This window comes from Bifidobacterium stellenboschense (assembly GCF_000741785.1).
Lineage (GTDB): Bacteria > Actinomycetota > Actinomycetes > Actinomycetales > Bifidobacteriaceae > Bifidobacterium > Bifidobacterium stellenboschense.
In genome coordinates this window covers 172,312-228,340 of the sequence record NZ_JGZP01000012.1, presented here as the reverse complement: position 1 = coordinate 228,340, position 56,029 = coordinate 172,312, and the positions used below count along the sequence as shown (strand labels likewise).

Sequence of the window (56,029 nt, the reverse complement as noted above, 5' to 3'; positions counted from 1 at the left end):
ATGTAGATGCGGCACTTGAGACCGAGCATCGCGCACACGGTGGCGGTGGCGACGCCGTGCTGGCCGGCGCCGGTCTCCGCGATCACGCGGGTCTTGCCCATGCGCTTGACGAGCAGCGCCTGGCCGAGCGCGTTGTTGATCTTGTGCGCGCCGGTGTGGTTGAGGTCCTCGCGCTTGAGGAAGACGCGGGCGTCGAGTCCGGTCTTCTCGCGGATGAGCTTCGCGAAGCGCGGCGCTTCGGTCAGCGGCGAGGGACGGCCCACATAGCGCTGCTGCAGCGTCATGAACTCCTTGTGGAATTCGGGGTCCTTCTTGGCCTCATCGTAGACGCGCTCCAGCTCGTCGAGCGCGGTGATGAGCGCCTCGGGCACGTATCGGCCGCCGAACTGGCCCCAGTACGGGCCGTGGTGTTCGCTCAACGGGGTGGTTTCTGATGCTTTCACTCTTGCTCCTGCCTTCACTAGTCGTTCAACCGCAAGTTCATGGTCGTCCGCCGTGGCGACGCCCTCGCCGACCAGCACCGCGTCGGCGCCGGCCCGGCCGTAGTCCTCGACCTCGACCGCGCCGAACACGCCGGATTCGGCGACTCGGATCACGTCGTGGGGCAGGTCGTCGGCCAGTTCGGCGTACTTGTTGACGTCGACCCTGAGGTTCTTCAGGTTGCGGGCGTTGATGCCGATGACCTTCGCCCCGGCGGCGATGGCGCGCTCGATCTCCTCGCGTGTGTGCGTCTCGACGAGCACGGTCATGCCCAGCTCGTGCGCCAGGCCGAGCAGGTGCCTCAGCTTCGCGTCGTCCAACGCGGCGACGATGAGCAGCACCAGGTCGGCGCCGTGCGCGCGCGCCTCGAAGATCTGGTAGTCGGTGACGATGAAGTCCTTGCGCAGCACCGGGATGTGCACGGCGGCGCGCACCTTGTCGAGATCGTCGAGGGAGCCGAGGAAGCGGCGGCCCTCGGTGAGCACGGAGATGGCGCTCGCGCCGCCCCGCTCGTATTCGCGGGCCAATGCGGCCGGGTCGGGGATGTCGCTCAGGTGGCCCTTGGACGGGGAAGCGCGCTTGATCTCGGCGATCACGGGGATGCCGTCGGCGCGCTTGAGCCATCGTTTCGCGTCGATCGGGGCCGGGGCCGCCAGCGCGGCCTTCCTCACGTCCTCCAACGACACGGTGCGCTCACGGGTCCGCTGGTCCTCCAGCGCGCCCGCCACCAATTCGTCCAGTACCGACATGGTCCTCCCTTGAATGTCTGAAGTCTGACCATGCGCCACCATAGGCCAACCATGTCCGCAACCGTCCCGCGCGTCCTACATTCCGGGCATGCGGATGGGGCGCGGGCCGTTCGGGAGGAATCCGCCGCAGCGCGGCCGCCTTACTTTCGCCTTACCGTAGGGACCGCAGGATGGTGATGACGACAAGGAGGGACAATGCGGATTCTGATCGTCGAGGACGACCGCGACCTGGCGGCGGCGTTGGACGACGCGCTGCGCCACGAAGGGTATGAGACCGGAGTCGCCGGCGACGGCGTCGAGGCGTTGCGTCTCCTCGCCGAGGCGGGAGCCGACATCGTGCTGCTCGACCGGGATCTTCCGATTCTGTCCGGCGACGCGGTGATGGAGACGATCGCAAGGAACCGCATCCCCGTGGCCGTGCTCATGCTCACGGCCGCCACCTCGGTCGATGACCGTGTCGGCGGACTCGACCTCGGCGCCGACGATTACATGACCAAACCGTTCGCCTACCGCGAGCTGCTCGCTCGCATCCGGGCGTTGCGGCGACGCACGGCCGTCGGCGCACGGGACGGTGATGCCGCCGTGCTCACACGCGGCGGCATCACACTCGACACGGAACGACGGCTCGTCTTCGTCGGCTCCGGTCACGTCCCCGTGAATCTGACGCCCAAGGAGTATGGGGTTCTGAACGAACTCATGCTCGCCGACGGCGGTTATGTGAACGCGGAGTACCTCCACGACGCCGTATGGAACGACCCGACGACCTCCTCCACGGCGACCGACCTCGTCAAAACCACCATCTACTCGCTGCGCCGCAAACTCGGCGACCGTGATGCGGTCGTCTCGATGCGCGGGAAAGGATACCGATTGCGATGAACGACACCGACACCAGCCAGACGAATGTCTCCCCCATGGACGCCGAAGAACCACATAGGAACTCCCGTTCCCGTTCATGGGCGGAGCGGCTGCGTCCGCGCACGTTTCGCGCGCGGATCACCCTCGCCGTGGCGCTCATCGTCATCGCGATGATGGCCGCGCTGATTGTCACGCAGAACCTCATCGTCTCCCATACGGCGCAACGTGACGGCGGGGACATCGTGATGTGCGTGAACGCGGACGGCACCACGACGGTGACCACGGGCTCCGCGGCCGAATCCGTCGACGGCGACGCCGCCGTGTCATGTTTCACCGGCGACGGCTCACAGCTGCGGTCCGGCTCGGATGCCGACTCGTACACATGGGTGCCGTATGGCACCGGTGACGACGGCAAAATCTCCGACGATTCGAAGACGCCATGGTCGTATACGGATATCGTGACGGGCACGGCGGATGCGGTCGCCGACGATTTCGTCTCGACGATGCGCGTCGTGTCGATTGTCGAGACGGTCGTGTTCGGTCTGCTCGCCGTCGCGGCCGCATGGATCATCGGCACGATGCTGTCGCGACGCGTCACCGCCGTCGAACGACAGATCGCCGCACTGCCCCCGAACGATCTCTCCGCGCGCGTCAACGTGAGGGAGGGACATGACGACATCGACCGTCTCGTCTCATCGGTCAACAAGATGCTGAATCGCGTCGAAGCCGCGGCGGAGACGGAACGACGATTCGTGTCGAACGCGTCGCACGAGCTGCGCACACCGATTGCCGCGGTCGAGACGAACCTGGATGCACCGCTCTCGCAGGGACGTTTCCCCGACGACGTGGAGCCGTCGGTGCGCCGCGCGCTCGCCGCGAACCGACGCGGCGCGAAGCTCGTCGACGCGTTGCTCACCCTGTCGCGCATCCAGAGCGGCGCCTATGCGCGCACCGGCGAAGACGAATCCTCGTTTAGGGCCGGTGACGGAATTGCCGACGTCATGTCCTGTCTGCATGATGCCGTCGACCGGTCGACCGAAGACGCGAACGATCGAGGCGTCACGGTGACGATCGCCGATTCGGATGAATTCCGTGTCACGGCGAATCCGGCATTGCTGTCGCTGGCGGTCGACAACCTCGTGCGCAATGCGGTCGTGCACAACGTCGATGGCGGTTCGGCCACGATTGAGACCGGAAACGATGGTGACGGCACGCTGCATCTCGTCATCGAGAACACCACCGATGGGACGCTGCCGGATGACCTCGACGAGCTGGTCCAGCCGTTCCATCGTGGGACGGATTCGCGCATCAGCGCCGCGGACGGCGTCGGATTGGGACTGTCCATCGCCGATGCGGCGTGCAATGCCATGGGCGCGGAACTCCGGTTGTCGCGTACCGATGACGGAGGCTTCCGCGTGACGATCGCCGGACTGCATACGGTGTAACGGCATCCGTATATGAACAGGCCTGAGGGCGTTCATTGGCCGCGATTCCGCGTCGTCGCGGAGATGGCCGGTGAACGCCCCAGGCCGTATCGATGGGAATGCCCGTCTTAGGCGAGCGAGGCGCCGAGCTGCCTGATCCCGTCGAGCTGCTTGGCCGCGGCCTCGCGCTTGGCGGGGTCGTCGTCGCCCATCGAGAGGTTGTCGACGTAGACGATCTCGACGTCCTTCACGCCGCAGTACTTCATGAACGTCTGGCGGCGGATCTGGTTGTCCAGTGCCTCGCCGATCCCGTCGGACTCGTACCAGGATTCCGGGCCGCCGGTGAGCATGATGACGCGCACCGTCTTGCCGGCGAGCGCGCCGGGCGTGCCGTCGGCGTTGTAGGCGAATCCGCGGCAGATGACGCGGTCGAAGAGGCCTTTGACCATGGCGGGCATGGTGTACCAGTAGATGGGGAAGACGAGTGCGATCACGTCGGCTTGGGCGAGTCGGGCTTGGATGGCGGCGACGTCCTTGGGCATGTCGGCTTTGCCGAGGTAGTGGGCGCGGTCGGCGCTGGTGTAGACGGGGTTGAATCCGGCGTCGTACAGGTCGAGGATGCGGGTTTCGCCGCCGTGTGCGTGGAATCCTTCGGCGAAGGCTTTGCCGGTGGCGTTGGTGAGGCTGTGGTGTTCGGGGTTGGCGGTGATGATGAGTGCGGTGCGTGTGGTGGTTGTGTTCATGGTTCCATTGTCTCGCCGTGCCGGACGGGGTGGGGCGGGTGGCGTGGCTGGTGGTTCCGTGGTGTGTGGTTGTTTTGTGGGGTGGCGTGGCCGCCGGTTGACTTCGTGCAGGGCTTGCGTGTAGCATGCGGGTGTCAGTATGTAGGTTCCACGGCTATGGCAGCCGTTCGAAGCATTGGTCATTGTCCGGTCCTGTTCCGTTCATCGGCGTGCCGGTGGTTGTTTTTTCATTCAGGAGAGTGTTCATATGAGATTCATCGATGTCGATTCGACGTTCGATTATGATTCGCGTGCGACGGATGTTCCGGAGGGCGTGCGCGTCCGGATCACCCGGCTGACGCCGCATCTTGATTATGATGTGGCCGTCACGGTGCCGGAGGGCATGCTTCCGTCGCGTAGGGAGACCACGCCGGGTGCGTTGATCGTGGGCGGGGCGATGGTGCATCATCGTTCGTTCCGTGAGCTTGGCGAGGCGGAGCGTTGGGCCCGGGAGTTCACCGACGGTCTGCGGGATGTGGCGGCGGTCGGATGATATCGTGGCCGGCCGGCGGCGTGCGTCGCTGTTGTCGTGCCGCGCCGTCGGCCAGCTCTCCCCCGCTTGTCAGTTCTCCCGCAGTCCGCGCAGCAGGGCGATCTCCTCGCGGTGTGTGTCGGGTGTGATCTCCTTGGTTTCGAGGATCATCGGCAGCGTGTTCATGCGCGGGTCGTTGACGAGGCGGGTGAAGAACGGCAGTCCGAGCTTGCCGTCGCCGATGTTGGCGTGCCGGTCCTTGTGGGAGGCGAGGCCGTATATGGAGTCGTTCGCGTGGATGGCTTTGACCTTGTCGAGTCCGATGACGTCGTCCAGTCGGCGGATCACGCCGTCGTAGTCGTCGACGAGGTCGTAGCCGGCGTCGAACACGTGGCAGGTGTCGAATGTGACGCCTATGCGCGTGGGGTCGTCGAGCCGGTCGATGATGGAGGAGAGTTCCTCGAAGCTGCGTCCGCATTCGGTGCCTTTGCCGGCCATGGTCTCCAACAGGATCGTGATGCCCGTGCCGTCCGCCTGTTCGGACACGCGGTCGAGGGCTTCGGCGATCAGCCGGCATCCGGTTTCCGCGCCCTGTCCCACGTGGGAGCCGGGGTGGATGTTGAGGTAGGTCTCCTGGCCGGCTTCGCGGATGGGCGCGAGCAGGCGCATGTCCTCGGCGAGCGCGTCGATGGCGAACGCCCGTTTGGCCGGATCCTTGCCGGCGAGGTTGTACACGTAGGGCGCGTGGACGACGAGCGGCCCATAGTGTTCCGCTGCCAGTCGCGCGCCGAACGCGGCCGCCTTGTCCGGGTCGAGGGCCTTCGACCGTCTGCCGTATGGGGAGCGTGGGAAGAACGCGAACGTGGTGCCGTGTTCCGCGTGTGAGCGTGCGATGAGCTTGTCCCATCCGCCCGCGGTGGACAAGTGCGATCCGATGAGCAGTTCCGTCATGTCGTCGCCTTTCGTGTGGTGTTGCGTGTAGTCTGCTATGCGGTGTTCCGTGACCGCATGCCGTGGGGTGGCCGCGTTTCCGTCAGCCGTTGCCGTGGTCGATTTCGGTCCAGGTTTCGCCGTCGTCGTCGAGCAGGAGATACCAGGTCATGGATTGGGGTCCGCGGCTGAGCGACGGTTCGAAGCCGTCGCAGGTGAAATCGACGTCGGCCATGAGTATGCGGTCGCGGCCGTAGCGCTTGTATGCCTCGTAGATGCTGGACGAGTAGCTTGGGGATTCGCGCTTGGTCTTGTCCTCCAAGTCCAGAATCCGATCGGTCCGCGTCTCGTCGTAGGCGACCTTGTCCAGCGTGCATCCGCCGAAGCCGGTGAACGCGTTTGCGATCGTCTTGCCGGCGGCGTCAAGCTGTTTCCGTGTGAACCGATCGGAGGCGGAGTACGTGTATCGCGCGTGCGCGATGTCGCCCGGCCGGTCCGACCACCATCGTGCGAACGCGAACAGTCCCACGACGGCCAGGACGATGATGACGGCGATGACGACTCCCACGCCGCGCCTCCGGTCATGTTCCTTCACTGTTCCGCCTCCTCCATGGATTCTCATGGTTTCTATAGTCTAGGGTGTTCTTCTGATCGGATGGAATCTGACCACGTTCAGGCGTTCATCGTTTCGTTCGCGTTGACACCTTCGACGAGCAGTCGTGAGATACGCGCATCGGCGAACCGCAGCGAGCAGTCGTCCGATTGGATTCTTCCCAACAGGTCGATGGTGCCGAACCAGATGAGCTCATCGTCGAACACGGCGAATTCAGTGCAGGCGTTCACGGCCTGTACCGAGCATCCCAATGCGCGAAGCCTATCCATGTTGCGTGTTGTCCGCGAGCGCGATGTCTCCGTCGCGTTGGCCGGGACGCGTACGTTGACGGTGATGGCCACTCCCCTGCCTGCCGCTTCGAGAATCACATCGGTCACCTGGTCGATGGCATGCCGTGTAAGATATCCGGCGCAGAGCGTGATCGTCCGTCGGCAATGTCTGATGTCGTTGCGGAACATCGTATGGAATTCGTCCGCGTTGATGATGGGGACGGTCCGATCGCCGTGGCGTTGTCCGGCGAGCGCGTTTTTGCGTTCCAGCAGGGCTTTCGTCTTCGCTTGGCGTCTCGCATCGGATTCACTGCCCGGCAGCATCGGCGTGTATCCCTGCGCCGCATATGTCTTCAATCGTTTACGGTACATGCTGGCGGCCATGGGAATGGTCACGTCGATGTAGTCATAGACGCGTACCTCACGTTTCCCCTCGTTGTCCCGGTGCAGTCGTCCGACATACTGGGCGACCGACGCTTCCACGGATACAGGCGCCGTCAGCATGAGCGTATCCAATCGTCGGCAGTCGAATCCTTCGCCGATGTAGCTTCCGGTCGACACGACGGCGAGGCCGTCTTCCGAGGGGATGCGCTTGAGCTGTTCGAGCTTGTCGTGTCGGCTCTTCTTCGTTTCGGCACCGTAGAGAAGAATCACATGACTGCATTCTCTTTTCTGGAGAGCGTTCGCGAGCGCTTGCGCATGTTCGATGCGTTTCGTGAGCAACAGCGGTGTTCTGCCTTCATCGATGAGCGTCATGGCGTCGTTGACGATCATGGTGTTGCGGTCTTCGTCACCGCATGCGGCTTCCAGGTATTCGTGGTAGGTGTATGGTTCGACGAGATCGTAATTGGTTGCCGTGAAGCGTGGCACGTATCGTCTGGAGAAACGTTGCGTCGCCATGTGCTCGTTGACGTCGATGGTGTCACGGACCGGCCCGCATCGCATGGTGACGATCGGTTGCATGCCGTCGTCGCGTTTCAGGGTTCCGGTGAATCCGTAGACGTATTTCGCGTTGGTTTCTCGGGCGATCGCTTCGGTGTCTGGGGATGCCACGTGGTGACATTCGTCGAAGATGATCATGCCGTAGCGGCTGACCACGTCTTTGACGTGTTTGGTTCCGGCGATGTCGCCTTTGTCGAACAGTGATTGCGCCAGTGCGATGTCGACGATGCCGTTGGGCTCGTTGCGCCCGGTTCCTATCTGTCCGATGATGTGGCGTTTTCTCCGGCTGACGCGTCCGGTTCTGGTCAGTAATGGCGGCAGCGTCGCGGTGATGTCGAGGAACTGCTCAAGTCGTTCCCTCCATTGTTCGAGCAGTGCGGAAGAGCGCAGGATGATCAATGCGTTGGTCTTTCTTTCGGCGATGAGGTTCGCCGCGATTACGGTTTTACCGAATCCTGTTGGAGCGGTGAGGATACCGTCATCATGTGCCAGCAAGTTCTGCGCCGCGATGTTCTGACGTTCGCGAAGCGTTCCCGTGAATTCCACTTGGATCCGTTCGCCCGGGTTGCGTTCGTTGCGGTATGACACGACGGTTCCCGTGCGGCTCAGCAATGAGGTCAGGGATTCCTTGCACCCTCTCGGCAGGAGAATATTGTCGTCGGTCTCCTCGCCACGGTAGATGATTCGAGGCTTGTCGTAGATGGGTTGGCGCATGGCTTGCGCCCGATAGAAGTCGGGGTTGGCGAACGCAGCGAGCCGGCGTATCGCGTTGAGTGCTGCTTGAGTCATACCGTCCTTGGGGATGACGAGCATGCTGCATTCGATGATGGTGACGGACCGTGGCGTGTCCGTCGAGGAAAGGTCGTGGAATCGGACTCCTGACGGTTGGCCGTTGTCCTTTGCTTTATCGGAAGCTCGATGTGCGCCGGAGGCGGGATTGCCCGATGGTCCGATTGCTGTTGTCATCCGAGCTGCGATGGCGCGTACCTGTTCAGGTACAACACGTTTGATTGAGGCGAGATACGCCCATTGGTCCGGGTATGGATTGAACTGTTCGTCGATGAATACGCTGTTGCCGTTGTCACGTGCCATGCGCTGCAATGGGAGTGCGATCAGGTTGCCGAATCCTCCGGAAGGAAGAACATCCTGATTGGGGAACATGCGGTCGTAGGACCGGAACTCGATGTGGACCAGGTCTGAGGCCTCGGTCAGCAACGCGTCTCCCATGTGCCGGACCTGTGCCGCATCCATCGGCTCGTCGAGGAACAGCCACAGGTGCCCGCCGTCTCCGGAGCGCGATCGTTCCATGGCCGGTTCTATGCCGTATCGCTTGCAGACGTTTCTGACCGCCATGATTTCATCTCGCCATCCGTCATCATCGAAGTCGATGGCGAGGAACCAGACCGTCGACTCCTTGGACATGGGGTAGAGCCCGACGACATTGACGAGCCGCTCATCCCGTTTGGTGAAATGGTCGAGGAGCACCTGATCGGTCAGTGGCTTGCATCGTCGCTGCCCAGATGGAGTGGGAATACGTTTGCCGCTTGCCAAAGTGGTCCATTCGTTCCATGCCGCCGGCGCATACCCGGTTTTGCCGGTTTTCCTGGACACGAACCCGTGCGCATAGACATCGTCGCGACCGCGGAACAGGGAACGGAACAGCTTGATTTTCCGTTCGGATGAACTGCGCGCTGTGACCGGCCCATCACTGGCGTCGGTCACCGGACTACCGGGCATATCGGGGAGGGACGTGTCCGCCTGATTCACCTCAGGCTGGTCGGGATGTTCGCGTGCTTTCGTTTCCTGACGGCCGTACCAGCCGGACCAGTCGGTGACGGCTTCGACGTTGTTGCCGTCCGGGTCGAGTATGAACGCGGAATAGTATCCGGGATGGTAGGGGCGCGGGCCGGGCGCGCCGTTGTCGCGGCCTCCGGCGGCGAGCGCCCGCATATAGAAGGCGCATACGGCGGCCTTGTCCTGTGCGAGGAACGCGATGTGGGTGACCGGGCATGCGGATGGTCGCGATGCCTCCGGTTCGGTCGTCTCATCCGCATGATCGGCTTCGTCGGCGGGCGACAGGTAGAAGTCGGAGTGCGGGGTGCCGTCGTCGACGCCGAATCCGAGCGTGGGTTCGTGGTGGGCTTTGACGATGTAGCCGAGCGGGGCGAGCGCCTGCGTGTAGAAGGCGATGCTGCGGTCGATGTCGCGTACCTTGAGCGTCAGATGGTCGAGCATGCCTCCACTGTAGCGCGGGCGGCGTGGCGTGCGTTCCGTCCGCGCTCCCCCGGTTCAGCCGAGCCGGTATGCGGCGGCCGCGGAGCCCATCGCCAGGGACGCGGTCCTCGCGTGCTCCCGGCATTGGCGGTACGCCTGTTGGAGGGCTGCGACGACGGCGAGCGTACGTTCCGCGTCGGTGTCGCCCGGCTGGACGGTGACGGCGTCCAACGCGCGCTGGCCGAGCGCCTGGAACCGGCTTTGCACGGGTTGCGGCCATTTCGCGTATCCAATCGCCGTAGGGAACACGTCGGTGACGAGCCGACGCGCATAGTCGATTCTCGCCTCGTCGGGCAGTCCGGCGATGGTGGCGAAGACGAGCACCCAGTCGCGGTGCAGGGATTCGCAGACCCGTCCGATCGTCGGCAGGTCGGCGGCCGGCTGCGTGCGGAGTTCCTTGGCGGTCCCGTCCGCCGTGGCGATCTCCTGCGACGGTGCTGTCGCGGCCGGCTCGGCCGCCGGGTTCGCGATCCGCTTGCCGGGGGCCGGTTTGCCGTCCGCGGCGGATCTGAGCTTCAGCGTCTCGCAGGCGCAGGCCGCCTCGTCGCGCATCGTGGGCCACTGGTCTTCGGGGACCGGCTTGTAGGTGAAGTCGAGCGCCTCGCACACCGGTTCGGCGATCTGGAGGAACCGGGTGCGGGTGATGCGCCCCTTGCGGCCGCTCGTCCATCGGATCGAGGTCGCGGCCCAGATGATGCTGGGACTGTTCGGGCAGGGCGCGACCATGAGCGGCTCCCCATCGGCCTTGGGCATGGTGGCGCGGTCGCGGTCGGTGAACAGGGTGACCAGTCGGATGTCGCGTCGTTTCGCCTTGCGGCGTTTGCGCGTGTCCTTGTCCTGCGTCCGGCTGTGCAGCCCCCAGGAGCCGATCTCGAACGCGGCCTTTCGGTCGGGGAAGTACATGTCGAGCTCCTGGCCGTCCAACTGATCCGTATCCCCCTGGACGATCGTCTCGTCGGGCATAAGCCACGCGAAATACGAGTGGAACAACGCCTCCTCATAGGAAACCGGCATGCGGGACCAGCCTTTCGGATCTGTGGGACACCATCGGGACTCTGCGAACATGATAGCCGCGGTCACGCCGTCCCGCTTCCCGCCGCGCAACGCGGCATGTACCCGGGAAGCCGATACAATCGGAGCGTCCACCGCGACCGGGAAGAAAGGAAACATCATGGAACGGGCGATCATGACCTCCGAGGCGTTCCTGCGGCGACCGTCCGACGAGGCGACGGAGAACGATCTGCCGGTGGCGGCCGACCTCATGGACACGTTGGCCGCGCATGCGGACTCGTGCGTCGGCATGGCCGCGAACATGATCGGCGTCGCCAAGCGGATCATCGTGTTCCATGACGAGGCGACCGGCCGGAACATGATGATGTTCAATCCGATCATCGCCGAAAGTTCAGGCCGGTACGAGACCGAGGAGGGGTGCCTGTCCCTCAAGGGCGTGCGGCCGGTGGTCCGCTACGAGCGCATCACCGTCACGTACCGCACGCGACGCTGGCGCGAGGCGACCGCAACGTTCGACGGGTTCACTGCCGAGATCATTCAGCACGAGATCGACCACTGCGACGGCATCCTCATCTGACGGCATGCCCCGGCGTCACGCGGCCGGTCTGCAATATGGAGCCCGGTCCCGTGACGGGACGGAAACGACGGCAGGCACCGTAAAGGCGGGTCGTCTTCCTGCATCGCATGACGAATGCGGCCGGAAGACGACCCGCCTTCCTCATTCCGGGCATCGAAGAAGAGAAACCGACGCATCGGGTGGGACACAACGAAGCGCCCTACCGAACATCCATGCGCTTGAGCCAGCATGGCCCTTCCCGCACTCCGAGAATTCATATGAAAGCCTATTTCCTATGAATGATAAGGCTGTTTTCTTCCATATGTATGCGTCTTTCATATGAAAGAAAACAGCCCTCAACAATCATTCCGACTCAGCCGAGAAAAGGGCTGATTTCCGCCGTTTTTATTCATAATGAAGTCACTATCATTTGAATATTCGGCACAGAAACATGTGCCTTACCGACGACAACCGGACCGAATGGCCGCAAACCACGAAGGCGGGTCAATGCGACAGCGTCTCCATCGCCTCGGAGACGACATCGACGAGCACGTCGACGACATCCCCGTCGTCGACGCCGTCGTCGCAGCGACGCGACCACTCCAGCAGGGATTCGATGATGCAGTCGATGATGAGCGAGACGGACAGGCGCACGGGGAAACCGACGCGCGTGCCACCGTCGGCAACGGCGTCGTCGCTCCCCCACAACGCCGCGACGGCATCCATCCATCGCGGTATGCGAGCGTACAACGCGACGCGCAGTCCCTCGTCGGAACGCACGATGCGCAGCCGGCGGGCCAGTTCCTCCAACTGAGACGGCTCGAGCCCGCCGAGCACCTGCGGGACCATGCGACGGACGAATCCGATCGGGGACCCGCCCTTCCGATCCTTGATCTCCCGGCGCAGGTCGGCGAACATCTCGCCGTCCGTCGGGAATCCCAGGACGAGATCCTCCTTGGTCGGGAAATACCGGAACAGGGTGATCGCGGACATGCCCGCCTCGTCGGCGATGCGCTGCGTGGTGACCTTGTCGTAGCCGTATTCGTCGAACAGGCGCAACGCGGTCTCTCGGATCGTCGCACGCGTGGCGATCTTCTTGCGCCGCTGCCAGCGGGCGCGCGCCACGGTCGCCTTCACCGAGACGCCGCGACGGCTCGTCCGATCCGGCCCGTCCTCCGCATCGAACAGGGTAGGCGCGTCCGACGCCGCGCCGTCGTTCTTCCTCGCGTCAACGGACATGGCTTCCTCCTCGAGTCCCACGTATCTCCCATCGGACATCACCATGGTACCCGCGAACGGACGGACGCGCGTAGACTGAACCGCATGTGCAGAAGGTTCGCGCTTGACCTGGATTGGGACGCGGTCGCCCGGTGGCTCGACGTCGGCGACGACGGCATCAGACGCGACCGGCTGCCGCACCCCTCGTACAACATCGCGCCCACACGGACCATCGGCGTCGTCGCGCAAGGCAGGGACGCACGCCGGCATCTGACCGGCGCGTACTGGACGCTCATGCCCCGGTGGAGCCGGAGCAGGACGCTCCCCTACCCCACGTACAACGCGCGCGTCGAATCAATCCATGCCAAACCCACGTTCGCCGAATCGACGCGCTCCATGCGCTGCGTCATCCCCGCGAGCGGCTACTACGAGTGGAAGGGCAAGCGTCCGTTCTACTTCCATGCGGACGGCGAGGAGCCGTTGGCGATGGCCGGACTGTACTCGTGGTGGCGCGCCTCCGACACCTCGCCGTGGCTGCTGACCGCCACGATCGTCACCTGTCCGGCCGTGGACGGACCGGCGAGCGTGCATGACCGCATGCCGCTGCTCGTACCGGAAGAACTGACCGCGGCATGGCTGGATCGCACGGTCGACGGCGCGAGTCTGACCGGTCCGTTGCGGGAGCGGGGCACGGAGCTGTCGCGCCGGCTGCGGTTCCATGAGGTCGCGCCATTGCCGGCGGATGGCGACGGCCCGCGTCTCATCACGCCGGTCGAGCACGTCGAACCGATCCGGCTGTTCTGAACGCAGGACAGCCGCCCCATACGATTGGAGGACGTGTCTTGGAACACCGGTGTTCCAAGACACGTCCTCCATCAGATAGCGTGGGGATGCCATGACGCCGCCTTGCGACGCAACGGCATCCTGTGATGTTCTACCGGCGTTCGCCGATCTCGCGTTCCAGACTGTCGAGGATGCGGGTGCGGGCACCGAGCTTCGCCTTCAGCGCCACCTCGGCCTGAACGCGCTTGTCGCGATCGTCAAGCCAGGCGTCGACGGCGTCCAACGGCGAATCGAAGCCTTCCGCTTCGGCCTGGTCACGGCATCCGCAGACGCACACCCAGGCGCCATCCGTGACGCGGACGGACAGTTCGGCGTTACGACCGCAGATCGGGCAATCATGGGCGTCCAGCCATGCGGCCCACCGTGCGCAATGCTTGCGAAGATCCTGCAGGGGACGATCCGGGTCGCCGGGAACGGCGACGACGGAGCCGACGAGCACATGGTCCGGGCATCCGATGTGGTCGACGCCGTCCAGTGCGAACAGGTCACCGGCATGGCTCTCGCGACCGCACACCGGGCACACGGCGACGGTCGGGTCTTCCTGTTGTTTCGTGTTCACGTTGGTCATGATGTTCTCTCGTTTCATCGTCTTCCATCGGAAAAGACGTTTGCTGAATTGAATCTCGATGTCGGCCCGGCCGGTTCGATTGCGTGCCGATGGCCGATGATGCTTGGCATTGGACCGTTGATCACTGATGGCATCTCAGTGCCGGCCATGACCGGAGGCGGTGTGGTTCACCTGCCGTCCGGATTCGGAGGTGCGGCCTTCTCCCACCGATACGGCGGGGAGCCATATTTTCACCATACCCCGTTGCGTTACATGCAAGTTACATGCCGCAAGGCGACACGTCTCCCATGACCGCTAGAATAGTCGTATATACACCCGCCACCGACGGCGAAGCAACTGAAAATCCTCTGAAAGCCGAATCCCTCCACCCCTGCCAGCAATACGTCAAGGACACTCATCATGTACCAGGTTCTGGTCTCCTTCGCATACGACTAGTCGCCGCGATCCCCCAACGCCGACTTGTTCTAGGTCGCGATCGCCTCACGCGGTCGCGATGTCTTCTTATGCGAAATACCAGAACACGCCCCATGATCCCACACGGAAAATCCGACCATGACGACACGGACCCGCTCTCCGCACGGTCGGACACGCTCCCGCATCGACGACCATGGGCCAATCATGAAACGAGACCTTGCCATGAACACCAACGATCATCCGGCCCGCTTGCACTCCCCATCGCCGGCGGACGCCACCTCTCCCGTCACGGCGGATGACGCCGCGTCGTCCCCCACCGCGCGACGACCCCATCCGCTCTGGCGGCTTCCCGCATACCGGCGCTGGTTCGCCGCCGACACCGCCGACGTGGTCGCTGTCAGCCTGCGCACGTTCGCCATACCCTTGCTCGGTCTCGCCCTGTCCGGTTCGCCGTTCGTCGCCGGACTGCTCGTCACCATCGAATCCGCGATCGGGCTGACGCTCATGTCCGTCGGCGGGGCGCTCGCCGACCGTCACGACCGACGACGGCTGATGATCCTGCTCGGCCTGACTGGCACCGTCCTGTCCGCCGCGGTGACGGTCATGCTCGCCACCGGGACGATGCGCGCGACGACGTTCGCCGTGGCGGTCGTCCTGTTCGCGGTGATGAACGGACTGCTCGGACCATCGAACGACGCGATGCTCAAATCCCTGGTACCGATGGACCGGTTCGCGAAAGCACAGGCCATCCGCGAGGCGCGAGAGTCCTGCGTTGAACTGTCCGGCGGCGCGATCGGCGGACTCCTGTATCGGATCGCCGGATGGATGCCGTTCCTCGCCTCCGCGCTGCTGTACCTGACCTCCGTGTTCGCCTCGCTGGCATTGCCGAAACGAAACGGCGACGGAACCGACAAGGACGACTCCCCTTCCTCTCCGGACGTCGGCAAGCCGTCGTTCCTCTCCCAATTCGTCGAAGGATGGCGGTGGACGCTGACCCGCAGGACCGTACTCGCGGCGATCGCGCAGGGCGCGGTCATGAACGTCGCCTGCTACGGGAGCATCATCGGCGTGCAGATCATGCTGGCGGAACGCGGCACGGACGCGGCGCTCATCGGACTCGTCGGCACCGCCACCGGCGTCGCCGCGCTGATCGGATCGCTCGCCGCCGGATGGCTGGTCGAGCATGTGCCGACCGGCCGGCTCATCATCCTCACGTTCGCCGTGTTCACCGCCGCGATGCTGCCGCTCGTATTCACCGACTCGTATGCGGCGGCCGTCACGTGCATGGCCATGGCGTCGGTGCTGTTCCCGGCGTTGAACGCGGGCGAGCTCGGCTTCATCTTCGGGCGCACGCCGGATGACATGCAGGGCAGAGTGTCCACCGTGTTCGAGACGACAGTCGGAGTGCCGGGCGCGTTGGCGCCCGCGTTGGTCGGATGGCTGCTGCAGACGCCGGGATTCGGGTTCCGCGCGGTCATGCTGCTCGTCGTCCTGTGCGCCGCCGCCGGACTGCTGCTCGCCTGCCTCACTCCGACGCGGCGCATCCCGTTGCCCCCGCAATGGGAGCAGGTCGAGTTGTAACCGGAGAATCCGCCGCTTCTACCGGTAGTTGGCCATCTCGAGTTCGGGGCCCAGATCCTCGGTCTGGGTCAGCCCGGTCTCGTGGAAACCGATGTGCCGGTAGAAGCCGCGCGCATTGTCGTTGAATCTGAACACCCATAGCGCGAGACGGTCGTTGCCGACGGCCTGTTTGCCGGCTTCGACCAGCATGCGTCCGACACCATGCCGGTGCCAGGATTCCAGCACGTACAGCGAAGCCAGTTCCGCCGCGTCAGGACGGTCGATCGGCGGCCGCGGCGTGCGCAGCAGCTCCGCGAACCCGATCACGTGATCGTCCGCGAGCGCCACCAGCGTGACCTGGCCGGGGTCCTCGGCGTGGGCTTGGGTGAGTTTCAGCGCGAACTGCGGGGTGATGGCGTCCACGATGTCCTGCGGGATGCGCCCTTGGTTGAGTTCCCGCCATGTGCGGGACTGCACCTGCGCCTTCTCCTCGAACCATCGTGGTTCGATCGGCGTTATGCGGATCGTCATCGGTTCCCTTCGTCTCGTTGGTTGTGTTTCGTGTCAGTCGAGCCGGTTCGCGTCGATGATCCGGTCGTCGAGGAACCAGTAGTCGTGCGGGTCGCCACGCAGCGCGGTGAACGGCACCGGGCGAATGCCGGCGGCCGAGGCCTTGTCGAGTAGGTAGCGGCGTACGATCCACGGATATTCCAGCACACCTGACTCGAGGTCGATGATGCGTCGGACGGTTTCGCCGTCGACCCCGAAGTCGGCGCCGATCTCGTCGACGGTCAAGCCGAGCAAATCCATGTTCTCGCGGAATTCGCGGATGGTCGCCTCACGTTGTGCGGTGGTCAATGACATATCGTGCTCCCCCTTTGCTGATGCCGCAATGTCGACTGCATAGAGTCTACCGCCGTGGATGCGGTTCGCCCATCGGAGAATCGCATGGGACCATTCGATATGAGACCGGTATCAGGAACGCCGCCGGTCTCACCGCCCCCGCCGCCAGCCGGTCGCCGCGGCGACACCGGACACGGCCTGCACGCAGAACAGGCCCGTGAGGAAGAGCGGGACGACGGGCTGGTAGGTGCGGTAGAAGTCGACCATGTCCGGCTGCGCGTATGGCGCCGCGATGGCATACGTCGCGTAGGCAAGCAATGCGACGAACGCCGAACCGGCCAGCATTGCGACCACCGCCACGCGCAATCGACGACGCTCGCCCTCTATCCTGATCATGGCCCGGAACGCGATGACGATGCATATGGCGACCAGCAGATAGCACAACAACCCATATGCGGGCAGCATGTCGATGATGGTGAATATCGATCCCATTGCGTCACCTCATATCCGGAGTTGCTGGGCCGCCTTGTGATCCCACATTCTTCAAAGCGACAAGCAGCGCGATGACGAGCAGCGTCACGCCAACGGCACGGCAGAGCAAGCGGAAGACATCTCCAGGAACCGCGAATGCGAGAGCCTGCAGCGCTATGGATGCGAACAGCAGTACGACGACCGGCCGTCTGGCATTGCGTCCCCGCGCCGACCTGTTATCTGTGGTCTTCTTCATGGCGATCACCTCTCTTCTTCGAGCCATTGTCCATAGTGATCCGGCTATTACCATTACACACCGCTGCGCATCGCCTCCGCAACGTCACGTCAAGCAACCGCATGACATCATCGATGCCGACGTTTCGCGCCGGAAGACCACAGGCTGGCGGCGGTACAGTGGACGTCATGGGACTTGGGAACGAGCCGGACACGACAGGTGCGACGGGCGCGATCCGCATCGGCGTATTGGACAACGATCCGTTCGCGTTGGACGCGATGCGCGCGATGATCTCGGCCATGTCGAAGGATTTCCGCGTCGTGTGGGGCACGGGTTCGCCGGCGGTGGCGATCGAGCACTGCCACAACACGCATACCAGACCGGATGTGCTCGTGTTGGATATGGCGTTGGGCGGCATCACCGGCGCGGACGTGTGCCGGCGCATCCGACGCAGAACGAGCGAAGTGGGCGTCATCTGCGTCACCTCGTATTCGACGGACGTCTACCGGGCGGAGGCGATCAAAGCCGGCGCACAGGGGTTGTTTGCCAAGGAACGGCTCAAAGCCGACATCACCGAAGCGGTACGGCAGGCGGCTGTCGGGGAGCCGACTGTGGCACAGGCCGTCTTGGGATTCCATGACGCAGCATCGGCACATGCGGCATTGTCCGGCACGGTTCCGGCGCGGATGTCCGAGGATATGAAGGATTCGCTGTCCTCGCGGGAGAAGGACATCCTGCGTCTGTACGCGAAACGGCTCACCACCGACGAAATCGCGCAACGGCTCGGCATCGCTAAAGGCAGCGTATTCACGTACGTGCATCGCGCGGCCGGCAAGCTCGGTGTGACCAGCCGCAAGGAGGTGCTGGAGGCATGCGCCAGATACGATCTGCTGTAAACCGGATTGCCGAGCGGATCGGTCCAGGCAACGACCATCCGGTCATCGCGACGACGTGCGCGGTGCTGGCCGTGATGCTGCTCACGGAGTACGCGATCCGATTGTCCGCAGGCTCCCCCTCGATGGTGACCGTCGGGAATCTCATGTTGGTTCTGGTGACGTTCATCGGTCTGATCGGCGGCATGTTCCGCCCTGATCGGTTCCTGTGGGCGGCGCTCGTGGGCGGCGAGTTGTTGCTGCCGGGAACACTGATGGTCACTTCATTGGCCATCAGTATCGTCTGTACGGGGTTCCTTGCCTACCTCAATATATGGTCCGGTGCAATCGCCACCGGCCTACTGCTCATGCTGCTGTTCGCTCCCGCCGCATCCGGTAGCGGCCGTCTGCTGGTAGTTTCGCTGCATAACCTTGCGCTCTATTGTTTTCCACTGTTGACAGGATTATCGCTGCGCATGATGCACCAACGCGACCACGACTCATACCTGTTGCGCCGCCAGCAGGAACGAGCGGATACGGCCCGCGACCTGCACGACACCATCAGCAACGACCTCGCCTACCTCATCCTGCGCATCGACCATGCCGACGCCTGCGGCATGCCTAACAGCGAACACGAATACCGGCAACAGCTCCGGGAACTACGCGACGCGGCCAATCGCGCCATGACCCATACGCATGAGGTCATCGAATCACTCGAGGAACGTGAATCGCAGCACCTACAGTCGGAAGTGTCAGAAAAGCGAAACGGAATGCCGGCACCGGTTTCGGCCGGCGATACCGTTGCCCTGCAACAGGCAGAGCTGCAATCGCTAATCGACGACGAGGAGACGAAACTCGAATCGCTCGGATTCACCGGCGACAACCTGCTCGGCGGACTCCGTCACCCGCTCTCCCCCGACATGATGCGACTGCTCACGGGATTGCTGACCGAACTGTACGCGAACATCGCCAGGCATGCCGACACGGTCAAGTGGTATGCGGTCTCCATCAGCTTCGATATGAACGACGGAATCCGCATCTCAGTCAGCGACACCATCGCCGAACATGACGGGAAACTTGGAATGGGCAGCGGACTCGACCGTTACCGCACCATCATCGAAACAGTCGGCGGCAGCTTCGAGACGCGCGCACAAGCCGGGCACTGGCAACTGGACGCCGCCATCCCGAACAAGTCGGACAGCGGACTACGCCGGTAGACGCCAAATGACTCACGCCGGATCTCAGGCATATTCGCGATCCACTTCACGCGCGTCCTCCACGAACGGATAGGAACGCTTGAAATAGCCCTCCACTAGTGGGAACGATTTGGACGGGAACGTGTTGCTGCGCACCGTGCCATCGTTATTGAACACGATTTTGAATGGCACCACCGAAGCGCGGCCTTCGTGCATAAGTCAACGCTCATGGTCATTCCCTGATGCCGATACACCATCCAGGTAATGGTTTTTGGCATCGAGATTCGCGATGACTCCGCATATGACAAGCCACATGACAAGGATGACGGCAAGGGCGAGGAGTACCCACCACCAGAGCATGTCCAGATTATTGATGTCGTGGGTCACGATGATGCCGACCGCCACTCCCACTGTCATCAGCACAATCAGGACACCGCATCCGAGAAACACGAACGCATACTTGCGGTGCACGTATTCCCATGTCTCATCCGAGGCGATCGTCCAGCGCGTTTTAATGCCGACCTGATAGTTCCGCTCCAATCGGCCGTCTTTCGCGGACCGGTACATGGAGAAGCACCACCGGGCCGTCAACAAGAAAATAACAATCAATCCCAGAAGCATGTTCCCAATCCTTTCCTACGTTCACCCGCGAATGATACGCTCTCCCGCACTCACGTCACCGGCGCGACGATCATCGTTCCGTTGAACCGCCGGACGCCCATACGAGCAGGGCGCCGGCGACGGAGACGACGATGACGCCGAGCATGGCTGTGGGCGTGATGGTCTGGCGCAGGATCAGCGCGGCGATGACGACGCTCATGGCCGGGTCGATGGAGAACAACGTGCCTACCACGCGTGCCGACGTGATGCGCCCGGACAGCGTGTCCATCGTGTAGGGAATCGCCACGCCCAGCACTGCCGACGCGGCGATGACGCCCCATTGGGCGGGCGTCGCATGCGCGACGTGGCTGACCGATACCGGCAGGGTGGCGAGCGCGGCGACCGTGACCGACAGGGCGAGCCCGTCCAGTCCGGTGCCTGTCTTGCCGACCTTGTCGGCGAACAGCGTGTACAGGCCGAAGCAGAAGGCCGACCCCAGTGCGAACAGGTATCCGGCCGGGTTGAAGTAGCCGCCCGGCGTGAACGAGATCAAGCCCACGCCCGCCAGCGCGACCACCGCGCACAGGCCTTCGCGCCAATGGTGGGAACCGGCGAGGGCGACCACGCAGGGGCCGAGGAATTCCAGGGTGACGGCCACGCCCATCGGGATGCGGTCGATGGCCGAGTACAGGCAGATGTTCATCGCCGCCATAGTCAGCCCGTAGACCACGATGCCCAGCCATTCGTCTTTCGACCGACCGGCCAGCTTCGGCCGGATGAGCGCGAGCATGACGAGCGCGGCGACGAGCATGCGCATGGAACTGACCGGAATCGGCCCGAGGGCGTCGAACAACGAGGCCGACAGCGATGATGCTGTCTGGATGCCCAACGAACCGATCATCACCATGCCCGCCGCGGCCATCACATGGCCGCGTTCAGAACGCGGTATCCGACGTTTCCCCATTCTCGACTCCTCCGAAGACGGGCATCCCGCCGCGCCGGCCGCAATCAGCCGTCGAAGCACGGCGAATCATGCCGATATCCTTATCATCCAACGCGCTGCCATGATACGGCCGACGAAGACTCGGAAGATGTCCGCGTCGACTATGGACGACGCGACGGCAGGACGGCGTGCAGAATCCAGGTGCCGTCTTCGGCGGAGGTGACGATCGAACCTCCGAGGGCGTCGAACCGTGCGCGGTGCAGGGCCAGTCCTTTTCCGGAACGCGGTTTGTCCGGCAGCAGCGGATGCCTGGCGATGTCGTTGACCTGGTCGGCGGACAGGCCGTCGTCATTGCGGCGCACGACCACCCGGTATGCGCCGGCTGGGTCGCCATGCACGGCGATGTTGGTGTACAGCTCGCGAAGCAGACCGATGAGAGCGGTCTCCCGTTCGCGGGTGGCATCGTCCGCATCCGTCGACTCGTCTTCCGGCAGGTCGTCGATCATCGTCGAATCGCCAGTGAAGCCGAGTCGCGCCAGAAGCCGGTCGTTCCGGCCCAGCACGTCGCGGACACGTGCGGGGAACGTGGCCGCCGCGGAATCACTGTCGTTGCACTGTCCGGCGCGACCATCATCGTCTTCGACGCCGGTCCCGTCGCCGTCATCCCCGTCGAGCATGTCGATGACCGTGCGCACCTCGCCGAGCGTGCCGATCGTATGCCGGTACAGCTCGTCGAACAGCTCGGTATGCTCGTCGTCCGTCGCACGTGACCGTTCGTAGTCCAATCGCATGGCCATGTACGCGAGATCGTTCGTCACCGCGTCGTGGATCCGACTCGCCGCCCGCGCGTCGCGTCGCATGGCCTCCAGACGGTCACGCTCCCGCTCGTAGCGCAACCGGTCCCGTTCCGCCTGCACGGCTACGGCTCTCCACGACATCGCACGGCCGAACGCGTACACGACGAAGAACGACACCAGCAATATCACGTAATCGCCGAACGGGATACCGGCGCGCGCCGCGACCATCCAACGCACCGCGGCGATCGACGGCGGCAGCAGCCCCCACCATCGCGACCGCCCGTACCGGCCAATCGCCGCCAACGCGACCCACATGCCGTAGAACAGGCTCGCCCCGCCCATATCCGGCAGGAAGGCGCACGCCACATACGTGACGGCGACCGCCACGCTCAATGGCAACGGGCGGAACGGCAACGCCAGCAGACACAGGATGTGCATGACCGTCAGCGTCGTGGTGGCCACGAGCCGCGCGGGATACTCGACCATCTCCAACACCGTCAAGCCGGCGGACAACAGCACGACGCACCACATGACCGGCCCCACGCCGGCGGCACGGACACGATCGAGGATGCGTCTGGCCAGTCCTGTCAGTCCTGCAGCATCAGCCATTCGGCCACCGCCTGCGTCCGGTTCCTCGCGCCGAGTTTCCTTGCCGCGCGCATCACATACGTCTTCACCGACGACTCCCCCACATGCAGCAGTTCGCCGATCTCGCGCGAGCTCCTGCCCTGCGCGCACAGACGCATGACCTCGCGTTCACGCTCCGTCAACGCCGCCACGGCAACGGACGCGGACACGCCTGAGCCCAAACCCGAACCCGCGACGGAACCGCCATCGGCGACGGTCCCCTCGTGCGCGACGAGCGGCGCATGAGACCGGGCGACCGTCTGATCAGACACGTACCGGGTCTGCGGCATACGGCCGTTGGCCAACGCGACCGCCGCATCGCAGATCTCCTTCACCCGCGCCTTGTCCATCACGCATTGCGCGCCCGCGGCCAACGCGTCGGCGGCGTAATGCTCCAGCGAGAACGACGTGATGCCGATCAGCGCGACGTCGGTCGTCTTCTCACGGATTCGCCGACATACCTCGACGCCGTCCATCCCCTCCAACGACATGTCCACCAGCAGCACGTCCGGCCGGGAACCGGCGGACAGGCAACGGGCGACGGCGTCCCGGCCGCGACGGCACGTCCAGATCACCTTGGCTTCGGGAAGATCCCGTCGAATCAGCAGCGTCATCATCCCGAGCGTCAGCGGATCATTGTCCACCATCGCCAGATCGAACCGTTTCCCGTCGTACATGGTCCACCACACTACAACGTCCGCGTGCCGTTCCGTCACGCCGAAACGGCACGCGGCAGATTCCCACTAGTACAGCTGGTCATGCGAGCCGGTGCGGGTAAGCACCAGTTGGAGTTCATCACGGTCGATACGGTAGATGAGGAGCCTGTCGCCTTCGATATGAATCTCCCGGTAGCCTTTCCAATTGTTCACCAGCGCATGATCACGGTACTTGGTCGCGAGCAAATCGCGATCCTCTACCATCAGAACCTTGACGGCGGCGCGCATCTTATCAACGTCGTAGTGCTTCTTGACGACCGCCTTGAAATCCTTCTTGAACTGCGTGGTGCGGAAAACAGTTCTAAGCATCCATCAGATCCTTCATCAGCGCATCCACGGAGTCGAACGTCGCCCCTTCACGTGCATCGGCTTGACGACGAGCCTCAGCGTTGACCGGATTCTCCCTTGTCGCGCGGAACGGCATTCCGTTATCGGTGATGGATTGCCGAAGGAACATGTTCAATGCAGTGGACAAATCCAACCCCATCGATTCATAAAGGGCCTTCGCCTGCCGCTTGACCTGCGGATCGGTCCTGAAACTGATCGTCGCGGTATCCGTCATCACACACCCCAATCACAACGTGCCAATGTACTAACATTGTAACACACTCGAATATCATACGGAGACAGCCATTGCGTCGGTTTCATTTGCTCATCGAGCATTTCGCGCGCCATTTCGCGCACTTGTCCATTCGTCGGCGGTGATGATGCGGTAGACGCCGTCGTACCGGCGGTCGATGAGCGGATAGTAGTCCTGCTTCGATTCGCCGACGACGTGCAGTCCGCACTTGGACATCACGCGGCCGGACTGCGGGTTCTGCGTGTAATGGCCTCCCCATACGGCGTCCACGCGCAACGTGCCGAACGCGTATTCGAGCACCGCGCGCAACGCCTCGGGCATGTATCCCCTGCCCCAGAACGGACGTCCGATCCAGTAGCCGAGCTCCAGCGCCTCATCGCCCAGGTACCGGCCATAGCGGGCTTCGAGCTCCGGATTACCCGTGACGACGTCGGCGGTGTAGTGGCTGACGGGTTTGAGCGCGATGCTGCCCACCGGCGCATCGGCTTCGACCTTGGTTTCCGCGGTCGCCCCGTCATCCTTGATGGTGATGGCCCAGTTGTTCTCGACGGCGAGGATATTCCTGATGTCATCCATGCTGCCCTCGACGCTGGTGTGCGGCGGCCATCCGCAACGCAGCCCGACCTCCGGGTCCGAGGCGTACCGGAACAGCGAGGCGGCCTCGGCCGCGTCGTCGACCCTCCACGGTCGCAGCGTCAGCCGTTCGGTCTCGATTCCGTCCATGATGCACCTCTCGTCACCCGTCATATGTATGCGTCCGGCATGAATCCGATACGGATCCGTCGGACGCGTTCACCCTACCGCACACGCGCGAGTCACGCCGGCATATGCACGCCGTATCGCGCATGAATCGGCGACGGTCACCGCAGTCGCTCCGCCACTGTGAAATGCTCCAGCACGACCATGGTGCCGTCGTCCACGACGAAATCCGGGTCGGCGAACCAGCCACGGTATTCCTCCGAATTCCAGAAGGATTCGTGCGTGCGACGCCATTGCGCGACGGTGACGTCGCCCTCGCCTTCGTCGATGGCCTGCCGGTCGGTGACGCTTCCCAGCGGCACGGTCTCGACCTCCGTGGTCTCCAACACGGCCACGGGACGATCGACGGAATCCACCAGTGTGGAACAGCCGCCAACGTGCGGCAACGGTTCGTCGTCTTCCGCATAGTCCATCAGCAGCGCGGCCGTGGCGGTCTTCGCCCCGGAGAGGATGAGCGCGACGAGACGGTCGCGCTCCGGGCCGGGAAAGCCGAATTCCGCCTTCGGCAGTCGCGCGATGGATTCGGCGTCAAGGTGTTCGATCATCGGCATGGTTCAGACCGTAACACCACCGGTGACGTTGCCACCCGCGGCGGAATCGGGAGCGGCGTCGCCATGCCTGCCGTGTCCGCTATGTGCCGCGGCGGGTTTGGGTCTCACTTTGGCGGTGAAACGCTCCGATTCGATTCTCCATACCGTGACGCTTCTCACCTGCGCATCGGTGAACTCCACATGCGGCATGCACGCCTGATGCGCCATCAGCGACTGCAGCCCGTGTCGGCGTGAGTCGAGATCGTCGACGATGGAGGCGATGCCCTCGCCCACAATCGATTTGAACGATTCGCCCCAGCCGCACGCCATGCGTCCCGCGACGATCCCGCAGTCCGTGCGCATCGAGAATGCGACCGGCAGACGGTTGCCGGCGGCGCGGATCGCGTCGATCTTGCGGCCGCGCGCGGCCGAATGCATCCACAGGACGAGACGGCCGCAAATCGCGGTTCGCATCCCTATTTCACATCGGCGCGCCGCACCACAAGGACACCGATCGCATAGAGGACCACCGCCCAGGCGAGCAGCATCAGACCGGACTGCCACCAAGTCGGGTCGAAGCCGCCCGAGGTCGCGGCCGAGGCAACCGCGTCAGCCGCGGATGAACCAGTGCCGGAACCCGAGCCGGCGCCCGCGGACCCACCACCAGCGGCACCCATCAGCGCGACCGTCGCGCCCGTAACATCGACGCCACCGGTCAGGAACGTCGTCGCCGCCTGACTGGGCAGGCACGCCGCGACGGACTTGATCCACGCGAACCGGTCGCCGGCGAGCGAAACCAGAGACAATACCGAAGGCGCGATCATGACGATGCCGATGAGCGCGAACACGCCACCCACCGTGGAACGGCACAACCCGCCCAAACCCAACGCCATGACGGCCGTGACCGCCAGCACGCACGCGCCGCCAAGCACGGTGACCCACGGCAGCAGCCGCTCGGAATCATCCAACGTCCCCATGCCACCGGCCGATGTGGCGAACAGCGCATACGTGACACCCCACGACAGCAGCAACCCCGTCAGCGCGGACAGGAACGACAATGCCGCGGCCACGGCGGCCTTCGCGTTCATGAACAGCACGCGATGCGGATCGGCGACGAACGACATCTGCACGGTGCGGGTCGTGTATTCGCCGGTGACGGTCATGACGCCGAGGATGCCGGTAATGATCATGCAGGTGACGGTGAAGCCGCCCACCGACGACCACATGAGGCTCGCGGGCAATTCCACCGGATGCGCGAGCGCCTTGCCGGTGCCGGGATCCATGCCTGCGATGAGCGTCATCGACCATGCGGACAGCGCGGCGCCGGCCGGCAGCAACACGAGGTTGAGGACGAGCAGCACGATGGTGGACCGGATGCTCAACGCCTTGACGATTTCGCTGCGGAACACGCCCCATGCGTTGAGTCGTGCGCCACCGACTCGCCCGCCGCCGGTCCGCGTGGATGCGCGAGCGCGCCGCGCACCGTCCCGTCCCGCTTGTCCGACGGTTCGCCTGTCCGACCGTGTCCCCGGCCGTCCGCGTCCTTTCGACGCGTGCGCTCCCCTGCTCATCGCGTCACCTCCTGCGGACGGTTCGGCATATTCCCTTGCGGACGATTCTCTATGGCGACGTTTCTCCCGTCCGGTACCGTCGACGCGTATTCGACCGCGGTATGCGTCAACGCCATGTACGCCTCCTCGAGCGAGGCGCGCTCCTCGAGGAACTGGTAGATGACGAGTCCGGCGCGTGCGAACACGTTGGCCGTGGCTTTGAGGTCGGCGCCGACGATGCGGAACGCCTGCCCTTCCTCCGGGTCGCCTGCGGCACGCGCCGCAGGCATCACGCTCACACCGGCCGCATGCGCGAAGATGGCGTACAGCTTGGCCGGATCCGGGGTGACGACGCGAATCGAATGCCGCGAATGTTCGGCGACGAACGCGTTCACGGTGGTGGTTTCGAGGATGCGCCCCTGTCCGATGATGACGAGATCGTCGGCCGTGAGGGCCACTTCGCTCATGAGATGGGAGCTGAGCAGCACGGCCCGCCCCTGTGAAGCGTAGTACCGGCACAGTTCGCGCACCCATTTGACGCCTTCGGGATCGAGCCCGTTGACGGGTTCATCGAGGACGAGATTGTGTGGGTCGCCGAGGAGCGCCGCCGCGATGGACAGACGCTGACTCATGCCAAGCGAGAACTGACCGGCGGGACGTTGCCTCACCGCGGCGAGTCCGGTCATGTCGATGATCTCATCGACACGTTTGCGGCCGATGCCGTTGGTGAGGGCGAGCGCACGCAGGTGCGCGTAGGCGGATCGTCCGGGATGAGCCGATTTGGCGTCGAGTACGGCTCCGACGACTCTCATCGGCGCCTCGATGCGTCCGATGGGCCGTCCGTCGATGAGCGCACTGCCTTCGTCGGGGCGGATCAGGCCGAGAGCGGCGCGCATTGTGGTGGATTTTCCGGCTCCATTCGGTCCAAGGAATCCGGTGACTTTGCCGTCTTCGGCGGTGAAGGTGACGTGGTCAATGGCTTTGCGCGCGCCGCCTGCCGCACCACGCCGAGCAGCCGAACCGGGTACCGTTCCGCCGCGCCCTGCCTGCGTACCGCGCGTCCCTCCGCCGCGTGTCCTTCCGAATGATTTGGTGAGCCCCTGTATCTCGATCATTGCGTTCCTTCCTTGGATGCCGAGCGGATGATTTCAAGCCTACCGTGGATTGACGCGCCTCGCCGAATCGTCAATCCATGTGTCTCCCCACCTCACCGAACCGCATCGCGTTCCCGCTTATCTCCAACGGACACGGAACCTCATCCTCAAGGATGAGGTGCGCGTTCATCCTTGTGACCGATGGAAATCCTGCGCGGCCGGGAAGACCATGGATGCAAACAGTCGGCAGCGTCGTGTGACGCGCGGCCCGTGGAGACAAGACAGCCTTGGCCTTGACCTCCGGGGACGCTTCTCATGGAAGGTGGATCATGCCAGCTATATCGGCGACGAATCTCTCAATCGGATACAGGAACTCCCCGATCGTCAGCGACATCAACCTGCAATTACGTACGGGCAGGATCATCTGCCTGCTCGGGGCGAACGGCGCGGGCAAGACCACGCTGATGAAGACGCTGCTCGGGCGGATCAAGCCCGTGAGCGGGGAGGTCACGTACACCGGGACGAATATCGACGAGATGTCCGCGGCGATAGACCACCCCAGTTTCTTTCCCTACCTGAGCGGCAGACGGAACGTCGAGGTGGCCTCCGCGTTCTGGGGTCTGGACGTGAATCCGGAGACGGCGTTGGACGCTGTCGGCATCGACCGCGCGGCGCATGGGCGGAAGGCGAAAGACTATTCGACGGGCATGAAGGAGCGTCTGGAGCTGTGCCTCGCCCTCGTACCGCATCCGAGATTCCTGTTCCTTGACGAGCCGCAGAACGGCTTGGACCCCGATGGCATCGCCTCCTTGTCCGAAATGCTTCGCGCCTATCGAGATAAGGGGAACTGCGTCGTCATCTCAACGCATCTGCTCCATGAGATCCAGGGAGTCCCGGACGAATGCATCATGATCCGACATGGCCGGGCCGTGCAGGTCGCGAATCTGACCGGGGTGAACCTCGCGAATCTGTATTACGGGAGGCATGAGTCGTGAGCGCCATTTCTCCCATTCGCGCGTTGGCCGCCTATTACTGGAACGTATGGTATTCCCTCGCCGCGGTGTTCGGAGCCGTGTCGTCTCTCCTGCTGGGTGCGTGGATCTCAGGCGCGGCGAACGGAACCCCGATAACCGGAGGATATTGCATCTATTTCACCGGCACCCAGCCGCTGATTTGTCTCACGTTGCTCTTCGCATACGATGACAGGGTCGCGAAAGCGCACTATGGGGGCCTGCCCCGCCACGTGTATTGCGCGTGGACGCCGTGCTCGCTCAGGGCCATGTTCCGGGCTCTGATCCTGACCGCCGTGAACCTGCTGAGCGTCTTGTGCTTCGACGCCATCATGATCCTGACGGGTACCGGAATGCACCCGCATCTGGCCACCGTCCTGTGCTTCGTCGTGCTGCAGAGCCTTGCGATTTCCCTGATCTACTCGATCATCGAGATCATCACCGATCCCAAAATCGCCGGAATCGTCTCGGGCGTCCTTTGCTATGTCTGGGTTCTTCTGCCGGGAGACCTTCCCGATTATGCGACGCTCTACGTCGCGAACGCCCTGCGAACCGTCGGGTTGAACCTGAACGGCACCGTGATGTCGCCGGCGGAAACGGCGAGCCGATCGCCTATCGGCCCCGTGATGGTCGTCGTCCCGATTGTGGCGCTCATGGTCGCCTATGTCCTGTTGAGCTGGTTCCGTTGCAAAGGAGCAGATAAGAAATGAAATCCCTGATCCGTATCGAGCGCGTGTCGCTGATTCGCTGGTCGACGCTCGCCTTCATGGCCGTGCTTTTTCTCCCGCTGCTTTTCTTCCGTTACGGGAACACGGGCGCGGTGGTGCAGTCGGCGATGGTGATGGCGCTTCCCATAGCCACGGCCGGTCTCGTCTTCTCCCATGCGAGGGTGCCCTCTTCGTATCGTTCCTTCAGCATCCACGATCGGCTTCTGCTTCGCTTTACCTTGGAGTCGCTGTCGCTCGGCGTCGTGGTCAACGTCTGCCTGACTTTGCTGTATGGATTCGCCATCGGATTTGCCGTCAATGAGCGGCCTCTCTCACCGCATACCGTTGTGATGCTTGCGTTCGCCGCCGTCGTTCTTTCCCTTGCATGCTTCGCCCTGCGACTCTGGGCCAGTCCCCTCGTCGCATGGAACGTCGTCGCCTTCTTCGTCGTCGCCGGGCTTACGGTGAGCTCCGGCATGTTCGAAGACGCGCCGATGCTGTACGCCGTCATACCGACCACATGGGCACTGCAGGGGGCGAGATTCGCCGGTTATGTGATTCCGGTCGGCGTCGCCGTCGCCGCGATAAGCGCATGGCTGCTGCTCAAGGCGGTGATACGCGAGGCTCCCAATACGATTAGGAACTATGTATCATAAGGGATATGAGTGTTCTTTCCCTCGGCCAAGTGCGAGACGCCGCACGGAAAACCGCCCCGAACCATGGGGTGGGAGAGATGTATGTCTATGGTTCCGTTGCTCGCGGGGACAACAACGCTCTTTCCGATGTCGATCTCGTCTATCGGCTGAACGAAGGGCAACGGGCCACGGCGGGAACGATTCTGTCACTCAAGGATGATTTGGAATCCACTCTCGGTGCTCCGGTGTCATTGCTGTCCATGCGCACCTTACTGTTCAACGCGCAGCACACTGCGTCTGGAAAACGATTCTATGACGCCATCAAAAACGATTTGACAAGGATCATGTGATGCACGATCGAGAACGTGATGCGCTTTTGCTGGACGAGCTGATCGAGCATCTTGGAAAAATCATGCTCACCGAAAATGCCGTGCGGCCCAGACGATGAGGCGTACACGGTTGGTTTGGCCGGGGTCCCTGAGAATGGTACCCAAACCCCTCCTGACGCAGAAACCGTCTCGTCCATGGATTCCTCGCCCGTGACTCACGCGATGAACGAGCGAAACTCCTCCAGACGAGCGCATCCTCCCGATTCATAGCAAAGCTCAGCCGACACGCGTCGTACCTCCATCGACGTGCCCGGCCTTCGTGAGTACCTTCTGCCCATCGGTCCGCCGCGCACCGGGCACTTCCTCGCTCTCGCCGATTCGTCTCTGCAGATGGAACAAGTCAACCCGAAAAGTCAAGCACCCGGCCGGATCAACACCCGAACCGTTAATCGCACCACGACACGCGAACCCACAGTAAGCCTCACCCCGGATTTAAGACCCACGTTTCTTTACTTAACCCTGAATCATTATCATATTCCATGAAATCCCCCAAAGGGCCTCTCCGGACGGTCTTCGACTGAGCCGTGATGCACTGGGGGTTCTCTTTTTTCGGGAGTGTCATCGGTGGGGTTTGTCACCCTAAGATGACAGATCTTGGTTGTCTCTCGACTTCCGTGCTCCTTTCCATGAGGGTATGAGTCATGCGTCGGAAACGGCGTGATCAACCTTTACGGAAAGGGGCTGGCGTGGCAATCCAAAATCCAAATACGCCCATTGCGGCAAGCCATTGGCAACGAAATGACGGCATGCAACCGGTCAAGTCGATGCCGGTTCAGGCGCGTGGGCTGGTCAAGCGTGTGGCTTCCGCTGATGGTTCCAGTCCGAGTGTGATTCTCAATGATGTCTCGTTGGATATTCCCGGTGCCGGGTTGACGGCAATCGTCGGGCCTTCGGGAGCGGGCAAGACCTCTTTGTTGTACGTGTTGTCCGGTTTGGACAGGCCCGACTCGGGCCGGGTCGTCATTGGCGGCACCGACATCTACGCGTTGGACGAGGAGCGTCGTTCGCGGTTCATCCGCGGGCATATCGGTTTCGTGTTCCAGCAGTACAACCTCGTGCCGTATCTGACGGTCGAGGAGAACGTGATGCTGCCGCTCTCGCTCGCCCATCGCAAGGCCGACTACGTGCATGTCACGCAGCTGCTGTCCCGGTTCGGCCTGCGCCGGAGGGCGAGGACCGTGGTGAGCGCCCTGTCCGGTGGAGAGCAGCAGCGCGTGGCCCTGTGCCGGGCCCTGCTCTTGCGTCCGTCGGTGGTGTTCGCCGACGAGCCCACCGGCGCGCTCGACACCGCGAACAGCGGGCTCGTGCTGCAGGTGCTGCGCGAGCTGGCGGGTTCGGGTTCCAGCGTGGTCATGGTCACACATGACACGGACGCCGCCGCCCTAGCCGATCGCGTGGTCTTCCTGCGCGACGGCGGGATCACCCACGTGGCAGGCAGGCTGACCGCCGGGCAGATCGTCGAGGGCATGCGCCGCACGTTCGAGCCTGCCATGCCGCAGCACGGTCAGGAGGCTCGCCGTGGGTAGGTATGTGCTTCGCGTGTTCCGTGACAATCTCGCGGGTTGGGTGCCCACGATCATGGTGGTCGCGGTGGTGACCACGCTGGTGGGCGTGTGCATGAACCAGTTCGTGTGGACCTCGTCGCCGTCATTCGCGTCGGCCGCCCGGCTGGCGGGTTTGGATCCGGCCGAGTTCACCATGGTGTCGGTCACGATCTATGTCGTGGTGGCGTTGCTTGCGTTCTTCTCGCTGACGGTGGTCGGTTCGGCCACGGTTGACCGCATCCGCGGCACGTTCGCGCAATGGCGTCTCATGGGCGCCAGCCCGAGCCAGGTGCGCGCGGGCATGTGGATGCTCGTGGGCGTGGCGAGCCTCACTGGCTCGCTGATCGGCTCGCTGATCGCGATGCCGGCCAGCCTGCTCGCGGTCCCCGAGTTCGACGCGATGGCCGCAGAGAGCTTCGCCGGCGGGCTCGGCTCGTTCGTCCCTCCCGCGTTCACACCGTCCGCGACGGCATGGCTTGGCTCGCTGCTGTTGGGCGTGGCCACGTGCATGCTGGGCGCGTTCGTGCCCTCGATACGCGCGGCGAAGGTCCGTCCCATCGAGGCGATCCGCGGCAAGGACGTACCGGTCGGGCGGCGTGGATGGCGGTATTGGGCGCGTTGGGCGCTCGGATTGACCGTCATGGCGGTGGCATTGGTATTGGCGTTCTCCGGCATGGGCATGCCGCGCGCCCAAGCGTTCGGCCAGGAGGCCGGCCAGACGTTCAACGGCGCATTATGGGCCGGGATCATCGCGTCGTTCGGCATGTACGTCCTCGCCGGCGTGCTGGTCCCGATCCTGCTGGACGCGGGACGCGTCATATGCCGCCTGTGCGGGTCGGCGACCGGCGTGCTCGCGGCCCGCGCCGCCAAGGCGAAGACCGTGTCCAGCATGAACACCATCGCCCCGCTCGCACTGGCCCTGGGATTGTCCGCGACCCTGCTGACCTGCGCGCGGTCCTACGGGCGGATACTGGCCCTGGGCGGCCATCCGACGAGCCTGAACTACACGGACTCGCTGCTGATGATCGCGATGCTGTGCATCGTGTCCCTGACCACGAGCCTGGCCGTCATCGCGTTGTCGAACCGTGGCATGGTCGCCGAACAGGCGCTGCTGCGCAGCATCGGCATGTCGCCGCGCCGGGTGACGCGCATGATCCTGTGGCAGAGCGTGCAACTGGCCGCCGGCGCGGTCGTCCTCGCGCTCATCCCGGTCGCCGTCGGCTCGCTCGTGCTCGCCACACGCTCCATCACGCTCGTCGGCGTTCCGGTGGCCGAGATCCCGTGGGTCGGTGTGATCGGCGCGGGAGCGGCCTGCTGGCTGGCGTTGTTCCTCATCCAGTACATGCAGATCCGGCCCGCGCTGCGTCGTAGCGTGGCAGACGCGATCAGGAGCCGTTGACATGCAATCACACCAACACAACGATTCGGTTATCGGCTTCCTGCTGCTCGGCCTGTTCCTGTCTCTGCCCGGCGTGCTGATTGCGTGGATCATCGGCCGCGACGGGCACGGATGGGAGCATGGCGGCCGTGTCGTCGCATGGATCGGGGCGCTGTTCTCGCCGTTCGTATGGCTGGCCATCATCATCGTATTCACTGTGTCGTTCACCGGTTCGGTCACGATGCTCGGCTGCCTGATGCCCGGCGCGGACTGTCTCGCCCAGTGAACATGCCGATGACCCGACGAGGTGGCACAGTGGATCATATGGAACGGCAAACGGTGAATGTCGGCAGGGTCACTGCCATAGCCATGCCATTATGTGTGCTCGCGGTCGAGGGCGCGATGCTCACGTGGGAGCGCATGATCGGCACCCCGTTGGACCCGATGTACACGCTCGCCAAGCGGACCGGCGGATTCGTGATGCTGTTGCTAGCCCTGTGCCTGTCATGTCTGACATTGGTGTTCCGCTACCGTGCCCCGTCCGTCACGTTGATGTCGCAGCTTGTCCTGACCTTGATCCTGTCCTTCTGGCATGCGGACTCAATCCTGCTGGTCCAGCTGGTCGCGGCGTTCTACGCGTTCATGCGCACGGCCAAGGAACGCCGCATGTACATCGGATCCCTCGCGACGACGCTGGCCGTGACCCTGGCGACGTTCATATCATGGCCCGCCAGCCGGTTCCTCGGCGAATGGCCCGGACGCATCCTCCTGCTCGCCCTCGCCGGCGCGATTGCACTGGCGCGCCGCGGCATGGCCCAAGCCAGGAACGCCATGGCCGCCGCCGGCTTGGAACATCGGCGCGCGCAGACCGCCGTCAAGCAGCGTGACGCCGCGGTGCATCGTTCGCGCATCGCCGGCCAGCTGCACGACAGCGTGGGGCACGGGTTGACCGCGATCATCGCTTTATCCGAAGGATTGACCGGCAAGACCGGCGACCCGCGCGTGGAGGAGGCTCTGAAAGGCATCAACGAGATCGCACGGGAAAGCCTGGAGGACACACGCAAGGCCGTGCGCGCACTGACCGAAACCGACACGACCGCCGAAAACGAGGATTCCTCCGCTCCGGGCTCCCGGAGCATGCGTTCGTGGGACGACATCCGCCCGATCCTCGCACACGCCCGTACGCTCGGCATCATTACCGTATTCACCGAAACCGGCATCCGCGCCGACGACGGACCGCAGGCGAATCTCTGCTTCGACGTGACCCGAGAGGCCATCACCAACGCCATCCGTCACAGCAGGCACGTCACGCATCTCAACGTCTCATGGAACCACCAGCCTCGGAATGGGGTCGTCATCATCGTCCGCAACGGCGGAGCCGGCGACGCGGCGCCAACCGCAGCATCCGATGACGGCACCGGACTGGACAGACTGTCACGGCGCGTACGGGACGTTGGCGGCACGTTCGCCTATGGGCCGGTCGATGGCACCGAATGGCAGGTCAAAGCGGTCATTCCCCCGACCGGGAAACAGCCGATTGAAAGGAAGGCCCAATCATGATCCGTGTGATGCTTGTGGACGATCAGAGACTGGCACGGCTCGGTTTCCAGCTCATGCTCGACGACATGACCGACATCACCGTCATCGCCTCGGCGGAAAACGGGCAAACCGCCATCGACACACTCAACCGGTTGGACGCCGATCACCGGCCGTTGCCCGACGTGATCCTCATGGACGTGCGCATGCCCGGCATGGACGGCATCGAAGCAACCCGACACATCGTTAAACACTGGCCCGCCATCAGAATCCTCATCCTCACCACCTACGACGAAGACGACTACGCCTTCGGTGGACTCGATGCCGGAGCCAGCGGATTCCTGCTGAAGGACGTCACCAAACGCGCACTGGTGGAAGCGATTCGCTCCATCGCCAGCGGCGATGCGATCCTCACCCCACGTATCACCAGACAGGTGCTGGAACGAGGCCTCCCCCACCCCACGGGAGACCGACGGCAACAGGAATTACGCGCGTCATTCGACATGCTCACCCCGCGTCAACGTGAGATTTGCTCACTCATTGCCGAAGGACTCAGCAATGAGGAGATCGCCGGAAGACTCGTCATCGAATCCAATTCGGTCAAACGCGCAGTCAGCCGCATCCTTACGGCCCTCGGGCTCAGGGATCGCACTCAGATTGCCGTCAGCTGGTACAAGGCCGGAGGGTTGTAGTTTTTTCGTCACCGTAAATCCCGAGGTAAAGGCGAAGGCCCATGCCGTTAGACATGAATGTCTCGTTTCTCCAGTATGAGGGATGCGATGGCGATGATGATGAGAGTCATGCCGATGGATGTGCCGATGCTGATGCACATGGTGGCGGGCGTGACGGGATCGACCGGGAACGAGGTGCCGATGCGGCTGGCGGCGGAGCCCATCATGGTGGACCGGGTGAGGATGCCGTATGGCAGGAAGTATGCGGGAGTCAGGTGCAGGAGCAGGAGGAACGTGTTGGCGCCGGCCAGGACGAGTCCCATGGCGATGGGCGGGGCGAACGGCCGGATGAAGCAGGAGAATGCCGACTGGGCGGCGGCCACGGGCAGGCAGGCGATCATGGAGGCGAGCACGCTCCACCAGTATTCCAACGGCAGCATGCCGGGTAGTCCCGCGAGCTTGCCCACGAGGATCGCGGTGATGAGGAACACGGGTTGCATCAGTGCCGACAGCAGCCCTATGGCGAGGGTCTTGCCCGTCATGACGCCCCATGCGGGTGTTCCCGAGCTCATCAGGGCGTTCCAGTTGCCGCCCTTGTGTTCGACGCGCCAGACGAGCGAGGCGATGACGGCGATGCCGACCGCGTACATGGCCATACCGTAGAAACCTGTTGCGCGGGCCCACAGGAGATGCCAGCCGTCCGTGCCGAACCCTCCCGAGATGAGGGTCATGCCCGTGCCGGTCAACACCATGATCAGCGGGTAGAGTACGACGAAGATTCCTATGCGTGAGCCTTTGATCTTCGCCAATTCGCAGGCCATGAGACCTGCAAGGTTCGCGTGTTTCATGAACGGGCCTCCATTCGGTCGAATCGTGCGGTGATCCACAGGAACATCACGGCGGCAATCACGGCGAGTACGCCGACCGCGGCATACGGGGTGTCGTTCCAGACGAGCGATTCCCCTTGGTATCCGGCGGGCATGATCTTCGCGTACGCGCCCCACAGCGTCGGATAGGCGAGCCAGTCGGGGAACGCGCCGGCGAAGTTCGCCAGCAGGAACCCGATCAGGCCGATGCCGATGCCGGCCAGTTGGTTCTCCACGCGCGAGGCGATGAGGAGCTGCACGGTGAGCACGATCAGGCTGATGGTGGTCACGGCGACCGCGTAGCCGGCGAGTCTCGGCCAGGGCACCGGTCCTGTGACGCCGACGGCCAGAGCGAAACCGGTGGTGGCCGCGACGGCGAGCAGGGAGACGAGAATGACCGGTAGTCCGGTGGCGATGAATTTGATCCGGCACAACCGGCCCGGTGCCAGTCCCGCGGTGGATTGGAACAGCCACCCGTTGCCCAGATGCTCGATGTCGGCCTGACGGCTGGCGATGACCGCCAGCAGGATCGGCATGAGCATCGAGAACCCCGCTCCCATGCAGGCCGTGACCAGTTTCCATGCCGTGCCGTCCGTATCGGTGAGGTGTCTGGTCAGTCCGGCGCCGAGGCTTTCGAACATGGTGGCGCCGATGATGCCCACCGGCATCAGGATGTAGAGGGGCAGGACCTTGAGCCGGTGCATCTTGGCGTATTCGTTCATGATGGCCCGGCGCAGCATGCCTTCGTTCCTGGACTGCGGGGCCGCGGTGTCGGCATCGGGCGTGGCCGCACCCGGGGTTGCGTGTCTCATAGGCTTCCCGCTCCCGTCAAACGCATGAAGATGTCCTCCAGGCTTTGTTCGCGGCGGCGCACCATGAAGATGCGTAGGCCCTGGCTCACGAACCATGCGATGATATCGGCGGTCGTGTCGTGAGAGCCGACGCCCGGTACGGCCAGTGCCCGGTCTTCGAGGGCGAGTCCGGTGTAGCCGCGTGATTCCAGCAGGGCCTTCGCCTTCGCCGGGTCGTCGGTTTCGACGAGCAGGTCGGGTGTGGCCTTGGAGAACAGTTGGGAGCGCGTGCCTTGGAACAGGAGACGCCCTCGTGACAGGATGCCGAGTGTGTCGCAGGTCCTGTCGATCTCGCCGAGCAGGTGGCTTGATACGATCACCGTGACGCCCTGATCGCGCAGGCGGGCGAGCAGTTCACGGATCTCCTCGATGCCTGCCGGATCCAGCCCGTTGGTCGGCTCGTCCAGTATCAGCAGTTGCGGCGAGCGTGCGAGTGCCATGGCGATGCCGAGGCGTTGCTTCATGCCCAGCGAGTAGTTGCGTACGAGCTTGTCCATCTGGCTTTCCATGCGCACCGCGTGCACGGCCGCGTCGATCTGACGGTCGCTCAGCGAGAGCAGGCGTTGGACGATGCGCATGTTCTCCTCGCCGGTCAGGTGCCCGTATCCGGGAGGCGATTCAATCAGCGAGCCGATATGCGTCAACTGCTCGCCCCGGGTCCTGCGGTTCATGGGCCGCCTGTCGATGATGATGTCGCCTCCGGTGGGTTGGACCAAGGACAGGAGCATCTTCATCGTGGTGGATTTGCCCGAACCGTTCGGGCCGAGGAACCCGTACACACTGCCGCGCGGCACGAGCAGGTTCAGATCGTCGACGACCGTGCGATCGCCGTAGCGCTTCGTCAGATGATGGGTGGACACCATCGCGTCGGATGGATACCCTTGCCGGGATTGTCGTTGGTTGCTCATGGCATCCATGATTCCCGGGATCCGCCGCCCCCGCCATTGGCCGGATGGACTATTCGCGTCCGGTGCCGCTAGTCGTTTCGGACTAGTCGAGTCGCCATCACCGGTCGTCGGCGGAGACAAGGCCGATGCGGTAGGCCAACACCGCGGCCTGGACACGGTTGCATGAGCCGGTCTTGTCCAGCACATGCCGCACATGCACGCGCACCGTGTTCTCGGCGATACGCAGACGGTCGGCGATCTGCCCGTTCGACAATCCCAAGCCGATCAGACGAAACACCTCCGCCTCCCGGTCGGTCAGGTCGAACGCCCTCACCGCACCCGTGACGTCCCTGTTGCCGGCATTGTCCTTCGTGCTCCCGTTCGAAAGGAAATGCCCCAGCAGACGTGCGGTCATGCGTGGGGACACGACCGCGTCACCGGCCTCGACGTGCCGTATCGCCGAGACGAGCTCGTCCAACGGTGCGTCCTTGAGCAGGAATCCCGATGCCCCGGCCTCCATCGCGTCGATCACATACTCGTCCAACGCGAACGTGGTCAGCATCAGCACACGAGGCGCGTCGTCCTTGAATTCCGCGCGGATTCGCCGGGTCGCCTCCACGCCGTCCATCACGGGCATGCGTACGTCCATCAACGCCACATCCACCGGTGTGGATTCCAGAAACGCCAACGCCGCACCGCCGTCCTCGGCCTCGCCGGTCACGTCGATGCCATCGACGGTCTCCAACAGCAGCTGCAATCCCATGCGGAACATCGGCTGGTCGTCCACAATCAATACGCGAATCGCCATCACTTCATCTCTCCCCGTCATGCGCATCGTCGAACGGCAGCACGGCGACCACCTCGAACCCGCCCCGAGGGGCCGGTCCGAACCGCAGCGTGCCGTCATAGGCATCAACCCGTTCCCGCATGCCGATCAGACCTCGACCGCCATCGGTGAAACCGCCGTCATGATGCGACTTCGGCCCGGCGCCGTCGTCATCCACACGGATGGTCAGGGCATCCCCGCCGTAATCCAACGTCACCTCGATGCGGGTCGACGACGGGCCGCCATGTTTGACTGCGTTCGTCAACGACTCCTGCACGATGCGATACGCCGCGGCATCCAATCCGGTAGGCAGAGTGCGACGTTCGCCCCGCACCGTCAATTCCACATCGACGCCACCCGCGCGGGCCCGGGCGACGAGAGCATCCAGATTCACAAGACTCGGCTGAGTCGAATCGCCGGCACTCGTATCGTCGTCGCGCAGCACGGTCAGCACCCGGCGGATGTCGGCCGTGGCCGCCCGCCCCGTACTGCTCACCATGCTCATCACCTTCCCGGCCTTCGCGGGGTCCGAATCGACCAGACGACCTGCGGCTTCCGCCATCACCGTCATCGACACCAACGAATGCGAGACCGCATCATGAATCTCACGTGCGATGCGCGTACGCTCTCCGACGACGGCCAGACTCACACGTATATCCCGCTCACATTCCAACTGCCGATTGCGTTCGCGCAGGGAACCGACCAGCAGACCCCATCCCCACACCCAGCCGATCAGCATCACCGCCAGCATCACCGCATCGCGTGACACCCAGCCGGCACGCACCTGCCACGCCGCCACGACCCCCACGAAGCTAAGCGCCAATAACGCGGCGATCAACGCCTGCAGCCAGCGACTCCGGCTCGCCACGTTATACACGCCGAACACCACCATTACCGATGACGGCAACGGCGTCACCACACCATCGAACATATTGAGGGGCACGTCCGAACCGGGAACCGGAAGCGGGACAAACAGCACTTGAACGATAGCGAATCCCAACGAGACCAAAAACGACCCCAGCGGGAAACGTCGTCTCGCCAACCACGGTGCGCACATCCCGACCGCGCACACCAACCCGACAACACCCTTCAACGGAACACCGAAAGAAAACCACGGCAACACGAACGGCAAATCACACAACAGCCCAACGCCCGTCACGAGCGCATCAAGCCAAGGAACATGGAAGGTCCTGACTGAAACACTGTTTATCGGATTTGTCTTCAAGTCCACGGACAACACGGTAGATGCACAACAATACAATCCCATTCATGGCGGAACGAAGTGTTGGCATGTGACATAGAAGTCGAATCCTGGATTAAGCGGGTTGCCCACTCATCAACCTGCGCATCATACGGGCGAATCCCGGCATGCCGGAATGTTCGAGCCGTTCCAGTTCTTCCCCGCATGGTGCGCGGCGGATGCTTTTTCGATGCGACCAGTTCGGTCATGGCCTTGACCTCGCGTTCGGGATATGCCTCGGCGACGCCGGTCAGAAACGCGTCGGGGGTGACGGGCGGATAATCCGATCTTGGCGAGTTGGTTCGCGGGGAAGTCCTTCAGATTGAAGGTGACGATCACATCCGCATCACCGTTATAGGCGGCGGCCACATGCCGATCATCAGCGTCCGGCAACACGACCTCACCGGTCAGTTCCGGAATGGGAGAGACAAAATAATACGGCTTGACATTGCGGATGGCGGACAGATAGCGGTCGACCCAAGCAGAATCTTTACCGAGGTCGTCGACGAACGCCCGGCGGGCTTCTTCAAGCACGTCGTCGGAGTATTCGAGGTCGAACAAGTGATGGACGGCAAACGTGAGCAGCACATCTGTCAGCCAGGTGTGCGGGAAGATGTTCGCGTCGAGAAAAGCGACCACCAACTCAAATCCCTCTCGTTTCAGCTGTAACGAGCCAGATAGGCCGAGTAGTTGATGTCGTCCAATCCACCTTGGCTGGCGGCCTCGCGCATGGTCTCCAATGCCTCATGGCCGTGGGATTCCGACTTGTCGCGGTAGGCGACGACCTGCGCGCGGGAAACCATGCGGTTGCCTTTCGCGCCGTAGCGCACGAACGGAATCTCTCCGGCGTCAAGCATGCGGGCGACGGTCTTCGCCGATACGCCGAGAATCTGAGCGGCCTCACCGGTGGTGATCATCTCCGCCGAATTGTCGTGCACGATGGCCGCGAACGCGCGGCGCAGTTCCTCCGCGTCCAGCGGGTATGCCTTGCCGTCGCCCGTGGTGATGTATGCGGAGCCTTTGCTGATCTGGGAAATGGGGATTGCCTCGAATGTGGTCATGGCGAGTCCTTTCCTGAAGCCTTATGCCCACCCTATCCCAAATCAGACATTTCGGCAATATCGGACATATCAGACATATCGGACAATTGGTCGATTGGAGACGAAATGGGCTACCCTGCGTGTGGAATGTCAATCTGCCTTGAATGCCGTGCGGCCCAGACGATGAGGCGGACGCGGTTGGTCTGACCGGTTTTCCTGAGGATGTTGCCGATATGGGTTTTAACGGTGGATACGCTGATGCCCAGGCTCGCGGCGATCTGCTCGTTGGAGTCGCCTTGGACGATGCGGGCGAGGATGTCATGTTCCCGGCTGGTGAAATCGGGAAGATCGTCGTCGTTCCTTCCGACTGGCGTCTCACCGTTGTCTGCGAATGTCGTCACCGCCGCCGTCGTCCGGACGGAACCGGTGGCGAGCCGTTGGCTGAGACGGTTCATGGTGGCGGTGTCCATGACGGTGTTGCCCGAGGCGGCGGCACGTATGGCGTCTATGAACTGTTCCGCACTGCTGTTTTTGAGGAGGAATCCGCTGGCTCCGGCATCGAGCATGCCGATGGCGTAGGCATCGGTGTCGTATGAAGTCAGGCCGATGACGCGCGTTTCCAGCAGATCGTGAATGATGATGCGTGCAGCTTGGATGCCGTCGAGTCCGGGCATGCGCACGTCCATGAGGATCACGTCCGGTTTGGATTGGCGGGCCGTGCGTATCGCGGTTTCGCCGTCCGCGGCCGTGGCGATGACGGTCATATCGGGCTGTGCGTCGATGATGCGCGTGAACCCGCTGAGTATCAGCGACTGGTTGTCGACCAGCATCACGCGAATGGGCTGCATCCGGTGTGCGTTTTCCGTCATTGCCACCGTCCTTCTTGACGGTGTCCGTCGCCCGTCTCGTTCAATGCCGCCGCCACCGGTTCTCTCTGATGGGGCAGCGGCCAGACAGCATCGATTGAACAGAGCCCACCCGTCATGCTGATGCTGGCGTGACCGTCATATTGCTCGCACCTCCACCGGATGCCGTCAAGACCGTGTGTGTGCCGTCGCCGTTCGGTGACGTTCGGCGACTCCGATGCGCAAGAAAGAGGCGCATACGGGTTTTCGCAGTGCAGTCGAATTGCATCGCCGGTGATGGTCAGGGACAGATCGACGCAGCGAGGTTGTGCGTAGCGCAGCGCATTGGTCAGACATTCCTCGGCCACACGGTATACGGCGTGAGACAGTCCCGTCGGCAGACACGATAGCTTCATGCCTTCCTGGTGCAGGTCGATGACCAGCCCCTGTCTCCGGTATCCGGCGATGAGAGCGTCGAACTGGTCGAGTGTGGGTTCCGGCAAACGGTCTTCTCTCGTAATGTCGGATAGTAGGGCCCGCAAATCGGCGACGGCTTCGCGCGAGGCTTGGGAGATGTCCGCGAACGCCATGCGCGATGCGGAATCGGCGGTGGTCGTTCTGCCGCTTTCGGCTTGGACGGTGATGCCGGTGAGCGTGTGGGCGAGGATGTCGTGCATCTCGTGGCTGATGCGCATGCGTTCCTCCAATACGGCCAGCCGCGCACGCATGTCACTGTCGCGTTCGGCCATGATCCGGCGTTCTTTCTCCGCCTCAAGCCGCATATCCTTGGCACAGTTGAGCCGGCCCGCCTGCCATGCGGACAGCATCAGACTGCCCGCGAATAGTCCTGCCACGGGCATCGTCCAATCCGGGGAGCAAACAATTACCAAGTGCAGGCCGAATGCGACGATGGGCAACAGACACGACGCCAAGCCAACCAGCCGGCGACGCCTCACCCGACCTGTCCCGCACAGAAACACGGATACCACCGCCATGAGCTGGCCGATCAACGTGAACGAGCCGTAGATGGTCGTATATGCGGCGGGGACGACGGTCGCCGATACGGCGAATACGGTGAACCGCCGTCGCACGAACACGATGGAGGCGACGGCCACGCTCGCCCATGCCCAATCGCCCATGCCCGCCGCACCGAACAGCATGCACAACAGCACGCCGAACAAGGCGACCGTATCCTCTGCACGAACCTTCATACCAACGACGTTACCCGTATCAGTTGGCCGATGACATGATTCGCAATGATGATTCCCACTCTCCTCGTTCCAGAGAACTCATACCTAGGTACCAGTCCGTTCATACTTCGATACCGGTCGGATGCGGATTGGTTCTTCCGGATGATACCCCGCACGATTCCATCCCCATAAGTTGGTTGTGCGAACGGAAGGTTCGGCGCATCGCGCGATCGAATCATCCGTGGAACATAGGAAGGGGCTGGCATGACAGGCATAGCAGGAACAAACGGCGGTATGACCGTGTGCCCGGCGGCGGTCGAGGCGATTGACGTGCGCAAGACGTACGGTTCCGGCATGGCCGAGACGGTTGCGGTGGCGGGCATCACGGCCCGGTTCGAGAAGGGCAGGTTCACGGCGATCGTGGGCCCGTCCGGTTCGGGCAAGACCACGTTGCTGCATTTGCTGGCTGGGTTGGATACGCCGACTTCCGGCCGGGTGATCATCGACGGCACGGATATTTCGACGTTGTCGGATGATGCGTTGTCCGATCTGCGGCGAGATCAGATCGGGTTCATCTTCCAGGATTTCAACCTGCTGCCGTATCTGACGGCGGAGCAGAACATCGAACTGCCGTTCACGCTGCGCTGCAGAAAGCATGACCGGCAGGCCATACGCGGGATCGCGCGTGAGCTGGGCATCGAGAACCGGCTTAATCACAAGCCTCAGGAGATGAGCGGCGGGCAACGGCAGCGCGTGGCGGTCGCCCGCGCGCTGGCCGGGAATCCCGCGGTGGTGTTCGCGGACGAGCCGACCGGGGCGCTGGATGTGAAGTCGTCGCGCCAGTTGCTGGTGATTTTGCGGGATATGGCGTCGCGTCGCGGGCAGACGATCGTGATGGTCACGCATGATCCGAACGCCGCCGCCTACGCCGACCGGGCGCTCGTGGTGCGTGACGGGCTGATCGCGGCGGATATCGCACATCCGACCGCCGCCGACGTGGTACGCGTGCTCGAACAGGACGCTGGTTCTTTCCTCCCGCCGGCGGGAGGTGTCGCCACAGGCGACGGAGGGTGGTCGGATGCCATCCCCCCGAAAGGACGGTGTGCGATGATCCGGGTGGCATGGGCGCAGATCAGGCATTCTCCATCCCGACTGCTCGCTGTCCTGTCGGCGGTAGTCCTGTCGGCGGCGATGCTGGCGGGCACGGTCGTGTTCCAGGGCACGTCCACCGCGAGCATGGCCACGGTCACGGCCGCGCCGTTGAAGCCGGTGGACGTCATCATCGATCCTGGCGACGCCGACGTGAAATCATTGAAGCCCTCGTGGGCCGAGGACGTGCTTGCCGAGGCGCGTGTCAACGGCAAGGTGAAGGCGACGGCTCCGTATTATGCGGCCACGGTCACCGCATACGGCGCGGATGCGCGTGGCACGGCGAACGTGTATTCCGTCGCCCGGGACCCGTCCCTGCGCTGGTTCGGACTGGAGTCCGGCGACTGGCCGCGGTCCGCCGACCAGATCGTCATCTCGCAGGATACTGCCGGCAAGCTCGGCGTGCGGGTCGGCGGCACGGTCACGTTGAAGTCGTCCGACGGTACGAAGCATGCGGTGACGGTCAGCGGCATCAATGATGTGCGGTTCAAGCCGATGACCGGCACCGACTACGCGATCTACGCCGACCCGACGTACTTCGGTGATGCAACGCCGGGTGAGCTGTTCGTCAAGCTCAACGACCCCTCTGACATCGATTCGGTCACCCAACGTCTTGTGACGGCGGCCAAGGCGGATGGTGTCACGGCGGTCACGGGCGTGGAGATGATCCGTCAGGCGTCGGCGATGATGGCCGGCGGCAGCACGCAATTGACCGTGATCATGGCGGTGTTCGCCGTCATCGCCCTGGTCTGCGCGATGATGGTGATCTCCAGCACCTACCGGACGCTGATCGCGCAGCGCACGCGGGACATCGCCATGCTGCGCCTGATCGGAGCCAGACGCGCGAACATCCGTTCGCTGGTATTGTCCGAAGCGCTGATCACCGCCATAGCCGGCACGTTCATCGGCGCCCTGATCGGCGTGGGCGGCGGTTACGCGGCCATGACGGTGATGGGTCAGGCATTCGGCGGATTCGCCGCCAACCCGCTCCTGCTGGCGGGAACGCTGCTGCTGACCGTTGCGGCCACGGTATCGACCGCATGGACGACCGTACGCCACGCCACGCGCATCCCACCCATCCAGGCACTGGACGGAGCCGCGCAGTCCGGAGACGGCAACAACGATGTGACGGCGGATGGCAAGACGTATAACGGCAGTGTTCCGCGCATCGCGTTCGGCGCAGTGTGCGCGATCGCCGGCGTCGCGCTGCTATGGGTCGGCGCGGCCGGCTTCCACATGCCCGTCGCGCTGGCCGGTGGTCTTGCTTTGGCGCTTGGTCTCGTGCTTGCTCTGCCTGGACTTGTCGCGATGCTCATGCCCATCATCGATGCGGCATTGTCCGTCTGCGGATTGGCGGGCAAACTGGCCGCGGCGAGTCTGACGGCGAATGCGCGGCGCGCGGGCGGCACTATCACAGCGGTCGCGTTCGGCATCAGCCTGATCGCCGCGCTCTCCTCGGCCGCGGCCACCGGCACCGCCACCATCAACGCCGACCTCGACCATCGCTACCCGGTCAGCGCCGCCCTCTACACGCCGGACAATAGCCCGCTCTCCGACAAGATCCTGCGGCATGCCCGTGGAATCACCGACGCGCAAGCCTCCTACCCGATACGCACCATCGCCATCGACCAGACGCCGGACGGGGCGAAAACCACGCCTCGGATACTCGACGTCATCCCCGACAAGGCCGCCGCAGTCTTTGCCAAGAATGACCAGTGGCGCGCCGGCGAGGAGAACGGCGTGCCGGTCGCGCTCGTCCACCCGCGTTATATGAGCACCATCGGCATCAAGGAAGGCGATACGCTCACGCTCACCGTCGCCGGTATTCCCGTCACGGTCAGGGCGCACGCCTCGCAACTCACCGAATCGCCGAAACTCGCGGTCATCATCACCGACGGCCAGCTCGCCGCACTGCCGCACGCCGCCACCATCGAACCGGCATTGAAGACCAGCATGATCTGGTTCAAAGCCAAGCCCAATATCGACCGAGCCAAACTCGCCAATCAGGTCAACCGGCTGGCCGTGGCCGATCCGAACGCCACGGTCGGCGGCGGCATCGCCGAGAGCAGCGACATCCTCAACGTGCTCAACATGCTGCTCATGCTCTCCTACGCGATGCTCGCCATCACCGTCATCATCAGCCTGACCGGGCTCGCCAACCAGCTCGCGCTGTCCGTCATCGAACGCACCAACGAGATCAGCATGCTGCGCGCGCTCGGCACCAGACGCGGCGTCATCCGCACGGAGATCGTCATCGAAGCGCTGACCCTGACCATCATCGGCACGTTTGTTGGCCTGCTGGTCGGTCTGCCGCTTGGGCTAGCCGGCGTCAAAGCACAGATCGGCGGCATGACCAACCAATTCACCACGCAACTGCCATGGACGCAGATCGGCGTGCTCATCCCCGTCATTCTCTTCGCGGCGTTCCTCGCCGCGGCCATTCCCGCGCGCAACGCCGTCAGAATCCAACCCGCGCAAGGTCTCACCAGCTGAAAGAGGGGGTGGAGGACTGTATACGGTCCTCCACCTCCTCTCCCCCTTCCCTATGTCTCACATAACTGGATGTGGAAGGTCTGATGACGCTGGCCCGGCGCCGACGGGGATGAACGCCGCATCGCCTACAGTCGGATGTCCGGCGCGGGCGCGGCGGGACGTTCGTCGATGGCCTGCAGTCCGGCGACATTGGCCGCGTAGAAGCGTTTCAGGTCGTCGGCGAACTTCGCGAGGCTCGTCTTGGACGAATACAGCATGTGTCCGGCCGGATAGTACGTGAACGCGACGTTGCCGCGCAGCGGTTTCGGCAGGCCAAGATGGTCGATGTCGTATTCAGTCTGGCCGAACGGCGTGCACAGGTCGTAGACGCCGTTGCCGATGAGCACCTTCAGCGTGGGCTGGTGGGCGATAGCGGCGGCCAGGTCTGGTACGACGTTCGGGAACGGGATGTTCTGCCCCCATGAGGATTTGGTCATGTCCGGCTGCCTGTGCCACCAGGTCCAACCCTTGCCCGGCTCGGTGGCGTTCCAATCGAAATCGGCGAACCCGACGCGTTCGGGCGTGCGGTCCCAGCCGAGCTCGTCGCGCAGGTACGCGTTGGCGAGACTCGAATACGCGGGGTCGAGGAACGCGTCGTCCACGACGAACGTCTCCTCGTCGTTCATCCGATCGAGGTCATAGCCGGCCACACGTCCGTCGTAACGGCCGACGATTCTCCCCTCGTCGCGCAGCAGCTCCTTGCGGAACCGCATGTCCACGACGCGCAGGTCGGAATCGTAGACGTATTTCGCGTCCAAACCGGTCAGTTCGGCGTACCGTTCGGCGACATGGCGCTTGACTGAATCGTCCAGCGAGGCTCCGGCGGCGAGAGCGAGACGCAGCGGGCCGTTCGCGAACGCGCGCGCCTCCTGCAGATGATTGGCGGATTCCGTCTCCGTCGCGGCGCGGCCATGATATTGGGCGACGGACGCGTAGGTCGGGAAGTAGCCGATGTAGAACTGGTCGGACGTGTCGAGCGTGTACGCGTAGTCGAGGATGTTGGAGATGAGCGTGAGCCCGTTCAGCGCGACCCCGTCCTGCTGGAGTCGGTATGCGAGGGCGGCGCCGCGCGTGGTGCCGTACGATTCGCCGAGCACGTATTTCGGCGAGTTCCAACGATGGTATTTGCTCGAATAGGCGCGGATGAATGCGCTGAATCCGGCGACGTCGCCGTCCACCGACCACAGTTCCGGCTTCGCTTTGTCGATGATTTCGGAGAATCCGGCGCCGGGAGCGTCGATGAACACCAGGTCGGAGGCCGGCAGCAGCGTGTACGGGTTGTCTTCGAGACGGTATGGCGCAGCTGGGACCGGGGCGGCGTCCGGCACGTCGATGCGTTTCGGCGCGATCGATCCCATGAGCAGGAACGTGGTGGACGATCCGGGGCCGCCGTTGAAGATGTAGGTGACCGGGCGGGTGATGTCGGTGTTGCCGTTGCCGTCGAGCAGTTCGAACGCGGTGAAGAAGACGCTCGCCGCCGGCTTCACTTTGGGCGTGTCGATGAGCAGCGTACCCACGGTCGCCGCGTAACGGAGCGTACGCCCGTCGATGTCGATGACGTGGCGCGTGGTCTTCTCATATGGTTCCGGCAATTTCGCCTGCGTCGTCGCCGATGCCTGCTGCTTCGTCGCGTCGCCGCCTTGCTTGTCGTCAGCCGTATCGGCCATGATGTCTTCCTTCCTTCGGCGGATGCCCCGTCATCGTGTTCGTTTCATCGTCCACTATACGTGCGTGAGAAGCGTCGATTCGCACATTATGATAATCAACACGTTGTTGATATTGTTCTGTCGTTTGTGATGATCACCATGTTGTGCATTATCGGGGACGATTGCCCGAAGTCCGCCGAAATCGGGATAATCGCGGGGATGATCCTATGAACAACACGAAGGAGAAGGACATGATCGACGGGTTCAAGAAGTTCATCTCACGCGGCAACATGATCGACATGGCGGTGGGCGTGGTCATGGGCAGCGCGGTCACCTCCGTGGTGAACGCGATCGTGGACAGTCTCATCAATCCGCTCATCGCGATGGTGTTCGGCAAACCGGACATGAGCGGCCTGCTCGCATTCACGTTCAACGGAGCGACCGTTTCGCTCGGCGCGATCCTGGGCGCGCTGCTCAACTTCCTCGTCATCGCCGTGGCCGTGTACTTCTTCATCCTCGTGCCGATCAACAAGTTCCGTGACATGACCGACGCGATGCTCGTCAAGGCGAAGCTCAAGCAGGAGGAGGACGAGAAGGCGAAGGAGCCCGAGGTCTCTCCCGAGGAGCGCACCGTCGAGCTGCTCGCCGAGATCCGCGACCGGTTGGCGGCGGCTGACCATGACCTCACCCTGACGAAGAAACAGGCCATAGCGCCGAATAACCCCTGACTTCCGCATTGCGTGTCTCTTTCACGATGTGATAAGCTGAAGTTGACTTCACATGAAGGGAACTTCAGATTCCCTGACCGTTTGAATCATCCATCAGGACTATCGCACGCCAATGAAGGAAGGCGGTGATCGGGACATCATGAAGACCAAGGTCCGCGAGTACCGCAGGATGGCGGATATGACGCAACAGGAGCTGGCGGATATGGTGTATGTGTCGTCGCGCACCATCATCTCCATCGAGAAAGGTCGATACAGCCCTTCGCTCATGCTCGCCTACCGGATGGCACGGGTGTTCGGTGTCACCGTTGAGGACCTGTGCCTGCTCGAGGAAAACAGACTCATCGAAGACAAGGAGCACGGCTATGCGTAGGCACAACAATAACGATGACAGGAAAGACAGCGAGGCGAACGTCCCGGACAGGACGAAGAGGAGAGGCGTGGCCCGAATGGACATACTGTGGGTCGGCATGGCCGTGACGACGATCGGATTGTCCGGCGTTGGGATGCTCATCGACGATCCCCGTCTCATCCCCGTCCCCTTGTGGCTGTCCATGACGACATGTGCAATGCTGACCCTGGCAGGACTCGGACTGATTATCACGGCGTTCGTCCGACCTTGCACGTCGGCTGGCGACGAACCGCAGACGACACGGCTCGCATCACGGCCCACGTCCAGGCAGACACGGTGGACACGGATTCGGATGTTCGCCGCGGCGGGCATCGTACTCGCGTGGATGGCGGTGTTCATCATCGCCGGAGGCATCCGCTACGGCTGGGCGGGCGCGGCATTCAGAGGATGGTGGACATCCAGCCTGTGGTGGCTCGTCCCCGTCGTGGTCTTCCTGATCGGCGGCATCGTGACTGAACGAGATCCGTTCTCGGTTCCACGCGAGGACGAACGCGAACTGCTCATCAAGACAAAAGCCGCGGCCACGACCTCACGAATCATGGTCCTGGTGTGCGTCGGAGCCGAGGTCCTGCTTATGGAGGCGTCGTTCGCGTTCGGCTCGAAGCCGCTCATGTACGTGGGGCTCGGATTCCTCGCCGCACTCGTCATTCACACGACGGTCTCGATGATCGTCAGGTCATATTACGACAACCGCATGTGACGGCGGACGGCATTCCGTGCGCCGCCGTCCCTGCCTGCTACTCTTCCAGGTCGGCGGCGCGCAGGTTGCGGGTGATGGCGCGTTCTCGGGCGCCCTTCGTGGCGTGGAGTCCGGCGGCGACGAGCAGGAACATCACCGTGCAGCAGATCCAGAGCGCGCGGCTTCCGAATCCGCTGATGATCCACCCGCCAATCAGCGGCGCCGCCCCGTTCGACAACGCCCAGACCAGGTTGTACAGGCCCTGGTAGGTGCCGCGCGCCTCGGCCGGGGCGAGGTTCGCGACGGTGGTCGCGGCGATCGGGAACGTGCCCAGTTCGCCGAACGTCCACAGGACGGTGGCGATCGCGAAGGCGTGCCATGTGGTCGCGCCGATTTGGAACATGTATCCGACGGCCGTCATCAGCATGCCGAGCACGAGGACGCGCGTGTTGCTCATCCGGTTGAACACGGCGATGGCGGGGATCTGCAGCAGGCACAGCATGGCGCCGTTGATGGTCAGCAGCACCGAATACTGGTCCGTGCCCATGCCGAGGCTGGTCATCGCGATCGGCAGGCCGCTGGTCATCTGGAAGTACGCGATCGTGTAGGCGAACATGAGCACGACCATCGACATGAACGGCCAGTCGGCGAGCGCGCGACGGTAGTTGCCGAGCATCGAGACGTTCGTGCCGCGCTTCCCGTCGGCGGCTGTGGGATGTCTCCCGGCGACGCCGGCTTCCGGGGCTTTCGGCGTGTGCACGCGCGCCTCGTGGAAGAAGAACGAGAGCAGTCCGGTGGCGACCACGAGGATGATGGCTTCCGCGTAGAACATGAGCGTGTATGAAATCTTGACGAGCTGGTTCGCGATGATCGGCCCCGTGGCGAAGCCGAAGTTCACCGCCCATGTCTGCAGCGTGTATGCGCGTTTCTGGTCGCGCATCGGGACCACGTCGGCGATGTACGCGGCGATGGCCGGCGTGGGGATGGAGGAAATCGCACCGTAGACGAGCAGCATCGCGCCCATAAGCGTCGGATCGTCGATGAACGAGAGGAGCACGAGCATCGCCGCCGAGCCGAGCTCGCCGGAGATGATCATGGCCGGGCGGCCGAACCGGTCGGACAGGGAGCCGCCGAACAGGCAGCCGAAGATGCCGCCGAACCCGTACATGGAGACGATGGTGCCGGCGAGTCCCGCGTCCACGTGCAGGTCCTTGACGAGGTACATGGACATGAACGAGATGACGAACCTGCCCATCCATAGGATCAGCAGGGCCAGCCACAGGCCCCAGAACAGCAACGGCAGGCCGAGGACGGCGCGGCGGCGCGTCCTCTCGTTCATCTTCTCGCGCATGGGCCACCATCCTATGGATACACGCGTACACGCACAGCGGTGGCGGATGCGGATCGTGCCGCGCGCGTGGACTCCGGTCGCGCATGGTCGGCCCCGGACCATTACAGTGATGATGGACATGCCGCCGCCGGCGGCGAAGACGAACAAATACGAACAATACGGGAGGCAATCATGGCGAGTAGGGCGTTGATCGTGGTGGACGTGCAGCCGACGTTCTGCGAGGGCGGCGAGCTCGGCGTCGAGGGAGGCGATGCGGTCGCGAAGCGCATCGCCGCGTATGTGGAGGCGCATCGCGACGACTACGTGTATATCGCAACGACGCAGGACTGGCATATCGAGCCGGGCGGTCATTGGTCGGAGCATCCCGATTTCGTGGACACATGGCCGGTGCACGGCAAGGCGGGCACGCCGAACGCCGAACTGCATCCGGCGATCGCCGCGCTCGGCATCGCGCACCATTTCAAGAAGGGCCAGTACGCGGCCGCATACTCGGGCTTCGAAGGCATCGAGGACAATACGGATCGCATCCAGTCGCGCGACGAGGTCCAGGCGGCGCAGAAGCAGAGGCTGACGCTCGCCAACGCGCTCAAAGCGGCCGGCGTCGAGGCGGTGGACGTGGTCGGCATCGCCGAATCGCATTGCGTCAAGGAGACGGCGATCGATGCGGCGAAGCTCGGCTACCCGGTCACCGTGTTCGAGGATCTGACCGTGCCGGTCAGCGAGGAGCTGGGAGTCGCCGCGCGCAGGGAGATGGCCGCCGCGGGAGTCACCCTGCGCGACTCCCGCTGACGCGGCGACGCGCTGCGTTCGGCGGCGCGGGGCCACAGCGACATGACACGAGGAAAAGAGGAGAAGGCAGGAATCCGTGGATAGCGAACTGTTCGAGAAGGCGCCGATCCCGAAGGCGTATTTCGCGTTGACGATGCCGGTCGTGCTGAGCATGCTCGTCACGCTCGTCTACAACATGATGGACACGTACTTCGTCGCGCACACCGGAGACACGAGCATGGTGGCCGGCGTCTCCCTGACCGCGCCCATGTTCACCGTGATGATCGCGCTCGGCGACATCTTCGGCCTCGGCGGCGCCTCCGTCGTCTCCCGACTGTTCGGCCGGAAACGGTACGACGACGGACGCCGTCTGAGCGTGTTCTGCTTCTACGGGGCGATCGTCACCGGACTGCTCATCGTCGTGCTCGGGCTCGTCTTCCGCACGCAGATGCTCACCCTGCTCGGCGCGACCGACGACACGTGGGCGCACGCCTCCGCCTTCTACACGCTCATCATCATCGGCTCGCCGTTCATCATCGTCTCGATGACGCCCACGAACCTGCTGCGCACCGAAGGCCACGCCGTCCCCTCCATGATCGGCTCGATCGTCGGCACCGTCGTCAACATGATCCTCAACCCCCTGTTCATCCAGGGGCTCGGCTGGGGAGCTGCGGGCTCCGCAGGCGCGACCGTCATCGCCAACATCTGCACCGACGCGTATTTCGTCTGGTTCCTGCTCAAACGCAGCCGCAACCTGTCCATCGACCCGCGGCTCATGTTCGGCACCGCGACCGCGGCCGCCGCAACGGCGAAACGCCGCCTCGACATCACCGCGCTCGAAGTCCGCAACATCCTCGCCATCGGCATCCCCTCCGCCATCACGAACCTCACGCAGAGCGTCGGCCTGGTCATGGTCAACCTGTTCCTCCTCCCCTACGGCACCGACACGGTCGCCGCCATGGGCATCGCCCTGAAGGTCGTCATGATCGCCGTGCTCGTGTTCGTCGGATTCGCGTTCGGCGCGCAGCCGCTCATCGGATACAACTACGGGGCGCGCAACATGCGCCGCCTGCACGGCATCATGCGGTTCGCCTACCTGTTCCTATGCTCGTTCGCGCTCGTCATGACCGTCGTGCTGAGCGTCTTCGACCGGCAGCTCATGCGCTTCTTCATCGCCGACGAACGGATCGTCACGCTCGGCGCCGGCATGCTGCGCATCCAGCTGCTGAGCCTCGTATGCGTGGCGATCGTCATGGTCACCACCTGCACGTTCCAGTCGACCGGCAAGGCGTTGGGAGCGTTCGTCCTGTCGATCAGCCGTCAAGGTCTGATCCTCGCCGTCACCCTGACCGCAGGCTCGCGCCTGTTCGGCTACGACGGCGTCATCGCCGCGCAGGCGCTCGCCGACCTCGTCACCGCGGTGATGGCGGTCGTCCTGTTCGTCGTGATGCTTCCCGAACTGCGCGCGAAATCCGCCCGGAACGGCAGGTAGCCGCCGCCGTCCTCGGCCTGCGGACCGCCGCAACCGCCGCAACCGTCACTGCTGCCATTGGCGCAGCACGCTCTGCGGGACCTTGGACACGTCGAAACGGTAGTGGCCGGTGACGGTCATGTGCGTCCTGAACGCGAGATAGTCGTTCTCACGCTGCCGCTGGCCCATGTTGTGCAGGATGAACGCGGTGCCGTCCGCGTCGCGTTTGTCCGAGACGATGCCGATGTGTTTGACGTTCTGGAACACGACGACGTCGCCGCCCTGCCATTGCGCGTGATCGGCCGGGTCGAGCGTCAGCTTCTCCCCGTATTTCGAGAAGAACACGTCGAGCACGCCGGTGCGACGGAAGTCGATGTTCGGATCCGGGTTCGGCGCGACGGCGGCGTAGCTCGCCGGATCGGCCGCCACATCCGCGTCCACCATGGCCTTCAGATCGTATCCGGCCGTCTTGAACGCGCGCCACACCAGATCGGTGCACGCGCCGCGGTCGTCCGGCGGATAGCCGCCCTCATAATAGCCGTCGTCGTAGGCGGGCCGGTTCTCCGCATCCCTGCGGGCGCCGGCGACGATGTCCGCGTAATCGTCAACCCCGTTGCCGTTGTAGTCGACCGGGCTCACCGCCTTCGGATACTTCGCTTCGGCGGCGGCGCTCGGAGCCGTCGCATCCGTCGACGTCTCCCCCGCCGCATCACCGGAACGCCAATCCGTCCCCGTCAACGTGCGCACGGCGAACGTGCCGGCGACGCCCAGCACGACGACCATCAGGACCGCCACGATCCATGCGACGACGCGACGGGACCGCGTTCCCCTCATTCCCCGTCGCCGTCCACCGTCCTGTCCCATCATCACCGGCACCTCCCCGCATACGCTGCACGACATCCAACCAACCACTCGCCGCCCATTATCCTCCCCCGACCTCGTTCAGGGCAACCATCAGGGTCGTTCCCAGGGTTCTCTTGCCGAACAACCACAATCGGGCTGGTAACGTGAGACGCGGCATCACGGATTCGGACAAGAACATACGGAAGCCGGAAGGGGCGATCCCATATGACGAAACGCACGGCACCGGGCGCGCGGCGCGGCTCGACGGCGCTCCGCCACGCGCTCATCGTCGTCGTGGCCACCATCTGCATCGTCACCGCCGTGATCGTGGGCGTCGTGAAGCTCTCCGCGCAATGGCTCGCCGATCTGGGGAACGCGGCGTCCGCCGCGAAGGACACGAGCGCATACTGCATGGCGAAGCAGACGGACGGCGTGATGAGCTACACGCTGTCCACCGAACAGGCGCGCAACGCGGGCCTCATCACCGCGATCGGCGTGACGCGCGGACTGCCCGACCATGCGGCCACGGTGGCGCTCGCCACCGCCATGCAGGAGTCGAAGCTCACGAACCTGGAGTACGGCGACCGTGATTCGCTGGGACTCTTCCAGCAGCGTCCCAGCCAGGGGTGGGGCACGGTCGAACAACTCATGGACGAGACCTACGCGACGAACGCGTTCTACGACGGACTGGTGAAGGTGACGGATTGGGAGTCGATTCCCGTGGAGGACGCGGCGCAGGCGGTGCAGCTGTCCGGCTATCCGGACGCGTACGCGCAATGGGACGGGTTGGCGCGCGCCTGGGCGCAGTCGTTGACCGGCGAGGTCGCCGCCGGCGTGGGGTGCAGGCTGCCGGGCGACGTCACGTCGTCGGATCCGGACGGATTGACCGCCGGACTGCAGGGCGCGTATCCGTCCGTCACGGCGGCGTCATCGTCATCGAAATCGTCATCGCAATCGACGGATGACGCCGGCGAAAGCGGGGACGGGAACGCCACGGCGGGTGACGGCTCGACGGCCACGACCGTCACCTTCACCGTGCCGGGCGGACTGAGCGACGAGAACACA

At 63.7% G+C, this 56,029-nt stretch carries 58 protein-coding genes and 3 pseudogenes (2 of these 61 running past the window's edge); 24 read left to right on the top strand and 37 right to left on the bottom strand.

Annotation, left to right across the window (positions count from 1 at the left end):
* A protein-coding gene (locus tag BSTEL_RS05820) for a bifunctional indole-3-glycerol phosphate synthase/tryptophan synthase subunit beta (protein WP_034528227.1) crosses the window boundary here: on the bottom strand, positions 1-1,229 show its 5' portion. The gene continues 859 nt to the left of window position 1, outside the view; the window shows 1,229 of its 2,088 coding nt (coding positions 1-1,229); it begins with the start codon at positions 1,227-1,229; the stop codon falls past the left edge of the window.
* Between the two features lie 195 nt (positions 1,230-1,424).
* Between BSTEL_RS05820 and BSTEL_RS05815 the strand changes: the two genes are divergently transcribed.
* Both BSTEL_RS05815 and BSTEL_RS05810 read left to right on the top strand, forming a co-directional pair.
* Positions 1,425-2,105 (top strand): response regulator transcription factor, encoded by a 681-nt coding sequence (locus BSTEL_RS05815; protein WP_034528225.1) that lies wholly within the window; start codon positions 1,425-1,427, stop codon positions 2,103-2,105.
* Complete coding sequence (locus tag BSTEL_RS05810; RefSeq protein ID WP_051922881.1) at positions 2,102-3,529, top strand: sensor histidine kinase; 1,428 nt, start codon at positions 2,102-2,104, stop codon at positions 3,527-3,529. Before BSTEL_RS05815 ends, BSTEL_RS05810 begins: the two co-directional genes overlap by 4 nt.
* 107 nt (positions 3,530-3,636) lie before the next feature.
* Here the strand turns inward: BSTEL_RS05810 and BSTEL_RS05805 are convergent, their stop codons facing one another.
* On the bottom strand, positions 3,637-4,251 hold the full coding sequence (locus BSTEL_RS05805) for an NAD(P)H-dependent oxidoreductase (protein ID WP_034528223.1): 615 nt from the start codon (positions 4,249-4,251) through the stop codon (positions 3,637-3,639).
* A gap of 247 nt (positions 4,252-4,498) precedes the next feature.
* Between BSTEL_RS05805 and BSTEL_RS05800 the strand changes: the two genes are divergently transcribed.
* Positions 4,499-4,783, top strand: coding sequence for a hypothetical protein (locus BSTEL_RS05800; protein WP_034528221.1), 285 nt, complete (start codon positions 4,499-4,501; stop codon positions 4,781-4,783).
* A 69-nt stretch (positions 4,784-4,852) separates the two neighbouring features.
* On the opposite strand, the gene BSTEL_RS05795 is transcribed toward BSTEL_RS05800, so the two are convergent.
* From BSTEL_RS05795 to BSTEL_RS05780, 5 genes and pseudogenes are all read right to left on the bottom strand, one after another.
* Positions 4,853-5,713, bottom strand: coding sequence for a deoxyribonuclease IV (locus BSTEL_RS05795; protein ID WP_034528218.1), 861 nt, complete (start codon positions 5,711-5,713; stop codon positions 4,853-4,855).
* 82 nt (positions 5,714-5,795) lie between these two features.
* Positions 5,796-6,287 (bottom strand): hypothetical protein, encoded by a 492-nt coding sequence (locus BSTEL_RS05790; protein WP_156963185.1) that lies wholly within the window; start codon positions 6,285-6,287, stop codon positions 5,796-5,798.
* Positions 6,288-6,364: 77 nt separating this feature from the next.
* Positions 6,365-9,175 (bottom strand): annotated as a pseudogene (locus tag BSTEL_RS05785) (TOTE conflict system archaeo-eukaryotic primase domain-containing protein); the annotation flags it as partial.
* A gap of 162 nt (positions 9,176-9,337) precedes the next feature.
* Positions 9,338-9,751, bottom strand: a pseudogene (locus BSTEL_RS12945) (VOC family protein); the annotation flags it as partial.
* Between the two features lie 54 nt (positions 9,752-9,805).
* A complete protein-coding gene (locus BSTEL_RS05780) occupies positions 9,806-10,804 on the bottom strand; it encodes a hypothetical protein (protein WP_034528214.1) in 999 nt (332 codons plus the stop codon).
* 157 nt (positions 10,805-10,961) lie between these two features.
* On the opposite strand from BSTEL_RS05780, the gene BSTEL_RS05775 reads away from it, so the two are divergent.
* Complete coding sequence (locus BSTEL_RS05775; RefSeq protein ID WP_034528212.1) at positions 10,962-11,378, top strand: peptide deformylase; 417 nt, start codon at positions 10,962-10,964, stop codon at positions 11,376-11,378.
* A gap of 483 nt (positions 11,379-11,861) precedes the next feature.
* Here BSTEL_RS05775 and BSTEL_RS11415 read toward each other — a convergent pair whose 3' ends face one another.
* The gene (locus BSTEL_RS11415) at positions 11,862-12,596 is read right to left on the bottom strand and encodes a TetR/AcrR family transcriptional regulator (protein WP_156963184.1); all 735 of its coding nucleotides are present in this window, start codon (positions 12,594-12,596) and stop codon (positions 11,862-11,864) included.
* 84 nt (positions 12,597-12,680) lie between these two features.
* Between BSTEL_RS11415 and BSTEL_RS05765 the strand changes: the two genes are divergently transcribed.
* Positions 12,681-13,379, top strand: coding sequence for an SOS response-associated peptidase (locus BSTEL_RS05765; protein WP_034528210.1), 699 nt, complete (start codon positions 12,681-12,683; stop codon positions 13,377-13,379).
* 130 nt (positions 13,380-13,509) lie between these two features.
* Here the strand turns inward: BSTEL_RS05765 and BSTEL_RS05760 are convergent, their stop codons facing one another.
* Complete coding sequence (locus tag BSTEL_RS05760; RefSeq protein WP_034528208.1) at positions 13,510-14,004, bottom strand: hypothetical protein; 495 nt, start codon at positions 14,002-14,004, stop codon at positions 13,510-13,512.
* A 618-nt stretch (positions 14,005-14,622) separates the two neighbouring features.
* Here BSTEL_RS05760 and BSTEL_RS11750 point away from each other — a divergent pair.
* The gene (locus tag BSTEL_RS11750; protein ID WP_084686135.1) at positions 14,623-15,981 is read left to right on the top strand and encodes an MFS transporter; all 1,359 of its coding nucleotides are present in this window, start codon (positions 14,623-14,625) and stop codon (positions 15,979-15,981) included.
* Positions 15,982-15,999: 18 nt separating this feature from the next.
* On the opposite strand, the gene BSTEL_RS05750 is transcribed toward BSTEL_RS11750, so the two are convergent.
* From BSTEL_RS05750 to BSTEL_RS05735, 4 genes are all read right to left on the bottom strand, one after another.
* Entirely contained in the window at positions 16,000-16,491 is a 492-nt protein-coding gene (locus tag BSTEL_RS05750; protein ID WP_034528206.1) for a GNAT family N-acetyltransferase, read from the bottom strand.
* A gap of 33 nt (positions 16,492-16,524) precedes the next feature.
* Positions 16,525-16,824, bottom strand: a complete 300-nt coding sequence (locus tag BSTEL_RS05745; RefSeq protein ID WP_084686134.1) for a DUF2316 family protein — start codon at positions 16,822-16,824, stop codon at positions 16,525-16,527.
* A gap of 129 nt (positions 16,825-16,953) precedes the next feature.
* Positions 16,954-17,295 (bottom strand): hypothetical protein, encoded by a 342-nt coding sequence (locus BSTEL_RS05740; protein ID WP_034528205.1) that lies wholly within the window; start codon positions 17,293-17,295, stop codon positions 16,954-16,956.
* A 4-nt stretch (positions 17,296-17,299) separates the two neighbouring features.
* Entirely contained in the window at positions 17,300-17,530 is a 231-nt protein-coding gene (locus tag BSTEL_RS05735) for a hypothetical protein (RefSeq protein ID WP_156963182.1), read from the bottom strand.
* 167 nt (positions 17,531-17,697) lie between these two features.
* On the opposite strand from BSTEL_RS05735, the gene BSTEL_RS05730 reads away from it, so the two are divergent.
* Positions 17,698-18,405 (top strand): response regulator, encoded by a 708-nt coding sequence (locus BSTEL_RS05730; protein ID WP_051922878.1) that lies wholly within the window; start codon positions 17,698-17,700, stop codon positions 18,403-18,405.
* Positions 18,381-19,598, top strand: coding sequence for a histidine kinase (locus BSTEL_RS12720; protein ID WP_051922877.1), 1,218 nt, complete (start codon positions 18,381-18,383; stop codon positions 19,596-19,598). The genes BSTEL_RS05730 and BSTEL_RS12720 overlap by 25 nt, the downstream gene beginning before the upstream one ends.
* Before the next feature lie 24 nt (positions 19,599-19,622).
* On the opposite strand, the gene BSTEL_RS12125 is transcribed toward BSTEL_RS12720, so the two are convergent.
* The 12 genes and pseudogenes from BSTEL_RS12125 to BSTEL_RS05670 form a co-directional block, all read right to left on the bottom strand.
* Entirely contained in the window at positions 19,623-19,793 is a 171-nt protein-coding gene (locus BSTEL_RS12125) for a hypothetical protein (protein ID WP_156963180.1), read from the bottom strand.
* A gap of 3 nt (positions 19,794-19,796) precedes the next feature.
* On the bottom strand, positions 19,797-20,198 hold the full coding sequence (locus BSTEL_RS05720) for an SdpI family protein (protein ID WP_051922876.1): 402 nt from the start codon (positions 20,196-20,198) through the stop codon (positions 19,797-19,799).
* A gap of 70 nt (positions 20,199-20,268) precedes the next feature.
* The gene (locus BSTEL_RS05715; protein ID WP_034528201.1) at positions 20,269-21,141 is read right to left on the bottom strand and encodes an EamA family transporter; all 873 of its coding nucleotides are present in this window, start codon (positions 21,139-21,141) and stop codon (positions 20,269-20,271) included.
* A gap of 140 nt (positions 21,142-21,281) precedes the next feature.
* On the bottom strand, positions 21,282-22,526 hold the full coding sequence (locus BSTEL_RS05710) for a sensor histidine kinase (RefSeq protein ID WP_156963179.1): 1,245 nt from the start codon (positions 22,524-22,526) through the stop codon (positions 21,282-21,284).
* Positions 22,505-23,260, bottom strand: coding sequence for a response regulator transcription factor (locus tag BSTEL_RS05705; RefSeq protein ID WP_238567635.1), 756 nt, complete (start codon positions 23,258-23,260; stop codon positions 22,505-22,507). Before BSTEL_RS05705 ends, BSTEL_RS05710 begins: the two co-directional genes overlap by 22 nt.
* Positions 23,261-23,287: 27 nt before the next feature.
* Positions 23,288-23,569: a type II toxin-antitoxin system YafQ family toxin gene (locus tag BSTEL_RS05700; protein WP_034528195.1), complete on the bottom strand. Its 282-nt coding sequence runs from the start codon at positions 23,567-23,569 to the stop codon at positions 23,288-23,290.
* On the bottom strand, positions 23,562-23,822 hold the full coding sequence (locus BSTEL_RS05695; RefSeq protein ID WP_034528193.1) for a type II toxin-antitoxin system RelB/DinJ family antitoxin: 261 nt from the start codon (positions 23,820-23,822) through the stop codon (positions 23,562-23,564). Before BSTEL_RS05695 ends, BSTEL_RS05700 begins: the two co-directional genes overlap by 8 nt.
* A gap of 90 nt (positions 23,823-23,912) precedes the next feature.
* Entirely contained in the window at positions 23,913-24,563 is a 651-nt protein-coding gene (locus BSTEL_RS05690; protein ID WP_034528191.1) for a GNAT family N-acetyltransferase, read from the bottom strand.
* 137 nt (positions 24,564-24,700) lie between these two features.
* Complete coding sequence (locus BSTEL_RS05685; RefSeq protein ID WP_084686132.1) at positions 24,701-25,150, bottom strand: ASCH domain-containing protein; 450 nt, start codon at positions 25,148-25,150, stop codon at positions 24,701-24,703.
* Between the two features lie 3 nt (positions 25,151-25,153).
* Positions 25,154-25,585 (bottom strand): annotated as a pseudogene (locus tag BSTEL_RS05680) (pyridoxamine 5'-phosphate oxidase family protein); the annotation flags it as partial.
* Between the two features lie 20 nt (positions 25,586-25,605).
* Positions 25,606-26,538: a hypothetical protein gene (locus BSTEL_RS05675; protein ID WP_034528189.1), complete on the bottom strand. Its 933-nt coding sequence runs from the start codon at positions 26,536-26,538 to the stop codon at positions 25,606-25,608.
* Positions 26,539-26,696: 158 nt separating this feature from the next.
* Positions 26,697-27,656: an ATP-binding cassette domain-containing protein gene (locus BSTEL_RS05670; RefSeq protein ID WP_238567642.1), complete on the bottom strand. Its 960-nt coding sequence runs from the start codon at positions 27,654-27,656 to the stop codon at positions 26,697-26,699.
* A 446-nt stretch (positions 27,657-28,102) separates the two neighbouring features.
* On the opposite strand from BSTEL_RS05670, the gene BSTEL_RS05665 reads away from it, so the two are divergent.
* From BSTEL_RS05665 to BSTEL_RS05625, 9 genes are all read left to right on the top strand, one after another.
* Positions 28,103-28,768, top strand: coding sequence for an ABC transporter ATP-binding protein (locus BSTEL_RS05665; protein WP_034528187.1), 666 nt, complete (start codon positions 28,103-28,105; stop codon positions 28,766-28,768).
* Positions 28,765-29,493 (top strand): hypothetical protein, encoded by a 729-nt coding sequence (locus BSTEL_RS05660; RefSeq protein WP_034528185.1) that lies wholly within the window; start codon positions 28,765-28,767, stop codon positions 29,491-29,493. The genes BSTEL_RS05665 and BSTEL_RS05660 overlap by 4 nt, the downstream gene beginning before the upstream one ends.
* Positions 29,490-30,146 (top strand): hypothetical protein, encoded by a 657-nt coding sequence (locus tag BSTEL_RS05655; protein WP_051922875.1) that lies wholly within the window; start codon positions 29,490-29,492, stop codon positions 30,144-30,146. The genes BSTEL_RS05660 and BSTEL_RS05655 overlap by 4 nt, the downstream gene beginning before the upstream one ends.
* A gap of 5 nt (positions 30,147-30,151) precedes the next feature.
* Entirely contained in the window at positions 30,152-30,475 is a 324-nt protein-coding gene (locus BSTEL_RS05650) for a nucleotidyltransferase family protein (RefSeq protein ID WP_034528183.1), read from the top strand.
* Between the two features lie 680 nt (positions 30,476-31,155).
* A complete protein-coding gene (locus tag BSTEL_RS05645; RefSeq protein WP_338010572.1) occupies positions 31,156-32,040 on the top strand; it encodes an ABC transporter ATP-binding protein in 885 nt (294 codons plus the stop codon).
* A gap of 13 nt (positions 32,041-32,053) precedes the next feature.
* A complete protein-coding gene (locus BSTEL_RS05640; protein ID WP_238567633.1) occupies positions 32,054-33,457 on the top strand; it encodes an FtsX-like permease family protein in 1,404 nt (467 codons plus the stop codon).
* Between the two features lies 1 nt (position 33,458).
* A complete protein-coding gene (locus BSTEL_RS05635; protein ID WP_238567632.1) occupies positions 33,459-33,722 on the top strand; it encodes a hypothetical protein in 264 nt (87 codons plus the stop codon).
* A gap of 38 nt (positions 33,723-33,760) precedes the next feature.
* Positions 33,761-34,996, top strand: coding sequence for a sensor histidine kinase (locus tag BSTEL_RS05630; RefSeq protein WP_034528176.1), 1,236 nt, complete (start codon positions 33,761-33,763; stop codon positions 34,994-34,996).
* Positions 34,993-35,664: a response regulator transcription factor gene (locus BSTEL_RS05625; protein ID WP_034528173.1), complete on the top strand. Its 672-nt coding sequence runs from the start codon at positions 34,993-34,995 to the stop codon at positions 35,662-35,664. The genes BSTEL_RS05630 and BSTEL_RS05625 overlap by 4 nt, the downstream gene beginning before the upstream one ends.
* A 47-nt stretch (positions 35,665-35,711) precedes the next feature.
* Here the strand turns inward: BSTEL_RS05625 and BSTEL_RS05620 are convergent, their stop codons facing one another.
* From BSTEL_RS05620 to BSTEL_RS05580, 9 genes are all read right to left on the bottom strand, one after another.
* Positions 35,712-36,491: an ABC transporter permease gene (locus BSTEL_RS05620; RefSeq protein WP_202962069.1), complete on the bottom strand. Its 780-nt coding sequence runs from the start codon at positions 36,489-36,491 to the stop codon at positions 35,712-35,714.
* A complete protein-coding gene (locus BSTEL_RS05615; RefSeq protein WP_162178983.1) occupies positions 36,488-37,321 on the bottom strand; it encodes an ABC transporter permease in 834 nt (277 codons plus the stop codon). Before BSTEL_RS05615 ends, BSTEL_RS05620 begins: the two co-directional genes overlap by 4 nt.
* Positions 37,318-38,268 (bottom strand): ABC transporter ATP-binding protein, encoded by a 951-nt coding sequence (locus BSTEL_RS05610; RefSeq protein ID WP_051922874.1) that lies wholly within the window; start codon positions 38,266-38,268, stop codon positions 37,318-37,320. The genes BSTEL_RS05615 and BSTEL_RS05610 overlap by 4 nt, the downstream gene beginning before the upstream one ends.
* Positions 38,269-38,365: 97 nt before the next feature.
* A complete protein-coding gene (locus BSTEL_RS05605) occupies positions 38,366-39,055 on the bottom strand; it encodes a response regulator (protein WP_034528166.1) in 690 nt (229 codons plus the stop codon).
* 4 nt (positions 39,056-39,059) lie between these two features.
* A complete protein-coding gene (locus BSTEL_RS05600) occupies positions 39,060-40,304 on the bottom strand; it encodes a sensor histidine kinase (protein ID WP_156963178.1) in 1,245 nt (414 codons plus the stop codon).
* A gap of 117 nt (positions 40,305-40,421) precedes the next feature.
* Complete coding sequence (locus BSTEL_RS12120; protein ID WP_162178982.1) at positions 40,422-40,952, bottom strand: PIN domain-containing protein; 531 nt, start codon at positions 40,950-40,952, stop codon at positions 40,422-40,424.
* Positions 40,953-40,972: 20 nt separating this feature from the next.
* Complete coding sequence (locus BSTEL_RS05590) at positions 40,973-41,374, bottom strand: helix-turn-helix domain-containing protein (RefSeq protein WP_051922872.1); 402 nt, start codon at positions 41,372-41,374, stop codon at positions 40,973-40,975.
* A gap of 110 nt (positions 41,375-41,484) precedes the next feature.
* Positions 41,485-42,222, bottom strand: coding sequence for a response regulator (locus tag BSTEL_RS05585; RefSeq protein ID WP_034528162.1), 738 nt, complete (start codon positions 42,220-42,222; stop codon positions 41,485-41,487).
* Positions 42,219-43,409 carry a sensor histidine kinase gene (locus BSTEL_RS05580; RefSeq protein ID WP_034528159.1) on the bottom strand — a complete coding sequence of 397 codons (1,191 nt, stop codon included), beginning with the start codon at positions 43,407-43,409 and terminating at the stop codon, positions 42,219-42,221. The genes BSTEL_RS05585 and BSTEL_RS05580 overlap by 4 nt, the downstream gene beginning before the upstream one ends.
* Positions 43,410-43,652: 243 nt before the next feature.
* Here BSTEL_RS05580 and BSTEL_RS05575 point away from each other — a divergent pair, with 243 nt between their 5' ends.
* The gene (locus BSTEL_RS05575; protein WP_156963176.1) at positions 43,653-47,030 is read left to right on the top strand and encodes an ATP-binding cassette domain-containing protein; all 3,378 of its coding nucleotides are present in this window, start codon (positions 43,653-43,655) and stop codon (positions 47,028-47,030) included.
* Positions 47,031-47,155: 125 nt separating this feature from the next.
* Here BSTEL_RS05575 and BSTEL_RS05570 read toward each other — a convergent pair whose 3' ends face one another.
* Complete coding sequence (locus tag BSTEL_RS05570) at positions 47,156-48,736, bottom strand: S10 family peptidase (protein ID WP_034528155.1); 1,581 nt, start codon at positions 48,734-48,736, stop codon at positions 47,156-47,158.
* A gap of 230 nt (positions 48,737-48,966) precedes the next feature.
* Between BSTEL_RS05570 and mscL the strand changes: the two genes are divergently transcribed.
* The 3 genes from mscL (at position 48,967) to BSTEL_RS05555 (ending at position 50,552) form a co-directional block, all read left to right on the top strand.
* Complete coding sequence (gene mscL, locus BSTEL_RS05565) at positions 48,967-49,443, top strand: large conductance mechanosensitive channel protein MscL (protein ID WP_051922907.1); 477 nt, start codon at positions 48,967-48,969, stop codon at positions 49,441-49,443.
* A gap of 139 nt (positions 49,444-49,582) precedes the next feature.
* Complete coding sequence (locus BSTEL_RS05560; RefSeq protein WP_034528153.1) at positions 49,583-49,813, top strand: helix-turn-helix transcriptional regulator; 231 nt, start codon at positions 49,583-49,585, stop codon at positions 49,811-49,813.
* Between the two features lie 76 nt (positions 49,814-49,889).
* Positions 49,890-50,552: a hypothetical protein gene (locus BSTEL_RS05555; RefSeq protein WP_156963175.1), complete on the top strand. Its 663-nt coding sequence runs from the start codon at positions 49,890-49,892 to the stop codon at positions 50,550-50,552.
* Positions 50,553-50,589: 37 nt separating this feature from the next.
* Here BSTEL_RS05555 and BSTEL_RS05550 read toward each other — a convergent pair whose 3' ends face one another.
* Positions 50,590-51,882, bottom strand: a complete 1,293-nt coding sequence (locus BSTEL_RS05550; RefSeq protein ID WP_238567631.1) for an MDR family MFS transporter — start codon at positions 51,880-51,882, stop codon at positions 50,590-50,592.
* A gap of 171 nt (positions 51,883-52,053) precedes the next feature.
* Here BSTEL_RS05550 and BSTEL_RS05545 point away from each other — a divergent pair, with 171 nt between their 5' ends.
* Together BSTEL_RS05545 and BSTEL_RS05540 are read left to right on the top strand one after the other, a co-directional pair.
* Positions 52,054-52,671, top strand: a complete 618-nt coding sequence (locus tag BSTEL_RS05545) for an isochorismatase family protein (RefSeq protein WP_034528150.1) — start codon at positions 52,054-52,056, stop codon at positions 52,669-52,671.
* Positions 52,672-52,747: 76 nt separating this feature from the next.
* Entirely contained in the window at positions 52,748-54,142 is a 1,395-nt protein-coding gene (locus tag BSTEL_RS05540; RefSeq protein WP_034528148.1) for an MATE family efflux transporter, read from the top strand.
* A gap of 45 nt (positions 54,143-54,187) precedes the next feature.
* Here the strand turns inward: BSTEL_RS05540 and BSTEL_RS05535 are convergent, their stop codons facing one another.
* Positions 54,188-54,955, bottom strand: a complete 768-nt coding sequence (locus BSTEL_RS05535; RefSeq protein WP_084686129.1) for a DUF1287 domain-containing protein — start codon at positions 54,953-54,955, stop codon at positions 54,188-54,190.
* A gap of 234 nt (positions 54,956-55,189) precedes the next feature.
* On the opposite strand from BSTEL_RS05535, the gene BSTEL_RS05530 reads away from it, so the two are divergent.
* Positions 55,190-56,029, top strand: the 5' portion of a protein-coding gene (locus tag BSTEL_RS05530) for a hypothetical protein (RefSeq protein ID WP_051922871.1). 159 nt of this gene lie beyond the right edge of the window; 840 of the gene's 999 nt are visible here — the first part of the coding sequence; it begins with the start codon at positions 55,190-55,192; its stop codon lies beyond the right edge, outside the window.

Bases quoted from the DNA above. Each gene is read 5' to 3' on its own strand.
- BSTEL_RS05750 (WP_034528206.1), bottom strand. From the start codon at position 16,491: ATGACGATCCGCATAACGCCGATCGAACCACGATGGTTCGAGGAGAAG.
- BSTEL_RS05740 (WP_034528205.1), bottom strand. From the start codon at position 17,295: ATGGGATCGATATTCACCATCATCGACATGCTGCCCGCATATGGGTTG.
- BSTEL_RS05535 (WP_084686129.1), bottom strand. From the start codon at position 54,955: ATGAGGGGAACGCGGTCCCGTCGCGTCGTCGCATGGATCGTGGCGGTC.
- BSTEL_RS11415 (WP_156963184.1), bottom strand. From the start codon at position 12,596: ATGTCCGTTGACGCGAGGAAGAACGACGGCGCGGCGTCGGACGCGCCT.
- BSTEL_RS05795 (WP_034528218.1), bottom strand. From the start codon at position 5,713: ATGACGGAACTGCTCATCGGATCGCACTTGTCCACCGCGGGCGGATGG.
- BSTEL_RS05550 (WP_238567631.1), bottom strand. From the start codon at position 51,882: ATGCGCGAGAAGATGAACGAGAGGACGCGCCGCCGCGCCGTCCTCGGC.
- BSTEL_RS05745 (WP_084686134.1), bottom strand. From the start codon at position 16,824: ATGTCATTGACCACCGCACAACGTGAGGCGACCATCCGCGAATTCCGC.
- BSTEL_RS05765 (WP_034528210.1), top strand. From the start codon at position 12,681: ATGTGCAGAAGGTTCGCGCTTGACCTGGATTGGGACGCGGTCGCCCGG.
- BSTEL_RS05590 (WP_051922872.1), bottom strand. From the start codon at position 41,374: ATGACCACATTCGAGGCAATCCCCATTTCCCAGATCAGCAAAGGCTCC.
- BSTEL_RS05655 (WP_051922875.1), top strand. From the start codon at position 29,490: ATGAAATCCCTGATCCGTATCGAGCGCGTGTCGCTGATTCGCTGGTCG.
- BSTEL_RS05780 (WP_034528214.1), bottom strand. From the start codon at position 10,804: ATGCCGGTTTCCTATGAGGAGGCGTTGTTCCACTCGTATTTCGCGTGG.
- BSTEL_RS05615 (WP_162178983.1), bottom strand. From the start codon at position 37,321: ATGAGACACGCAACCCCGGGTGCGGCCACGCCCGATGCCGACACCGCG.
- BSTEL_RS05665 (WP_034528187.1), top strand. From the start codon at position 28,103: ATGCCAGCTATATCGGCGACGAATCTCTCAATCGGATACAGGAACTCC.
- BSTEL_RS05760 (WP_034528208.1), bottom strand. From the start codon at position 14,004: ATGAAACGAGAGAACATCATGACCAACGTGAACACGAAACAACAGGAA.
- BSTEL_RS05695 (WP_034528193.1), bottom strand. From the start codon at position 23,822: ATGACGGATACCGCGACGATCAGTTTCAGGACCGATCCGCAGGTCAAG.
- BSTEL_RS12720 (WP_051922877.1), top strand. From the start codon at position 18,381: ATGCGCCAGATACGATCTGCTGTAAACCGGATTGCCGAGCGGATCGGT.
- BSTEL_RS05810 (WP_051922881.1), top strand. From the start codon at position 2,102: ATGAACGACACCGACACCAGCCAGACGAATGTCTCCCCCATGGACGCC.
- BSTEL_RS05710 (WP_156963179.1), bottom strand. From the start codon at position 22,526: ATGGCTGATGCTGCAGGACTGACAGGACTGGCCAGACGCATCCTCGAT.
- BSTEL_RS05775 (WP_034528212.1), top strand. From the start codon at position 10,962: ATGGAACGGGCGATCATGACCTCCGAGGCGTTCCTGCGGCGACCGTCC.
- BSTEL_RS05635 (WP_238567632.1), top strand. From the start codon at position 33,459: ATGCAATCACACCAACACAACGATTCGGTTATCGGCTTCCTGCTGCTC.
- BSTEL_RS05625 (WP_034528173.1), top strand. From the start codon at position 34,993: ATGATCCGTGTGATGCTTGTGGACGATCAGAGACTGGCACGGCTCGGT.
- BSTEL_RS05650 (WP_034528183.1), top strand. From the start codon at position 30,152: ATGAGTGTTCTTTCCCTCGGCCAAGTGCGAGACGCCGCACGGAAAACC.
- BSTEL_RS05800 (WP_034528221.1), top strand. From the start codon at position 4,499: ATGAGATTCATCGATGTCGATTCGACGTTCGATTATGATTCGCGTGCG.
- BSTEL_RS05805 (WP_034528223.1), bottom strand. From the start codon at position 4,251: ATGAACACAACCACCACACGCACCGCACTCATCATCACCGCCAACCCC.
- BSTEL_RS05585 (WP_034528162.1), bottom strand. From the start codon at position 42,222: ATGACGGAAAACGCACACCGGATGCAGCCCATTCGCGTGATGCTGGTC.
- BSTEL_RS05580 (WP_034528159.1), bottom strand. From the start codon at position 43,409: ATGAAGGTTCGTGCAGAGGATACGGTCGCCTTGTTCGGCGTGCTGTTG.
- BSTEL_RS05605 (WP_034528166.1), bottom strand. From the start codon at position 39,055: ATGGCGATTCGCGTATTGATTGTGGACGACCAGCCGATGTTCCGCATG.
- BSTEL_RS05630 (WP_034528176.1), top strand. From the start codon at position 33,761: ATGGAACGGCAAACGGTGAATGTCGGCAGGGTCACTGCCATAGCCATG.
- BSTEL_RS05700 (WP_034528195.1), bottom strand. From the start codon at position 23,569: ATGCTTAGAACTGTTTTCCGCACCACGCAGTTCAAGAAGGATTTCAAG.
- BSTEL_RS05620 (WP_202962069.1), bottom strand. From the start codon at position 36,491: ATGAAACACGCGAACCTTGCAGGTCTCATGGCCTGCGAATTGGCGAAG.
- BSTEL_RS05690 (WP_034528191.1), bottom strand. From the start codon at position 24,563: ATGGACGGAATCGAGACCGAACGGCTGACGCTGCGACCGTGGAGGGTC.
- BSTEL_RS05815 (WP_034528225.1), top strand. From the start codon at position 1,425: ATGCGGATTCTGATCGTCGAGGACGACCGCGACCTGGCGGCGGCGTTG.
- BSTEL_RS05570 (WP_034528155.1), bottom strand. From the start codon at position 48,736: ATGGCCGATACGGCTGACGACAAGCAAGGCGGCGACGCGACGAAGCAG.
- BSTEL_RS05685 (WP_084686132.1), bottom strand. From the start codon at position 25,150: ATGCCGATGATCGAACACCTTGACGCCGAATCCATCGCGCGACTGCCG.
- BSTEL_RS05560 (WP_034528153.1), top strand. From the start codon at position 49,583: ATGAAGACCAAGGTCCGCGAGTACCGCAGGATGGCGGATATGACGCAA.
- BSTEL_RS05715 (WP_034528201.1), bottom strand. From the start codon at position 21,141: ATGGGGAAACGTCGGATACCGCGTTCTGAACGCGGCCATGTGATGGCC.
- BSTEL_RS05735 (WP_156963182.1), bottom strand. From the start codon at position 17,530: ATGAAGAAGACCACAGATAACAGGTCGGCGCGGGGACGCAATGCCAGA.
- BSTEL_RS12125 (WP_156963180.1), bottom strand. From the start codon at position 19,793: ATGCACGAAGGCCGCGCTTCGGTGGTGCCATTCAAAATCGTGTTCAAT.
- BSTEL_RS05610 (WP_051922874.1), bottom strand. From the start codon at position 38,268: ATGAGCAACCAACGACAATCCCGGCAAGGGTATCCATCCGACGCGATG.
- BSTEL_RS05645 (WP_338010572.1), top strand. From the start codon at position 31,156: ATGCGTCGGAAACGGCGTGATCAACCTTTACGGAAAGGGGCTGGCGTG.
- BSTEL_RS05555 (WP_156963175.1), top strand. From the start codon at position 49,890: ATGGACATACTGTGGGTCGGCATGGCCGTGACGACGATCGGATTGTCC.
- BSTEL_RS05545 (WP_034528150.1), top strand. From the start codon at position 52,054: ATGGCGAGTAGGGCGTTGATCGTGGTGGACGTGCAGCCGACGTTCTGC.
- BSTEL_RS05575 (WP_156963176.1), top strand. From the start codon at position 43,653: ATGACAGGCATAGCAGGAACAAACGGCGGTATGACCGTGTGCCCGGCG.
- mscL (WP_051922907.1), top strand. From the start codon at position 48,967: ATGATCGACGGGTTCAAGAAGTTCATCTCACGCGGCAACATGATCGAC.
- BSTEL_RS11750 (WP_084686135.1), top strand. From the start codon at position 14,623: ATGAACACCAACGATCATCCGGCCCGCTTGCACTCCCCATCGCCGGCG.
- BSTEL_RS05720 (WP_051922876.1), bottom strand. From the start codon at position 20,198: ATGCTTCTGGGATTGATTGTTATTTTCTTGTTGACGGCCCGGTGGTGC.
- BSTEL_RS05730 (WP_051922878.1), top strand. From the start codon at position 17,698: ATGGGACTTGGGAACGAGCCGGACACGACAGGTGCGACGGGCGCGATC.